This window comes from Candidatus Methylomirabilota bacterium, from assembly GCA_035764725.1.
In the GTDB taxonomy this organism is placed as follows: domain Bacteria; phylum Methylomirabilota; class Methylomirabilia; order Rokubacteriales; family CSP1-6; genus DASRWT01.
Map to the genome: position 1 here is coordinate 1 of DASTYT010000127.1, position 46380 is coordinate 46380.

The window sequence follows — 46380 nt, forward strand, 5'->3', positions numbered from 1 at the left end:
TGCTGCGCTCGCCGCACGTGGACAAGACCTCGCGCGAGCAGTTCGAGATGCGCACGCACAAGAGGCTCCTCGACATCGTCGACCCGACCCCGCAAACCGTCGACTCGCTGATGAAGCTCGACCTGCCCGCGGGCGTGGTGGCGGAGATCGTCGAGTAGGAATATGGTCACCCTGTCCGCCGACCAGAAGATCCGGATCCGCCTGAAGGCCTACGACCACCACCTGCTCGACCGCTCCATGAAGGAGATCGTCGAGACGGTACGGCGCACGGGCGCCCGCGTGACGGGGCCGGTGCTCCTGCCCACCATCATCAACCGATGGACGGTGCTCCGCTCGCCCCACGTCGACAAGACCTCGCGCGAGCAGTTCGAGATGCGCACGCACAAGCGGCTGCTCGACATCCTCGATCCCACGCCTCAGACGGTGGACGCGCTCATGAAGCTCGAGCTGCCCAGCGGCGTCGACGTCGAGATCAAGCTCTAGCCCGCGCACATCAGGAACAGCGAGAACTTTCGCCATGGCGATGAAAGAGGGACTGATTGGCCGCAAAGTCGGCATGACGCAGGTCTTCGGGGACGATGGGAACATGATCCCGGTCACCGTGGTCCAGCTCGGCCCCTGCACGGTCGTCGAGGTGCGGTCGAAGGCCACGCACGGCTACGACGCGCTCCAGCTCGGCTTCGAGCCGAAGAAGAAGAACGTGACCAAGGCGATGAGCGGCGTCTACAAGAAGGCCGGCGTGGCCACGCCCATGCGCGTGCTCCGGGAGATCCGCCTGCAGAAATCGGAGGCGCTTGCGCCCTACTCGGTGGGTCAGTCTCTGACCGCGGAGATCTTCAGCCCGGGCGAGCTGGTCGACGTGGTCGGCGTGACCAAGGGCAAGGGATTCCAGGGTGGCGTGAAGCGCCATGGCTGGGCGGGCGGCGACGCCACCCACGGCTCGATGTTCCACCGGGCCCCCGGCTCCATCGGGGCCTCCTCCGATCCCTCGCGTGTGTGGCCAGGTCATCCCCTGCCGGGCCGCATGGGCGGTGATCGCCGCACCGTGCTGAACCTCCCGGTCGTACGCGTGCTCGCCGAGCAGAACCTCATCCTGCTCCGGGGCGCGGTGCCGGGCGCGCGCGGTGGCGTCGTGCTGGTGCGGAAGAGCGTGAAGCAGACCAAGGCGCAGCAGCAGAAGCAGGGGGCGAAGTAGCGATGCCGAGCCTACCCATTCTCGACGGCAGCGGGAAGTCCCGCGGCACCCTCGAGCTTGCCGACGCGGTGTTCGGGGGCGCGGTGAGCGTGCCCATGGTGCATCAGGCGGTGGTGCGCGAGCTTGCCGACCGGCGCGTGGGGACGCACTCCACGCGCGGCCGCAGCGAGGTGAGCGGCGGCGGTCGGAAGCCGTGGCGGCAGAAGGGCACCGGGCGCGCCCGCCAGGGCTCGATCCGCGCCACCCAGTGGAAGGGCGGCGGCAAGCCGTTCGGCCCGCGGCCGCGCAAGTACGACAAGGCCATGCCCGCGGAGATGCGGCGGGCCGCCCTGCGCGCGGCCCTGGCCGCGAAGGTCGCGGCGGGCGAGGTGACGGTGGTGGAGCAGCTCGGCCTGGGCGAGCCGAAGACCAAGGCCCTGGTCGCGCGACTCAAGACCTTCGGGGCCGCGGCGGCGCCGACCCTCCTCGTGCTCGGAGAGCGGAGCGCGGACGTCGAGCGCGCGGCATCCAACGTGCCGTGGCTCGAGGTCACCACCGCGCTCCACACCTCGGTATATCAGCTCGTGCGCCACGACCGGATCGTCGCGGAGCGCGCGGCCCTCGTCGCGCTGCAGGAGGCGCTTGCGCGATGAGAGATCCTCGTCAGGTGCTGTTCCGTCCCCTCATGACCGAGAAGAGCATGCTGCAGAAGGAAGAGCACAACACCGTGACGTTCGAGGTCGCGCGGAGCGCCAACAAGGTCGAGATCCGCCAGGCCGTCGAGCGCGTGTTCAATGTGAAGGTGGCCGACGTGCGCACGATGTCGATGCAGGGCAAGTGGAAGCGCATGGGCCGCTTCGAGGGCCAACGCTCCGACTGGAAGAAGGCGATCGTCACGCTGGCGCCTGGCCACAAGATCGAGCTCGTCGAGGGAGCCTGAGACCGATGGGAATCCGCACACTGAAGCCCACCTCGCCGGCGCGGCGCTACATGACCCTCCTCACCAACGAGGAGATCACCAAGAAGACGCCGGAGAAGAGCCTGCTCACGCCCAAGACCCGGATCAGCGGTCGCAACGCTTACGGCCGCATCACCGTCCGGCACCGGGGCGGCGGGCACAAGCGGATGCTCCGCGAGGTCGACTTCCGCCGCGAGAAGCTCGGCATCCCCGCCAAGGTGGTGGGTATCGAGTACGATCCCGGCCGCTCGGCCCGGATCGCGCTCCTGCACTACCGCGACGGCGAGAAGCGCTACATCATCGCGCCCCTCGGGCTCAAGCCCGGGGACGTCGTGATGTCGGGGCCGCAGGCCGACATCCTGCCCGGCAACGCGCTGCCCATCCGCAGCATCCCCCTCGGCACCCTCGTGCACAACGTGGAGCTGCAGCCGGGGCGCGGTGGCCAGCTGTGCCGGAGCGCGGGAACCCTCGCCCAGCTCCTCGCCAAGGAAGGCGACCACGCCGATCTCAAGCTCCCCTCGGGGGAGGTGCGGCGGGTGGCGCTCGACTGCATGGCCACCGTCGGCCAGGTCGGGAACCTCGACCATGAGAACGTGTCGGTCGGTAAAGCGGGGCGGGTGCGCTGGAAGGGCTTCCGGCCCACCGTGCGGGGCACCGTCATGAACCCGGTGGACCACCCCATGGGCGGCGGTGAGGGCAAGGGCAAGGGCAACCATCCGATGACCCCGTGGGGCAAGCCCACCAAGGGCTACAAGACCCGCCGGGGCGCGCGCCCGTCGGACCGTTACATCGTCACGCGCCGGACCAAGTAAGAGAGGCCGACCATGGGACGCTCAACCAGTAAGGGGCCGTTCGTCGAGACGCGGCTCATGACCCGCATCGACGAGCTGAACCGCCAGCGCCAGAAGAAGGTGCTGAAGACGTGGTCGCGCCGGTCCACCATCGTGCCGGAGTTCGTGGGGCACACGCTCGCCGTGCACAACGGGAAGAAGTTCATCCCGGTGTACATCACCGAGAACATGGTGGGCCACCGCCTCGGCGAGTTCGCCCTCACCCGGACGTTCAAGGCACACGGCGCCGCCGAGAAGGCCACCACGTCGCCCACCGGGAAGGCGTGAGGCCGTGAAGACGCAGGCCACCGCGCGCTACATCCGGGTGCCCGCCAGCAAGGCGCGCCTCGTGCTCGAGCACATCCGTGGCAAGTCGGTGGGCGAGGCCCTCGCCACCCTGCAGCTCACGTCGAAGGCGGCGGCGCGGCTCATCGAGAAGGTGCTGCGCTCGGCCATCGCCAATGCCGAGCACAACCATCAGGTGCGCAACCTCGACGACCTCCGCGTGGTCAAGGCGGTCGCCGACGGTGGCCCCGGCCTCAAGCGGGTATCCCCGCGGGCGATGGGCCGCGCGTACTTCATCAAGCACCGGACCAGCCACCTCACCATCGAGCTCTCCGACGAGACGCCGCGCCCGCGCGCGCGGGCGGGGGCGGGAAGGTAATTTATGGGGCAGAAGACCCATCCGATCGGATTCCGGCTCGGGACCACGCGGACGTGGAGCTCGCGCTGGTTCGCCACCAAGGGCTACGCGGGGCTCCTGCACGAGGACGTGAAGATCCGCCGGTTCATCAAGTCGGCGCTCTACCACGCGGGGATCTCGAAGATCGACATCGAGCGCTCGGCCAATCGGGCGCGCATCTCCATCTTCACCGCGCGTCCCGGCATCATCATCGGCCGCAAGGGCGCCGAAGTGGAGAAGCTCAAGAACGAGATCCAGAGCCGAACCCAGAAGGAGGTCCACCTCAACATCGAGGAGGTGGTCCATCCCGAGCTGGACGCGCAGCTGGTGGCGGAAAACGTCGCCCTCCAGCTCCAGAAGCGGGTGGCATTCCGCCGCGCGATGAAGAAGGCGGTGACGTCCGCCCTGCGCCTGGGCGCCGACGGCATCCGGATCGCCTGCTCCGGTCGCCTGGGCGGCGCCGAGATCGCGCGCCGCGAGTGGTACCGCGACGGGCGGGTGCCCCTGCACACGCTGCGGGCGGACATCGACTACGGCCTCGCCGAGGCCCACACGACGTACGGCGCCATCGGCGTGAAGGTGTGGATCTTCAAGGGTGAGGTCCTACCCACCCAGCGGACGGCCGAGGCCTGATCCCATGCTGATGCCCAAGCGCGTCAAGTATCGCAAGGCCCAGCGCGGGCGCATGAAGGGCAAGGCCCATCGTGGCTCCACGCTCGCCTTCGGCGACTACGGGCTCAAGGCCCTGGAGCCGGCGTGGGTGACCAACCGGCAGATCGAGGCCGCGAGAGTCTCCTTGACCCGGAGTGTCCAGCGCGGCGGCAAGGTCTTCATCCGGATCTTCCCCGACAAGCCGGTGACCAAGAAGCCCGCGGAGACGCGGATGGGCAAGGGCAAGGGCAATCCCGAGTTCTGGGTGGCGGTGGTGAAGCCCGGCCGCATCCTCTACGAGATGGAGGGTGTGGACGAGGCGACGGCCAAGGACGGGTTTCGGCTCGCCGCGCAGAAGCTCGGCATCAAGACCAAGTTCGTGACCCGCACGCGGGCGCTCTGAGGCGACCATGAAGGTGACGAAGTGGCGTGAGATGTCAGAGGACGAGCTGACGCAGAAGGGCAAGGAGCTCGCCGAGGAGCTCTTCAACCTCCGCTTCCAGCTCTCGATGGGCGTGGCCAAGAACCCCGCGCGTGTCGGACAGGCGCGCCGCGACCTCGCCAGGATCCAGACGATCCTGCGCGAGCGCCGTGCCCCCGCGAAGGCTTAAGGAGACGTTCGGTGTCGGAGACGAAGACCCGCGAAGGCGTGGTGGTGAGCGACAAGATGACGAAGACCCGCGTGGTGCTGATCGAGCGGGTGTACCGGCACCCGCGGTACGAGCGCGTGGTGCGGCGCACCAAGCGGCTCAAGGCCCACGACGAGACCAATGCGAGCAAGACGGGCGACCGGGTGCTCCTCGAGGAGACGCGGCCCCTGTCGAAGGAAAAGCGCTGGCGGATCCGGGAAATCATGACCCGGGCCTCCTGAGACCGACATGATCCAGCCGAGAACGATGCTCGACGTGGCCGACAACTCCGGCGCCAAGAAGGCGCAGTGCATCCGCGTCATGGGCGGCGCCAACAAGCGCTACGCCTCGCTCGGCGACATCGTGATCGTCGCGGTCAAGGAGGCGGTGCCGGACGGCACCGTGAAGAAGGGCGAGGTGGCCCGCGCGGTGGTGGTGCGGACGGTGAAAGAAGTGGGCCGCAAGGACGGCTCGTACATCCGCTTCGACCGCAACGCGGTGGTGCTCCTCAAGGCCGACGACAACCCGGTGGGCACCCGCATCTTCGGACCCGTCGCGCGGGAGCTCCGGGACAAGCAGTTCACCAAGATCATCTCGCTGGCCCCCGAGGTCATCTGAGGGACGTGATGGCGCAAGCGCACGTGCGGAAGGGCGACACCGTGGTGGTCATCGCGGGCCGGGAGCGCGGCAAGCGCGGCCGGGTCCTGCGGGTGCTGCCCGCGGAGGGCCGCGTGGTGGTGGAACGGCTCAATCTCATGAAGAAGCACCAGAAGCCGACCCAGAAGCTGCGGCAGGGCGGCATCATCGAGCGCGAGGCGCCGCTGCATCTGTCCAATGTGATGCTGGTGGATCCCCGCAGCGACAAACCTACGCGGGTGGGCGTCAAGCAGCTCGCCGACGGCCGCAAGGCCCGCGTCGCCCGCAAGTCGGGCGAGATGGTGGACAAGGCGTAGGTCATGGCTGACGAAAAGAAGCCCCAGGCGAAGGCCCCCGGCAAGGCGCCGCAGCCGGCCCAGCAGGGCAGCGGCAAGAAGCCTGTCCCCGCCGGCAAGGGCGGCGGCAAGGGTGCCCCCGCGACCGCGGCCGGCCCCGCCGCGCAGGCGCGCGTGACCGGCGACGTGCCCCCGCGGCTGCGCGACCGCTTCCGCTCCGCGGTGATCCCCGCCCTCATGAAGGAGCGCGGCTACACCAATCCGTTCCAGGTGCCGCGGCTCGAGAAGATCGTCATCAACATGGGCGTGGGCGAGGGCAAGGAGAACGCCAAGGTCGTCGACTTCGCGGTGTCGGATCTGCAGACCATCGCCGGCCAGAAGCCGGTGATCACGCGCGCGAAGAAGTCGATCGCGAACTTCAAGCTCCGCGAGAACGTCCCCATCGGCTGCAAGGTGACGCTGCGGGGCGCGCGGATGTACGAGTTCCTCGACCGCCTCGTCAACGTGGCCCTGCCGCGGGTGCGCGACTTCAAGGGCGTGCCGCCTAAGGCCTTCGACGGACGCGGCAACTACGCCCTCGGGCTCAAGGAGCAGGTCATCTTTCCGGAGATCGTGTACGACAAGGTCGACAAGGTGCGCGGCATGGACATCATCATGGTGACCACCGCCGGCACCGACGAAGAGGCCAAGGCGCTGCTGACCCAGCTCGGCTTGCCCTTCAGGGAGTCCTAAGGCATGGCGAAGATCTCGCTCATCATGAAGGCGCAGCGGCCCCCGAAGTTCAAGTCGCGGGGCTACAACCGCTGCAAGATCTGCGGCCGCCCTCGCGGCTATCTGCGGAAGTTCGAGGCCTGCCGGCTCTGCTTCCGGGAGCTGGCCCTCAAGGGCGAGGTGCCGGGCGTGGTCAAGGCGAGCTGGTAGGGGGACGCGAGGCATGATGACCGATCCCATCGCTGACCTCCTGACCCGCATCCGCAACGCGAGCCGTGCCGAGCACGAGAAGGTGGACATCCCCTCGTCCAAGCTCAAGGTCCGCATCACCGAGATCCTGAAGAGCGAAGGATTCATCAAGAACTTCCGGCTCATGGAGGAGAAGAAGCCCGGCACCCTGCGTGTGTATCTCAAGTACGGGGCGGGCAACGAGCGCGTCATCTCCGGGCTCGTCCGGGTGTCGAAGCCGGGCCGGCGCGTCTACGTGGGCAAGGACAAGATCCCATCCATCCTGGGCGGCATGGGGGTGGCGATCCTGTCCACTTCCCGGGGCGTGATGACCGACCGCGAGGTCCGCAAGCAGGGCCTCGGCGGCGAGGTCCTCGCCTACGTCTGGTAGGAGAGCCGACTCATGTCGCGAATCGGACGCAAGCCCATCCCGGTGCCGCAGGGCGTGAAGGTGGCGGTGGACGGCGCCGCGGTGCGCGTGGAAGGGCCCAAGGGGAAGCTCTCGCACTCGCTGCCCAGCGGGATCTCGGTCAAGGCCGAGCCCGCGCAGGTGACGGTGAGCCGATCCTCGGACGAGCGGAATGCGCGCGCCCTCCATGGCCTCACGCGCTCGCTCATCGCCAACATGGTGCACGGGGTGAAGGACGGCTTCGAGCGCAAGCTCGAGATCGTGGGCATCGGGTACCGGTGCCAGCTCCAGGGCAAGAACCTGCAGCTCGCGCTGGGCTTCTCGCACCCGGTGATCTTCCCGCTCCCCGAGGGCATTCAGGCGGAGGTGGAGAAGCAGGTGTCGATTACCCTGCGGGGCGCGGACAAGGCCTTGCTGGGGCAGACCGCCGCGCTCATCCGGGGCCTCCGCAAGCCGGACCCCTACAAGGGCAAGGGTATCAAGTACGCGGACGAATACATCCGCCGGAAAGTGGGCAAGAAGGCAGGAGCCAAGTGATGCAGGCGAATCGCAAGGTCGAGGCCAGGAAGATCCGGCACGTGCGGGTGCGGCGCCTGGTGCAGGGGACCGCCCAGCGACCGCGGCTCGTGGTGTTCCGGAGCCTGAATCACATCTATGCACAGATCATCGACGACGCGGACGGCAAGACGCTGTGCGCGGTGGACAGCCGCGCCGCGGACTTCCGCGCCAAGATGAAGACGGGCGGCAACGTGGCGGCGGCGAAGCTGGTGGGCGAGCTGATCGCCCAGCGGGCGAAGGCCAAGGGCATTGGGCCCGTGGTGTTCGACCGTGGCGGCTACCAGTATCACGGGCGGGTGAAGGCGCTGGCCGATGCGGCACGGGCCGGCGGCCTGGCGTTCTAGGGAGGACGGATTGGCTGAAGGACGGATCGATTCCAGCGCGCTCGACCTGACCGACCGGGTCGTCTCGATCAACCGTGTCGCCAAGGTCGTGAAGGGCGGCCGGCGCTTCTCGTTCACCGCCCTCGTGGTGGTGGGCGACGGTCGCGGCCACGTCGGCGTGGGCCTCGGCAAGGCGCGCGAGGTCCCCGAGGCCATCCGCAAGTCGGTGGAGCACGCCAAGAAGGACCTGATCTTCGTGCCCCTCAAGGACACCACGATCCCGTGCGAGATGACCGGCCACTTCGGCGCGGCCCGGGTCTACCTCAAGCCCGCGTCCCAGGGCACCGGCGTCATCGCCGGTGGCGCGGTGCGGCCGGTGCTGGAGGCGGCGGGCGTCCAGGACGTGCTGACCAAGACGCTGGGGACCAACAATCCGCACAACGTGCTCAAGGCGACCATCGATGCGTTCCGGCGCATGAAGCGGCAGCTCGACCTGCACGCGGCGCGGCGGCGCTCGCTCGACGGCGACGGCCAGGAGGCGGCGGGTGGCTAAGCTCAAGGTCACGCTGGTGAAGAGCATCATCGGGCTCAGCCCGAAGCAGGAGGCGACCGTCCGCGCGCTGGGGCTCCACCGCATCCGCCACACGGTGGAGCACGACGACAGCCCGACGATCAAGGGCATGATCAAGGCGGTGGCGTTCGCCCTCAAGGTGGAGGCGGCATGAGGATCGAGGATCTGCGGCCGGCGGCGGGCGCCACGAAGAAGCGGAAGCGGCTGGGCCGCGGCCCCGCGTCCGGCACCGGCAAGACATCCGGCAAGGGCCACAAGGGTCTCAACGCCCGTTCCGGCGGAGGGGTGCGTCCGGGCTTCGAGGGCGGCCAGATGCCGCTCTACCGACGCCTGCCCAAGCGAGGCTTCCTGCCCTTCGGCGGCAAGACCGAGCTCGCCATCGTCAATCTGAAGGACCTCGCCGCGCGGTTCGGCGCGGGCAGCGTCGTCGATCCCGACAGCCTGCTCCAAGCGCGCCTGATCAAGAAGGCCGACCGGGATCGCGTCAAGGTGCTGGGAGACGGCGAGCTGGGCCATGCCCTCACCGTGCGGGCCCACAAGATCAGCGAGTCGGCGCGGAAGAAGGTCGAGGCGGCGGGGGGACGGGTGGAGGTCCTGGCCTGATGTTCGAGAGTCTGCAGAGCTTCCGGAACATCTTCCGGATCGAGGAGCTCAAGCGGCGGGTGCTGGTCACCCTCGGCCTGCTCGCCGCCTATCGCCTCGGCGCCCACGTCCCGACCCCGGGCATCGACGGCCACGCGCTCGCCCAGTTCTTCGACCAGGTGCAGGGCACCCTGCTCGGGATGGTGGACCTCTTCTCGGGCGGCAACCTGCGCCGGCTCACGATTTTTGCCCTTGGGATCATGCCCTATATCTCCGCGTCGATCATCCTGCAGCTCCTGACCGTGGTGATCCCCGCGCTCGAGCGGCTCGCCAAGGAAGGCGAGGCGGGCAAGAAGAAGATCACCCAGTACACCCGCTATGGGACCATCGTGCTGTCGCTGATCCAGGCCTTCGGGATCGCGGTGGGGCTCGAGAGCATGCGGGCGCCGGGCGGCGGCTCCATCGTGCCGGATCCGGGCTGGGGCTTCCGGCTCCTCACCATGATCACGCTCACCACCGGCACCGCGCTGATCATGTGGCTGGGCGAGCAGATCTCGGAGAAGGGGATCGGCAACGGTATCTCGCTGATCATCTTCGCGGGCATCGTGGTGCGGCTGCCGTCGGCGATCATTTCGTCCTATCGCCTCATCTCGACGGGAGAGCTGCGGCTGCCCGTGTTCGTGGCGCTCCTCGTGATGATGCTGCTGGTCACTGCCGCGGTCATCCTCATGCAGGAGGGCCAGCGGAAGATTCCCGTCCAGTACGCCAAGCGGGTGGTGGGGCGCCGGGTCTACGGCGGCCAGTCCACCCACATCCCCCTGCGCATCAACACCGCGGGCGTCATCCCGGTGATCTTCGCGTCGTCGCTCATCCTGTTCCCGGCGACCCTCACCCGCTTCGTCAATCACCCGTGGATGCAGGTGATCACCGAGGCGCTGTCGCCGGGGCACGTGACCTACACCGTCATGTACTGCGGTCTCATCATCTTCTTCGCCTACTTCTACACCGCGATCGTGTTCAACCCGATCGACCTTGCCGACAACATGAAGAAGTACGGCGGGTTCATCCCCGGGGTGCGGCCGGGCAAGAAGACGGCGGAGTACATCGACCGGACCCTCACCCGCATCACCTTGCCGGGGGCCATCTTCCTCGCCCTCATCTCGGTGCTGCCGGACTTCCTCATCCGCTGGTTCAACACGCCCTTCTACTTCGGCGGGACGAGCCTCCTCATCGTGGTCGGCGTGGCCCTGGACACGGTGCGACAGATGGAGTCGCACCTCCTGATGCGGAACTACGAGGGCTTCCTCCGGAAGCGCCAGCGGGCGCGGGCATGAGCGCGCGCGTCATCTTCCTCGGCGCGCCTGGGGCGGGCAAGGGCACTCAGGCGCGCGCCCTCGCCGCGGAGTGGAGCGTGCCCCAGGTGGCCACTGGCGACATGCTGCGCGAGGCGGTGGCGGCGAAGACGCCGCTCGGGCTCGAAGCCAAGCGCCACATGGACTCCGGCGGGCTCGTGCCCGACGACGTGGTGATCGGGCTCGTGGAGGAGCGTCTCGCCCGTCCGGACGGCGCCGCCGGCTTCGTGCTGGACGGTTTCCCGCGGACGACCGCGCAGGCGCAGGCGCTCGACGCCATGCTGAAGCGCCGGGGGCAGTCCATCGACCGGGTGGTCTTCCTCGAAGTGGGCCGCGAGGAGCTGCTTCGCCGCCTCACCGGCCGGCGGGTGTGCCCCAAGTGCGGGGCCGCCTTCCATCTCGTCTCGGCGCCACCCCGGACGGCGGGGCGCTGCGACAACTGCGGCGCCGAGCTCACCCAGCGCTCGGACGACACCCGCGAGGCGGTGGCCACGCGGCTCGACGTCTACCAGAAGCAGACCGCGCCGCTGCTCGCCTACTACCGCGAGCGCGGCCTCCTCGCCACCGTACCCGGCGAGGGCGCGATGTCCCGCGTGGCCGCGGACATCCGCAAAGCGGTGGGACGGGCGGTGCCCGCGTGATCCTGCTCAAGTCGCCTCGCGAGCTCGCCCATATGCGTGCGGCGGGTCACATCCTCGCCGAGGTGAAGGAACGCCTGCGCGCGATGGTGCGCCCGGGCATCACCACCAAGGACATCGACGCCGACGTGGAGGCGTTCATCGTCGGCAAAGGCGCCAAGTCCGCGTTCAAGGGCTACCGCGGCTTTCCCGCGACGGTCTGCACCTCCCTCAACGAGGAGATCGTCCACGGGATCCCGTCCGCGAAGCGCCGGCTCACCGAGGGCGACATTATCGGGCTTGACCTCGGGTGCATCGTGGAGGGGTACTACGCCGACTGTGCGATCACGCTGCCGGTGAGCCCGGTGCCGCCCCGGGTGCAGGAGCTGCTGGACGTCACGCGCGAGAGCCTCGACAAGGCCATCGTGCAGTGCCGCGCGGGCAACCGCCTGGGTGACGTCTCGCATGCTGTCCAGAGCCACTGCGAGAGCCACGGCTTCGGGGTGGTGCGGGCCTTCGTGGGCCACGGCATCGGCCGCGCGCTACACGAGGATCCTCAGGTGCCGAACTTCGGCGAGCCGGGGCGCGGCCCCGCGCTGAAGCCGGGCATGGTGCTCGCCATCGAGCCCATGATCACGATGGGGTCGTGGGAGGTCCGGATTCTCGAGGACCGGTGGACCGCCGTCACCGAGGACGGCAGCCTCGCCGCGCACTTCGAGGACACCATCGCCATCACCGAGGAGGGCCCCGAGGTCCTCACCCGCATCGAGCCCAGGTCCTAGGGAGCGCGCGTGGCCAAGGAAGACGCGATCGAGGTGGAGGGCACGGTGGTCGAGCCGCTGCCCAACGCGATGTTCCGCGTCGAGCTGGAGAACGGGCACAAGGTGCTCGCCCACGTCTCCGGCAAGATGCGCATGAACTTCATCCGCATCCTGCCCGGGGACAAGGTCAAGGTGGAGCTGTCGCCGTACGACCTCACCCGCGGCCGGATCACGTATCGATTCAAATAGGTCGTTTTTCAAAGGACAGTCATGAAAGTCAAGCCGTCGATCAAGCTGCGGTGCGAGAACTGCAAGATCGTGCGCCGGCACGGGGCCGTGCGCGTGATCTGCAAGAATCCCCGTCACAAGCAGCGGCAAGGCTGAGGAGTCGCCCATGGCACGTATCGCCGGAGTGGACCTGCCCCGCGACAAGCGCGGCGTCATCGCCGTGCAGTACATCTACGGGATCGGCATCCCGTCGGCCCGCCGCATCATGATGGATGCGCGCGTGGACGGGAACAAGCGCGTGAAGAGCTGGAGCGACGACGAGACCGCCAGGGTGCGCGACATCATCGAGCGCGAGTTCAAGGTCGAGGGTGACCTGCGGCGCGAGGTCGCGATGAACGTGAAGCGGCTGATGGACATCGGCTGCTATCGCGGGATCCGGCACCGCAAGGGCCTCCCCGTCCGCGGCCAGCGCACCCACACCAACGCCCGGACGCGGAAGGGCAAGAGCAAGGGCGTCATGGTCAAGAAGAAGCCCGTCGCCGCCGCCCCCGCGGCTGCGGCGCCCGCCGCTCCCGCGGCGCCAAAGAAGTAAGGAGCCGAGAACATGGCCGACGAGCAGCAATCAGCCGAGAAGCCGGCGGCGCCCCGCAAGGGCGGGCGCAAGCGCGAGCGCAAGGAGGTCCGCGTGGGCGTCGCCCACGTGCAGGCCACCTTCAACAATACGATCGTGACTCTGACCGACAAGACCGGCAACGTGGTCTCGTGGGCGAGCGCGGGGAGCGTGGGCTTCAAGGGCTCGCGCAAGAGCACCCCGTTCGCCGCCCAGACCGCCGCCGAGAACGCCGCCCGCAAGGCGATGGACCTCGGGCTCAAGTCTGTCGAGGTTTGCGTCAAGGGCCCGGGCGCCGGCCGCGAGGCTGCCATCCGCGCGCTCCAGGCGGTGGGTCTCGAGGTCACCGCCATCCGCGACGTGACCCCGATCCCCCACAATGGCTGCCGGCCGCCCAAGCGGCGCCGGGTGTAGGGAGGAGGGGACGTGGCGAGATATCGCGAAGCGGTGTGCCGGCAGTGCCGGCGCGAGGGGATCAAACTGTTCCTGAAGGGCGCGCGCTGCTTCACCGAGAAGTGCGCGATCGAGCGGCGCAACTATCCTCCGGGCCAGCACGGCCTCTCCCGCACCAAGCTGACCAACTACGGCATCCAGCTGCGGGAGAAGCAGAAGGCCAAGAACATCTACGGGGTGCTGGAGACCCAGTTCCGCCGCTACTTCGAGCGCGCCGAGCGCGAGAAGGGCATCACCGGCGAGAACCTCCTCAAGCTCCTCGAGCGCCGGCTCGACAACGTGGTCTTCCGTCTCGGGATGGCGGCCTCGCGCCGCGAGGCCCGGCAGATGGTGGCCCACGGGCACATCCAGGTGAACGGCCGCAAGGTGTCAGTGCCGTCCTACATCGTCAAGGTCGGTGAAGAGGTGGCGCTCCGGGCCACGTCGAAGATGCAGGAGCGCGTGGTCGACAATCTCGGGGCGGGCCGCTCCGCGGTGCCGCCGTGGCTGGACGTGGACATCAACCAGAAGAAGGGGACGGTGCGTGGGCTCCCGGTCCGGGAGGACATCCAGATCCCCGTGCAGGAGCAGCTGATCGTCGAGCTGTTCTCGAAGTAGGAGACCATGGCCAGGATTCCGTTTCAGAAGCCGAGACATATCGAGTGGGAGATCAACACCGACCGCTACGGGCGGCTCGTCGCGGAGCCCTTCGAGAAGGGCTATGCCCTCACCGTGGGGAACTCGATCCGCCGGACGCTGCTCAGCATCATCCCGGGCGCGGCGGTGTCGTGGGTGCGCATCACGGGGGTCACCGACGCCGAGACGAAGATTCCCGGAGTCGCCGAGGCCACCGTCGAGGTGCTGCTGAACCTCCGCAAGCTCGCGCTCAACGTCCCCTCGGGTGAGCCGCTCATTACGCGGCTCGACGCCACCGGCCCCCGCAACGTCACGGGCGCCGACGTCTCCGAGGGTACCGGGCTCGAGGTGCTGAACCCCGAGTTGCCGATCTGCACCCTGGAGGCCGGGGCCACCCTGTCCATCGAGGTGGGCGTGGGGGTGGGGCGCGGCTACGTGAACGCGGCCGGGCATCCCGAGGGGTCGGTGCCCGCGGGCGCCATGGCCATGGACGCGGCCTTCTCCCCCATCCAACGGGTGTCGTACAACGTGGAAGCGTCGCGGCTGGGCAAGGTCATCGACTACGAGCGCCTGATCCTCGAGGTGTGGACCAACGGCGCGGTGTCGCCCGAGGAGGCGCTCACGCGCGCCGCCGGTTACATGCGGGACCACTTCGCGCTGCTGGCTCCTCCCGGCGGACCGGAGGAAGACGAAGAAGTCGAGGAGGCGGGCGAGGGCTTCCTCCAGGAGAGCCTGTCCAAGGCCCTCGAGGAGCTGCCTCTGCCCGCGCGCGCCATCAACGCGCTCCGCAACGCGGAGATCCTCACGGTGGCGGACCTCGTGCAGAAGACGGATGCCGAGCTCGAGAACGTGAAGAACCTCGGCTCGAAGTCGATCGACGAGATCAAGGACGCGCTCGCCGGACTCGGGCTCTCGCTGGGGATGCGCATCGACCCCGCGGTGCTCGGGGCGCTCGGGCGGGGAGGCGTGAAATGAGGCACGGGCGGGCGAACTACAAGCTGGGGCGGCTGACCGCGCATCGCTGGGCGATGTTCCGCAATCTCCTTGTCGCGCTGTTCCGTCACGAGCGCATCATGACCACCGAGGCCAAGGCCAAGGCCGTGCGCGGGCTCGCGGATCAGATGGTCACCCTGGCCAAGCGCGAGGATCTGCACGCCAAGCGCCAGGTGCTGAGCATGGTGCCGGACGAGACGGTGGTGAAGAAGCTCTTCGACACCATCGCCTCGCGCTTCTCGGACCGGAACGGCGGCTACACCCGCATCATCCACGCCGGCACCCGGCCCGGCGACCGCGCCCCCATGGTGGTGCTGGAGCTGGTGGATCGCCCCGAGACGCCGCGCGAGAAGCCGAAGAAGGACGCCAAGGCCGAGAAGGCGCCCAAGGCGGAGAAGGCCGACAAGGGCGAAGCGGGCGCCGGCGCGGGCAAGGGCCGCAGGAAGAAAGCGGCGGCCGCGGCCGGCTAGCCCGCGCCGTCTCGACGAAGCTCACCCCGGGGGCGGCGCGCGCCGCCCCCGTCGTGCGTTCAGCGCGAACGGAGGAGGGCGCGATGAAGCTCAAGGACCGGGTGGCGCTGGTGACGGGTGGGGGATCGGGGATCGGCCGGGCGATCGCGCTGCTCTTCGCCGAGGAGGGCGCGCGCGTGGTGGTCAACGACCTCCACCTCGCCACCGCGGAGAAGACCGTCCAGGAGATGGGCGCGAGCGCGCGGGGCGGGTTTGCCGTCGCCGCCGACGTCTCCGACAGCCGGCAGGTCGCCGCGATGTTCGACGAGATCGAGCGCCGCTGCGGCACCCTCGACGTGCTCGTGAACAATGCGGGCATCGCGCTGGGCCCCGGCGAGGACCTCGAAGCACGCCGCCAGCGCGCCGAGGCGCGCATCATGGAGATGGTGGGCGGTGAGGGCATACAGACGCACTTCGACGTGACCCAGGAGATGAGCGACGAGGCCTGGCACCGCGTCATCGGCGTGCATCTGAACGGCACCTTCTTCTGCACCCGCGCCGCGTTGCGCCTGATGAGCCGGCAGAACCGCGGCGCCATTGTCAACCTCTCGAGCGTGGCGGCCCTCATGGGCCTCGCCCAGGTGCCCCACTATTCCGCGGCCAAGGGCGGCATCCTCGCCTTCACGCGGGCGGTGGCGCGCGAGGTCGGCTCGCGGGGGATCCGCGTCAACGCGATCTGCCCCGGCTACATCGACACGCCGATGACCCAGTCGATCTCGCCGCTGGCCCGGAAGGCCCTGCTCTCGCAAACCCCGCTGGGCCGCATGGCCGAGCCTCGCGAAGTCGCCGCCACTGCGCTGTTCCTCGCGTCCGACGACTCGGGCTTCTACACGGGGCAGTGGCTCTCCCCGAACGGGGGACTCTTCATCGGCTAGGTAGGCGGCTTTTCAGCCGCCTACGTCAGAGGTTGAGGACGGCGACGCCGGTCACGGTGATCAGCGTGCCGAGGGCGGCGGTCCGGGTGATGCGCTCGCCGAGGAACAGGGTGCCGAGCGGGATCGCGAACATCGGCGCCGTCGAGGAGAGCACGGTGGAGACACCTACGCCGGCGTGCTTCACCCCCACTACGAAGAGCAGCGAGCTGCCTGCCGTGAGCACGGCGAGCAGGGTGAGGAGACCGGCCAGCGGGGCCCCGCCCTGCCGGACCGCTCCCATCGAGCCCCACACCCACGGCGTGGCGAAGAGCACCAGCGCGGCGATCGGCAGCCGCACCGCCTGCGCGGTGGTGGCGTCGAGGCAGGTGAGCGGCACCTTGAGCATGATCACTCCCGCCGCCCACGCGAGCGACGCCGCCTGCGAGGAGAGAAGGCCCAGCCAGAGATGACCGGGCCGGCCAGGCTCGCTCGGCCGCTCGCCCACGATGAGGGCCAGGCCGCCCAGCGTCAGCACGGAGCCCGTGATGAGCGCGGGAGTGATGGGCTCGCCCAGGAACATCGCCGCCAGCCCCGCGGAGACCATGGGATACGTCATCGACGCGGTCATGGCGCGGGCGAGCCCGAGGAAGCGCGCGCTCTCGAAGAAGATGGTGTCGCCGAGGCTCCCCGAGAGCACGATCGACGCGGCGAGGAGCGCGAAGGTCGGCAGGCCGATCTCGCGAAGCCCCTCGACGCCGGCGGTGGCGAGTACCCACGCCATCAGCAGCACGCCGGCCCCCATCGTGCGCAGGGCGTTGATGGTCGGCGAGTTGAGCGTCCTCGAGAGCCGTCGCACGCACAGGCTCACCACGGCCCAGATGAGCGCGGAGGCGAGCGAGGCGAGGGCGCCTAGGGTAGGATCCGGAAGAGCGAGCATCGGCCGGGGGCTACGGTAGCAGAAAACCGAGGCGGCCCCCGCACTTCTGGCGCGCTCCGGGACTGAGCGTCCCGGAGCGCGCGCCCGTGGGCTATTTCAGGTTGGCCTGGAAATGGGCGAGGGTACGCTTCCACGCGTCCTCGGCCGCGGCCTTGTTGTAGGCCTCCGGCCGCTCGTCGTTGAAGAACGCGTGGTCCACGCCGGGATAGATGTGAATGGTCGCGGTCTTGCCCGCCTTCTTGATCGCCGCCTCCACGTCGCGCGCGGTCTGCGGCGTCACGAACGCGTCCTTCTCCGCGAAGAGTCCCAGCACGGGGCCCGCGAGCTTGCTGTAGTCGGGCTTCACGTTGGGGTGGATCCCGTAGAAGTCCACCACCGCGCCGATGCTGGAATTGATGGTGCCGGCGAAGAGGGCGAGCTGGCCGCCCATGCAGAACCCCACCGCGCCGAGCTTGGCGGTGGAGGAATGGCCGGCGAGATATTTCGCGGCGCCGGCCAGATCCTTCTCGGCCTGGGCGATGTTCAGCGCCATGAAGAGCTTGCCCGCCCCGTCGGGCTCGCTCGCGGTCTGGCCGTGGTACATGTCGGGCGCCAGCGCCGAGTAGCCGGCGGCGGCAAAGCGGTCGCACACCTTCTTGATGTGGTCCACCAGCCCCCACCACTCCTGGATGACGAGGACGCCCGGGCCCTTGCCCGACGCCGGCGTCGCCAGATAGCCCTTGGTCGTGCCGCCATTGCTCTTGAAGTCCACCATCTTCCCGGCCATGCTCAGCCCTCCTTGACAGCGGTCTTGGGGTGCGGTCGATCCGGTGGCGTGATGCGGACCTTCAGGATACGCCGCTCGTCGGCCTCCAGCACGGTGAACTCATGCCGCCCGACGTCGAACACCTCACCCACCGCGGGGATGCGGTTCACGGTGGCGAGCACGAGGCCGGCCACCGTCTCGAAGTCGCCGGAGGGCAGCTCCCAGTCCAGCGACTCGTTGAGCTCCTCGATGCGCACCCGTCCCGCCATGCGGTAGCTGCCGTCCGGGAGCCGCTCCACCAGCGGCGGGGTGCGATCGTGCTCGTCCTCGATCTCGCCCACGATCTGCTCGACGATGTCCTCCACGGTGACGATCCCTACCGCGCCGCCGTACTCGTCCACCACCACCGCGAGCTGGATGCGGCCCTTCTGCATCTCACGGAGGAGATCGTCGATGCGCTTGCTCTCCGGCACGTAGTGGGCGGGCCGCATGAGGGTGCGCAGGTCCTGGGCGGCGGCGCCGCGGCGGAGCAGGTCCATCGCGGTGACCACGCCCACCAGGTTGAACGCGCGGTCGGTGTACACGGGAATGCGCGAAAAGCCCCGCTCGGCGATGACCCGCACCGCGTCGTCGGGCGGGGCGGAGCCCGGGAGGGCGACCACGTCGACCAGGGGCACCATGATCTCGCGCACGGTCTTCTCGCCGAGGTCGAAGATCTTGTCGATCATCTGCGCCTCGATCACGGTGACGTCGGCCTCCTCCGGCTCGAGCTGGAGCAGAACCTTCAGCTCTTCGCGCGAGACGAACTGCCGGCTCGAGGCCGAGCGGAGCCCCACCAGACCGAGGGCGCCGCTCACCAGGACGTTGGCCCCCCAGGTGAGCGGCGCGAGGACGCGGCTCGCCAGCTCGATGAGCGGATAGAGGTAGCGGACGATGGCGGTGGCCCATTCCCGCGCCACCGCCTTGGGAATCACCTCGCCGAACACGAGCATGAGGGGCGTGAGGGCGGCGGTGACGGCGATGGCGGCCCAGGTTCCCAGGGAGGGGATGAGCGCCCACGTGGCCGCCGAGGAGGCGACGATGTGGGCGATGGTCACCCCCATCATCGACGTCGACAGGACACGCTCGGGACGGCGGAAGGCCTCGAGGTACCGCCCCGCCGCGCGATTGCCTGCCTCCGCCAGGTGCCGCAGCCGCACCCGGTTGGCGGCGATGAACGCCATCTCCATGCCCGAGAAGAAGGCGGTCAAGGCCAGCGCGATCACGATGATCCAGACGTAGATCACGCGGCCTCCGGCGTCGGGGCCGGCGCGGTCCTGAGCGTCACCAGGACCTCGACCACGCGGGTACGCTCCACCTTCTCCACCGTCACCACGTACTCGTCGGTCTCCGTCCTCTCGCCCTTGTTGGGCACGCGACCGAAGAGATCGAGGACCCAGCCGCCCACCGTGTCATAGGACTCGCTGGACACCGAGAGCCCGGTCGCGGCGTTGAGGTCGAAGAGCGAGAGCCGACCCGAGACGCGGAAGGCCCCGTCGCCCAGGGGCGCGATGAGACGCTCCTCCTCGTCGAACTCGTCGCGGATCTCCCCGACCAGCTCCTCCAGGAGATCCTCGAGGGTGACGAGGCCGGCGGTGCCGCCGTACTCGTCCACCACCACCGCGAGGTGGAGCTTCTTGGCCTGGAACTCGCGCAGCAGCGCGTCCGCCCGCTTCGACTCGGGGATGAAGTAGGGCGGATGCAGGTGCATGCGCAGGTCGAAGTCGGGCGGCAGCCCGCGCAGATAGGGCAGGAGGTCCTTCGTGTAGAGCACGCCAACGATCTGGTCGATGGTGCCCTCGTAGGCGGGCACGCGGGAGTGTAGGTTCTCGCGCAGGAGGTCGAGGATGCGGTCGGGGCGCGCGCTGACCTCCAGGCAGAACATGTCCGGCCGCGGCACCATCACCTCCCGCACCATCGTGTCCTCGAGGTCGAAGACCCGGTGGATCATCTCTCGCTCCGTCCGCTCCACCACGCCCTCGCGCGCGCCCACGTCCACCATCGTCCGCAGCTCTTCCTCGGAAATCTCCGGCGCATCGTCGCGCCGCTCCGAGCCGACCAGCCGAAGCGTCAGCGCGGTGAAGGCGGCGAGGATCATGCGGATGGGCGCCACCAGGATGGAGAGCCAGGTCACCGGGCGGTTCACCCAGGCGATGAACCGCTCGGGGTGCTCCACCGCCAGGGTCATCGGCAGCACCTCGCCGAAGAGGCTCAGCAGGAACACCATCACCACGATCGACACCGGCAGGCCCCAGGGACCGAGCAGCCGCTCGGCGACCGCGGCGGAGAGCGCGGAGGCGCCGATGTTGATGAGGGTGATGCCCACGAGCAGGGTGACGAGGAGCTCGTGGGGCTGCTCGAGCAAGGGCGTGGTGGCCAGCTCGCCCGCGTCCTCCTCGGTCTCCGCGAGCCGCTTGAGCCGCGCGCGGCCCAGGGAGAAGTAGGACGCCTCTGCGCCCGTGAGGATGGCGGAGCAGAGCACGAGCAGCGCGAGCACGCCCAGCTCGAGCACGGTGAGACTACTCACGGAAGTGCTCGAAGCCGGCGCCCAGCGTCACCGCGTGGCCCTCGGGGCCGAGCCATCGGATGCCGTCCCCGCCTGTTTCGATCTCGCCGATCACGTGGAGCGCGGTGCCGGTATTCCGCGGCAGCTCACGTGTCAGGCGCGCCGCCTCGTCGGGATCACAGGTGATGAGCAGCTCATAATCTTCGCCGCCTCCGGTGCCCCAGGCGAGGGCATCGCAACCCAGCGCGTTCGCCGCCGCGACGACGCTGGTGCCCAGCGGGATCCGCTCGACTTGGATCCGCGCGCTCACCCGCGACTCCCGGCAGATATGGGCGAGATCCGTGGCGAGGCCGTCGGAGCAGTCCATCATCGCCCGCACGCCGGGCGCGCGGCCCAGCCACTGGCCCTCCGCCACCCGTGCCTCAGGGCGCAAATGGGCGCGGGTGAGCGCCTCGATCGTCTCGTCGGCGAGGCCACGACGCCCCGCCTCCGCGACACCCCGCTCGAGCACGGCTAGGCCCGCCGCCGAGCGCCCAAGCCCGCCGGTCACCGCGATGGCGTCGCCGGGCTGCGCGGTCGACCGCAGGCGTGGCGTCCCCGCGTGCTCGCCGAGGAGGGTCACGTTGACGAGCCAGCCCGCGAGCGAGCGGGAGGTGTCGCCGCCCACCAGCGCGACCCGATGAGGCGCGGCGGCCGCGTGTAGTCCCCGGTAGAAGCCGGCGACGTCCTCGGCGTCGGTGTCCTCGGGCACCGCGAGACCGATCAGCGCCCACCGTGGCACGCCGCCCATGGCCGCGATGTCGGAGAGGTTCACGGCCATCGCCTTCCAGCCGATGTCCTCGGGGCTCGCCCACGCGCGCCGGAAGTGCACGTCCTCGACCACGAGGTCGGTGGTGGCGAGAAGGGCCGCACCCGGCGTCACCGCCAGCACGGCGGCGTCATCGCCGATTCCCACCGTGACACCCGCGGCGGGGGCCCGCTCCGAATCGAGCCGGATGCGCTGGATCAGCCCGCGCTCTCCGAGCCGGCGCAGGCTCACTGGGTCGAGGTCGCGGCCCGGCCGCGACTTGGAGGGTCCGCGCTACCCATCACCGCGCTCCGACGGCCACGCTCCCGAGGAAGTTCCGGAGGAGCGCCTTACCCTCGGTGGTCAGGATGGACTCGGGGTGGAACTGCACGCCTTCAACGGGGAAGCGCCGGTGCCGGAGCCCCATGATCTCGCCGTCCTCCGCCCGGGCCGAGATCTCGAGGTCCGCGGGGAAGCCCTCCTCGAGGACGACGAGCGAGTGATAACGCGTGGCCTCGAAGCCGGGCGTGAGTCCGGCGAAGACGCCGCGCCCGTCGTGGGTGATCCGCGACGTCTTGCCGTGCATCTGTGTCTTGGCCCGCGTCACCGTGCCGCCGAAGGCCTGGCCGATGCCTTGATGGCCGAGGCACACCCCGAGGATGGGAGTGGAGGCGCAGCAGCGCTCGATCAACGGCAGCGTGATGCCGGCCTGGGTCGGATGCCCGGGGCCCGGCGAGATCACGATCCCGTCCGGGTCCATGGCCATCACGTCCTCCACCGTGAGCGCGTCGTTGCGCGCCACGCGCACGTCGGCGCCCAGCTCCCCGAGGTACTGGACGAGGTTGTAGGTGAAGGAGTCGTAGTTGTCGAGGACGAAGATCATCGACCGGTCTCCTGGGCGGCGGTGCGAAGCGCCAGGATCATGCCGCGCGCCTTCGAGCAGGTCTCCAGCCACTCGGTCTTGGGATCGGAGTCGGCGACGATGCCCGCGCCGACCTGGATGGAGGCGCGCTGGCCGTGGCACACCACCGTGCGGATCGTGATGCAGGAATCCATGTTCCCCGAGTACGAGATGTAGCCGACAGCCCCGCCGTAGGGGCCGCGCCGCGTGGGCTCCAGCTCCTCGATGATCTCCATCGCGCGTACCTTCGGAGCGCCCGACAGCGTGCCGGCGGGGAAGGTGGCGGCGAGCACGTCGAAGGCATCCTTACCGGGGGCGAGTTCGCCCCGCACGTGGCTGACCAGGTGCATGACGTGCGAGTAGCGCTCCACCACCATGAACTCCGTCACCTCCACCGTGCCGATCCGCGCCACCCGGCCCACGTCGTTGCGGCCGAGGTCCACGAGCATGACGTGCTCGGCGCGCTCCTTGGGATCCGCGGCCATCTGGGCGGCGAGGGCTGTGTCCTGGGACTCGGTGGCGCCACGTGGGTGCGTGCCCGCGATGGGCCGCTCCTCGACGCGCCCGTCCTCGAGGCGCACGAGCACCTCGGGCGAGGAGCCGACGATGCTCGTCTTGCCGAGGCGCAGGAAGAAGAGGTACGGGGATGGGTTGATCGTGCGCAGGGCGCGATACACCGTGAAGGGATCGGCCTTGAGCTCCGCGTCCAGGCGCCGCGAGATCACGACCTGATACGCGTCGCCCGCGGCGATGTACTCCTTGGTCCGGTGCACCGCCTCCATGAACGTCGCCTCGTCCATCGTCGAGCTGAACCCCTCCTCGCCCAGCGCCACCAGAGGCTGGGGATCGGGGAAGGTGAGCGGGGCGGGGGGGCGGGCCGGCCGCGCGAGCTTGGCCAGCAGCATGCCGATCTTCACCGCGGCCGAGTCGTAGGCGCGGTCCAGCGCGGCGGCGTCCGTGCCCTCGATGTGGGCGTTGGCGATCACGAGCAGGCGATGCTTGAGATTATCGAAGACCAGCAGGCTGTCGGTGAGCATGAACACCGCGTCCGGCAGCCGGAGATCGTCCTTGGCGAGGCGGGGCAGCCGCTCCACGTGGCGGACGATGTCGTAGGAGAAGAACCCGACGGCCCCGCCCTGAAAGCGGGGGAGCCCGGGCACCGGCACCGGCTTGAAGCGAGCGAGCACGCCGCGCAGGCCCTCGAGCGGATTCTCGGTCGCCATCTGCTCGGTGCGGCCGTCGGCGTGGCGGATCGTGACCCGATTGCCCTTGGCCGTGAACACCATGAGCGGGTCGGACCCGAGGAAGGAATAGCGAGCCCATTTCTCGCCGCCTTCCACCGACTCCAGGAGGAAGGCGTAGGGCCCCGGGCGCAAGCGGAGAAACGCGGACAGCGGCGTGTCGAGATCCGCAGCCAGCTCGGCGTAGACCGGGACGAGATTGCCGCGCGCGGCGAGCGCCCGGAACTCCTCGCGCGAGGGCGAGAGCGGGGGGATGCGGGGCGCGGCCGGCGACATGGTGGGGCAGTGCGGCGTCAGCCGATGGCGTCCAGCTTCTTCTTCAGCTGGGCCTTGGGGACGGCGCCCACGACCTGGTCCACCACCGTGCCCGACTTCATGAAGAGTATGGTCGGGATGGACCGGATCCCGTAGCGGGCGGCGAGCGCGGGGTTGTCGTCCACGTTCACCTTCGCCAGGCTGACCTTGCCGCTTCCCTCCCGGGCCAGCTCCTCCAGGGTGGGGGCGATGGCGCGGCAGGGTGCGCACCACTCGGCCCAGAAGTCCACCATGAGGACCTCGGCGTGCTTGCCAACCTCGGTGTCGAAATTGGCCTCGGTGAGGTGAAGGGCGCTATCGGCCATGGGCGTGGGTCTCCTTGTGGGGAAAAATCGCTTTGCTACGCTAACATACGCCCTCCCCCGTGGCAAGTTGAGGGTACCCCGACGCGTCCGCGACCCCCGGTGGGGCTGGCCCAGGCCGCGGCGCTACACGGTGGTGACGTAGCCCTCGAGCCGATCGCGCACCCGGAGTGCGGGATCGCGCTCCGCGGGGGGGCCATAGCCCCCGCCGCCCGGCAGTCGGATCTCGATGAGGTCTCCCGGCTGGAGGATCTGCTCCGCCTTGGGGTTCGCGGGCATACGGCCATTGATCAGCACCGCGCCCGGCGCGCCGGGGGCGCCCCCGAAGAAGCCCTGCGGCGGAATGCGGGTGCGGTCGCAGAGGAGGGAGCAGGTGAAGGCTCCGCGGGTGCGCACGCGGAAGGCGATCTCCTGGCCGAGCCCGCCGCGATAGCGCCCGTCACCGCCCGAGTCGGGCCGCAGCCGCTTATGCTCGATCACGAGAGGCGAGAGCGACTCGATGACCTCCGCCGGGGTCCCCAACACGCCGGAGGGGAAGGCGGTGGCGGCCAGTCCGTCCTTGCTCGCGCGCGCGCCGGTGCCGCCGGAGGTGAACACCACGAAGCTGAAGGGACGCCCGCCCTCGTCCTTGCCCGCCACCTGTACGCCCCAGATGTTGGCCGAACCCTCCGCCATCACCCGATCGGGGAGCGCGTCCTTGAGGGCGCCCGCGATCGCGTGGGGCAGGAAGTGACCGACCACGTGACGCGCGGCCACCGGCGCGGGCGGCCGCGCGTTGAGGATCGAGCCCTCGGGCGCGCTGATGCGGAGGGGACGGAACGCGCCCTCGTTGTTGGGCACGTCGGGGCTCACGATGACCTTGGCGCCGTACGTCGTGTAGGCCTCCGTGTAGTTCATGACCACATTGATGCCGCGGCGGCTCTCGGGCGAGGAGCCCGTGTAGTCGATGGCCAGCTCGTCGCCCCGGACCTCGCACCGGACCTTGATCGTGATGGGCTCGTCGAACCCGTCGGAGGTGACCGCGTACTCGTAGGCGCCGGGGCGGAGCCGCGCGATGGATTCACGCATCGCGCGCTCGGTGCGCCCCACGATCTCGTCGCCCAGGGGCTCCAGCCGCTCGAGGCCAAACTCGCTCATGAACTCGAGCAGCCGCTCGCCACCGACCGCGCCGCCGGCGATCTGGGCGTGGAAGTCACCCATCACCAGCTCGGGCAGCCGCACATTGGCGCGGATGAGGGCGCCGAGGGCGGGATCGAGCACGCCCCCGTGGTAGAGCTTCATGATCGGGATGAAGAGCCCTTCCTCGTAGACCTCGCGAGCCTCTGCGGACAGGATGTGCCCGCCGATGTCGGCCGTGTGGCACGTGGAGGCGAACAGGGCCACGCAATCGTCGCCGCGGAATACCGGGGTCGCGATCGTGACGTCATTGAGGTGTCCCGAGCCCTTCCAGGGATCGTTGGTGATGAGCACGTCGCCCGGACGGATGGCCTCCAGCGGGATGGCCGCCAGCATGTGACGGACGCAGAGCGCCATGGAGTTGATGTGGCCCGGCGTGCCCGTCACCGCTTGGGCGAGCATCCAGCCGCGACGGTCGAAGACGCCGGCGGAGAGATCGCCCGCCTCGCGCACGATCGACGTGAAGGATGTGCGCTGCAGCGCGGCCGCCTGCTCGTTGACCACGCCGACGAGGCGGCTCCAGCAGATGTCGAAGGTGACGGGATCCATCATGGGTGGCCGGCTCCAGGGCGCCGGCCGATCACGCATCCCTCGTGGACCGTGACGGCCGCGCCGGGCCTCTGCATCCAGTCGGTGTAGTCGGCGACCACCGCTTCGCGCTCGCGGTCGGTCAGGGCGCCGGCCGCTACCATCTGGCGGCCGCGGCTCTCCGCCGCCAGCCGCCACATGCCGGCGATCCGATAGAAATCGGCCTCGTTCGCACGGACGGTGCGCACGTGCTCGACGGTCTGGACGTCGTCCAGCCCGGCCGCCGCGAAATCCTCCGGAAGGTGCTGGATCATCGCATTGTCCAGATGGCCCGCGGCGCGCCACTCGAGGAACGCGCCGTAGAAGTGCCGCCAGGACACCGGCGACTCGGCCCAGTGTGCGCGGGTGTGGTCGTAGTCGAGCGCGACGAGCCGCCCACCCGGCCTGGTCGCCGCGACCATCGGCTCGAGCGCGCGCGGCGCGTCGGGAATCCACTGGAGCACGCGGGCGGCGTTGACGAGGTCGAACTCGTCCTCCCAGCCGCCGTCGCGAATGTCGCCCTCGAGAAAGCGCAGATTGGGCAGGCCCCCCGGGGGCTCCGCCTCGCGCGCCGCGGACAGCATCTCGGGATTCACGTCCAGGCCCACGACGCGGCCGGGCAGGGCCCGGCGGGCCATCTCGATGGTGAGGGTCCCGGGGCCGCATCCCACGTCGAGCACGTCCAGGCTCGGCCGCAGCATGCCGAGCAGGCAGGAATGGCTGTTCGCGAGCGTACGCGCGGTCATGATGCCGAGCGCCTCTCGGGGGATGTAAGCACGGTCCGCGCGCGTGAGCGTCATGCGGGCTCCGCGACGAGCGTGCGGGTCGCGTCCACGCGGATGCGCGCGCCCGGTCCGATCACCGTGGTCGACTCGCGCTCCTCGATGATCGCCGGCCCCGCAAAGACCATCCCCGGCGCGAGCGTATAGCGGTCGTACACCGGTGTCTCCACATACCCCTCTGCCTCGGGGAAATAGGCCTGACGCGTGCGCTTCGGCAAGGGTCCGCGCCGGTTGTCCGCGGACTGGGGGAGAGCGGGGGCCATGTGTGGGCCCCCGCTGATGGCAGATCGAAAATCGCGGGCACCCGTCTCGGCGCCGCCACCCGTCCCGCCGCCACCCGCCTCCGGTCCCGACACCACCACGCGCCAGTTGAGGGCCTCGATGGGCACCCCCATCGGCGTCCGGTGATAGAGCGCGCGATAGGCGTCCTCGAAGCCGCTGGTCAGGGCGGCGAGGCTCTCGGGCCCGAGCGGACCCGACGGCACCGGCCCCTCCACTTCGTGGCCTTGGCCGGCGTAGCGCATCTCGGCGGCGCGCCGGAAGGTCATGTCGGCGTCCGCGATCCCCGCCTCGCGCAGCACCGCGCGGCCTTCCCCTTCCATCTCGGCGAAGAGCCGATTCACCCCCGTCCAGTCGGCGCCATCGAGGCGCTGAGACGCCGTGCGGACGAAGTCGAAGGCCAGGGGGGCGGAAAGGAGGCCCAGCGCCGAGGCGGCGCCCGCCCCGAAGGGCACCAGCACCCGCGGCACCTTGAGGATGCGCCCGACGCTCCACGCATGCACCGGACCCGCGCCGCCGAACGCGAAAAGGGGATAGGCACGCAGGTCCTTGCCGCGCTCGATGCCGTGGATGCGCGCCGCCGCGGCCATGTTCTCGTTGACCACTCGGTGAATGCTCCACGCGGCGCGCGCAAGGTCGAACCCCATGGGCTTCCCCACGGTATCGATGATGGCCCGGCGCGCCGCCTCGACGTCGAGACGCATGCGTCCGCCCAGGAAGAAATCGGGATCGAGATAGCCCAGCACGAGATCCGCGTCGGTCACCGTGGGCTCGCGCCCGCCGAGGGCGTAACAGGCCGGACCGGGATCGGCCCCCGCGCTGTCGGGCCCGACCTTCAGGAGGTTCATGCGATCGAGGCGTGCCATTGATCCGCCGCCCGCGCCGATCTCGATGAGCTCGATGACGGGCACGCGGATGGGCAGTCCCGAGCCCTTCTTGAAGCGGTCGGCGCGCGCGACCTCGAACTCGCGCGCGAGCAGCGGCTCCCCACGGTCGATGACGCAGGCCTTCGCGGTGGTCCCGCCCATGTCAAAGGAGAGCAGCCGATCCTCTCCCGCCTCCCGCGCGGCGCGCGCCGCGGCGAGGGCGCCCGCGGCGGGACCCGACTCCACCAGCCGCACCGGAACCCGCTTGGCGGTGGCCGGGGTGGCGATGCCGCCGGAGGACAGCATGATGTAGAAGCCGCCCCGGACGCCCATGTCGGCGATCTTCCGCTCGAGGTCGTCGAGGTAGCGCGCCATCAGAGGCATCACGTAGACGTTGGCCGCGGTGGTCGATGTGCGCTCGTACTCGCGGATCTCCGGCACGACCTCCGATGAGCATGCGACCGGTAGCCCGGGCGCCATCTCGGCGACCAGCCGCGCGAGGGCCTCTTCGTGGACGGGATTCCGGTAGGCATGAAGCAGCGAGATCGCGACAGCCTCGACGCCATCCGCGAGCAGCCGACCGATGGCGGCCTGTGCGCTGGCGACGTCGAGGGGGCGGCGGATGCTGCCGTCCGCGTCCAGCCGCTCCTCGACCTCCAGGCGTAGATGGCGCGGCACCAGCGGCGCCGGCGGGTCAATGAAGAGATCGTACATGTCGTAGCGGCCCTCACGCCCGATCTCCAGCGCGTCGCGAAAGCCCGCGGTGGTGAGGAGACCCGTGCGCGCGCCCTTTCTTTCTATCAGGGCGTTGGTCGCCAGCGTGGTGCCGTGGATCAGCGCGCGCACGGCCGCCGGCACCGCGCCCGCCTCCTCGAGCAGGCGGAGCACCCCCTGCTCGACGGCCTGCGCGGGATCCTTGGGGGTGGTGAGGAGCTTGCCGACCCGCACCTCGCCGGTCGCGTCGTCCACCCAGACGAGGTCGGTGAAGGTGCCGCCGATGTCGACGCCGAGACGTCCCCGCGGAGCTCGATCAAGCATGAAAGGAGTCTAGGAGTCGGGCCGGGGCCCGTCAACCGCCCGGCTTTGCTCGGATCAGGCGCGCCCCCTTGCTAGACTCGAAGCGCGATGAGTCCCGAGGCCGCGGTGCGACTGGCGCGACTCATCCTGCTCGCCGTGCTCGCCGGCGTCTATTTGTGGCTCGCCGCCGGGCGGCCGTGGCTCGCCGAGAGCCGGCCGCTCACGCGCCGAGTGCGCTGGCTCGCCGCCGCCCTCCTGGTGGCCGCCGCGCTCTCCTATCCGAACTTCGGCCTGCTGCATCCGCAGCGCGGCGTGCCCCCGGCGCCGGCGCACATCCATTACTGGGACAGCTTCCACTACTTCATGGGTGCGAAGTACCTGCCTGAGCTGGGCTACACGCGCCTCTACGAGGCCACGCTGGTGGCGGGCCGGGAGCTGGGCGCCTTCGACTACGTGACCCAGCTCCGGGATCTGCGCACCTACGGGGTCGAGGACGCGCGCAGCGTGGACGCCGTCGCGGTGCGTGCGCGGTTCTCCCCCAGGCGGTGGGACACCTTCAAGCAGGATCTCCTGTACTTCGGTCCCCAGATCAACGAATGGCGCGGCCTCTTCCAGGACCACGGCTACAACGACCCGCCGCCGCGTGCGCTCCTGCTCCACCTCCTGCTGCGTGGAGTGCCGGCGAGCCTCACCACCGTCACCCTCGTCACCTCGGTCGACTATCTCCTGATGCTGACGGCCCTCGCCTTCGCGGCCTGGGGCTTCGGCAGCACACCGGCCATGCTCGCCTTCGCGTTCCTCTGGCTGAGCCCACTGGCCCGCTTCGACTTCATCGGCGGGTCCGTGCTCCGCTGGGACTGGCTCGCCGCGCTCGTGGTCGCGGTGGCCGTCTTCGCGCGGGGCTGGCCGGGCGCCGCCGGCGTCCTGTTCGGCTACGCGACGATCGCACGGATCTTCCCCGCGATCTTCCTCGCCCCGATGGCGCTGGCGTGGGTCGCCGCGCGGCGAGATCACTCGCGCGGGGCCGGCCCGAGACGCTGTCTCGTCGCGGCGCTCGCCGTCCTGCTCGTGGCGGGCGGTGTGGTGCTCGCGGTCGGGGAGGAGGTCGGCCATCTCGTCGAGTACCGCGCGAAGATCCGGCTGCACGGCGAGGGCACGTTCGTGAACGCGGTAGGGCTCGGCGCCCTCATCGCCGGCTACAGCGCGCCGTGGACGGTGGACGCCGATGGCCGCGCGTTCGTGTCGCATGCCGCCCTGATCGCCGCGCGACCGCCCGGTTGGCTGCTCGGCCTCGTCACGGTCCTTTACGTCGTGCTGGCCTGGCCGCTGATCCGGCGTGCCCGCCCGCCGGAGAGCCTGCTCTACATGGTGCCGCTCCTCTACATCGCGCTCTCCCCCACCGGCTACTACTACTCGTTCCTCATCCTGCTCATGCTGCTGCCGTGGCGCGACGGAGCCGCGGAATCGCTTCGTCTCCTCGAGATGGCGCTCCTCGCCGCGATGATGGCCGCGGCCTACGCGCTCGAGGCGGGGTCGAGCGAGATGCTCACGTTCTTCTCGGCGGTCTCGCTGCAGCTCGCCCTCTACTTCGCGCTGTGGCTCGGATTGGAGCACGCGCGAAATTTTCGTACCCGCGCCCGACGTCTCGCCTCTGACGTCACCGCGCATGACACTGTTGCGACGGAGACGCACGTCCCGCGCTTGTAAGTTTCCCTGCCCCTGAACGTCACCAGGGGACACCGTCCGCGGGCGCGAACGGCCGCTGGGGCACTTTTCCAAGCACCCGGGGTTATTGGGCAATCCCCGTCCCGTTCCCCATCGCGCCCGCCCCTCCCCACGTCGACGGCCCGGTGACGCTCCGTGGCCTCCACCTTGCAGCGTTGAGGCCCGCCGGACGCCTGTCCGCGCGCCGAGTCGAGCGAAAAGTAAGGAGAGGACAACCGCCATGGGCAAGGTGATGGTCGTCGACGACGCGTACTCCGAGCTGACCATGATGGAGGGCATTCTGCGCACGGCCGGTCACAAGGTCGTGACGCTCATCGACGGCGAGCGGCTCGAGGACAAGGTCGCCGAAGAGCAGCCAGACGTGCTGCTGCTCGACATCGTCATGCCCAAGCGGAACGGCTACGAGATCCTGCGCAGCATCAAGCGGGACGGTCGCACCAAGGACACCCCGGTGGTGGTGGTGAGCTCGAAGAATCAGGAGAGCGATCGGGCGTGGGGGAAGCGCCAAGGCGCTGATGAGTACCTCGGCAAGCCCTTCACCGCGGAGCAGCTGCTCGAGGCGGTGCGCCGCTTCGCGCCGTAGCGGGTCGATGGCCTCCACCCGCGCCTGCGCCTTCACCCTCGCCGGCCACCGCTTCGCGGTGGACGTCGCCGACGCGCGCGAGGTGGTGGTGTTCGAGTCCATCACGCCGCTGCCCCTGGCCCCGTCGTTCGTGCTCGGGCTGGCGAATCTTCGCGGCAGCGTGATGCCGGTGGTGGACCTGGCTCCGCTGCTGGGGCTGCCGCCGCGCGAGGCCCGGGCGCAGACGCTCGGCCTCGTGCTCGGCCACGGCGCATGGCAGGCCGCCGCGGTGGTGGACACGGTGCTGGGGCTCGAGCCCCTGCAGCCGCGCGACGGAGGCGACCCGAACGGCACCAGCGTGGCGGGGGAAGACGGCTCGATCCCGGTACTGGACGCGGGCGTGATGTTGGCAGCGCTGCGCGGCGGCGCGATGGGCGCCGCCGGTGGGAACAACTAGCGGGCAAGGAGGCGGGGATGAAGCGGCGGACAGTGCTGCAGCTGTTGTCGGCGGGGGTGGGGAGCGGCGTCCTGGGCGGCCTGTCGGCGCGCGCGTGGGGCCAGGCCCCGGCCAGGAGCGCCGGCGAACCCGTGGTCGCGAGCGCGCCGGGCGTCACCAGCCGCGAGGTCCGCATCGGCATGAGTGCCGCGTTCAAGGGCACCGCCGCCGGCCTGGGCGCCGAGTTCTACCGCGGCGCGCAGGCCTACTACGACGAGGTGAACAGCCGCGGCGGGATCAACGGCCGCAACCTCGCGGTGATCGCCCTCGACGACGGCTACGAGCCCACCCCCTGCATCCGCAACACGCAGCAGCTGGTCGAGAAGGAGAACGTCTTCTTTCTCTCGAACTACGTGGGCACGCCCACGCTGACGCGCGCCCTACCCCTCATCAAGCGCTACACCGCGCAGCAGGTGATCCTGGTCGGCAACTTCACCGGGGCCCAGCCGCAGCGCGAGGCGCCCTACGTCGAGCACGTCTTCAACATCCGGGCGTCGTATCGCCAGGAGATGATGGCCCTCGTCGACCGCTTCTGGGACCAGGGGGCGCGCAAGTTCGGCGTCTTCTACCAGGTGGACGCCTACGGCCGCAGCGGCACGGACGGGGTGGCCCGCGGGCTGGCCCTCCGCAGCGCGCAGATTGCCGCCGAAGCCACCTACCGTCGCGGCGCCAAGTTCGAAGACGACATGGCGCCGGCGGTGCAGGAGCTGCGCAAGGCCGGTGTGGATGTGGTGCTCTGCACGGGCGCGTATCAGGGCTGCGGGGCCTTCGTGCGCGGTGCGCGCGACCTCGGATGGGGCGTCCCGATCGCCAACGTGTCCTTCGTGGGCTCGGACGCCATGCTCGCGCTGCTCCTGCAGCACGGCCGCACCACGGGTCGTGACTACACCGCCGCGCTGGTGAACTCGCAGGTGGTTCCGAGCTACGACGACGTGTCGCTGCCCGGCGTGGTCGAGTACCGCACCCTCATGGACCGTCACAAGCCGTCGGTGCCGGAGTCGCTGCGGGATCCCGCGTACACGGCGCAGAAGCTCTCGTTCATCAGCCTCGAGGGCTTCGTCAACGCCAAGGTGATCGTGGAGGGCATCCGCCGCGCCGGAGTCAATCCCACGCGCGCGAGCTTCCGCGCCGCGCTGGAGACCATGCGGAACGTGGATCTGGGCATCGCGGCGCCCCTGACCTTCGCCCCCGAGCGCCATCAGGGGCTCGACAACGTCTACTTCACCCGGGTCGAGAACGGCCGTTGGGTTCCGGTGCAGGACTGGAACGCCGCGATCAAGGCGTAGGAGGAACGGTGATGGCAGCGACGACGGAACAGGGGCGAGGCAAGGGGGAAGGGGAGGACGCGGCGGCGGCCATGCCGTCGGAGGCCCCGGTGCGGGCGCGCAGGCGCCGGTTCGGACTGCTCGCGAAGATCACGACGCTCCTGTTCCTCATCCTGGTCCCGCTCGCCGCCCTGACGTGGTGGATCTCGGTGCAGTCGCTCCGCGCAAACCTCACCGCCGAGTTCACCTCGAAGGGGAGCGCCATCGCCAAGGGTCTCGCCAACTCCGGGGTGGACCTCATCCTCACCCGCGACGCCTCCACCGTGCAGGCCCAGGTGGACCAGGTCGCCGGTATTACCGGCGTGGCCTACGTGATGGTGTACGACCCCCAGAAGACGCTCATCGCCCATACCTTCGCGCCGTTCGTGCCGCCCGGCCTCGTGGACCAGAACCTCGTGCCCGGCGACTGGCCGCAGAAGGTGCAGGACGTGTCGTTCAAGGACCCGGCCGGGGGGGCGCAGCGCGACGTCATCGACATCGCGGTGCCCGTGCTCGCAGGCCAGCTCGGCACCGTGCGGGTGGGCATGGATCGCTCCATCATCGTCGTCGCGGCGGCCCAGGCCGGCCGCACGCTCCTCCTGATGTTCGGTGGCTTCGCGGTGGTGGCGGCGGCGGCCGGCATGGTCTTCGCCCGCCGGGTGACCCGGCCCGTCCAGCAGCTCGTCCGCGTCGCCGAGCAGGTTGGTCGCGGTGACCTCTCCAAGCTCGCGCCCGTGCAGTCGCGGGACGAGATTGGCCAGCTCGCCGTCACCTTCAACGACTCCATCGTGCGGCTGCGCTCGCTGGTGCAGACGGTGGCCGAGCGCGACGCGGAGCGACGCCAGCGCCAGGAGCTGCAGGCCAACATCACCCGCTTCCTGGACGTAACCACCGAGGTGTCGCGCGGCGACCTCACGCGGCGGGGCGAGGTCACGTCCGACGTGCTCGGAAGCGTCGTCGACTCCATCAACGTCATGGTGGGCGAGATCGCCGCCATCCTCGTCGAGGTGCGCCAGGCCGCCCACCACGTGTCGAGCAGCGCCAACGAGATGATCGTGTCGATGGGCCAGATCGAGACGGGCTCGCGCGCCCAGGCGCGTGACGCCATGCAGGCCACCGGGACCGCCCAGCAGCTCGGCACCTCCGCGCGCACCGTGGCCAGCAGCGCGGATGCCTCAGCCCGCGCGGCCCGGCAGGGTCTGGAAGCCGCCCAGCACGGCGAGCAGGCGGTGCGGAACAGCCTGGAGAGCATGCAGCGCATCCGGGCCGAGGTGCAGGGCGTCTCCAAGAAGATCAAGGGCCTCGGCGAGCGATCGCTCGAGATCGCCGACATCGTCAACACCATCGACGACATCGCCGCGCAGACCAACCTGCTCGCCCTCAATGCCGCCATCGAGGCGGCGGGCGCCGGTGAGGCCGGCCTCCGCTTCGCGGTCGTGGCCGACGAGGTGCGGAAGCTCGCCGAGCGCTCGGCCAAGGCCACCAAGGACATCGCAGTCCTCATCAAGAACTTCCAGTCCGAGACGCAGCAGGCGGTGATCGCGATGGAGGAGGGGACGCGCGAAGTCGAGACGGGCTATCGCGTCGCGACCCAGGCCGGAGAGAGCCTCCGCGAAATCGCGGCGGTGTCGCAGAAGTCGGCGGGCCTGGCCCAGGAGATCTCTGTATCCACCCAGGACCAGGTGAAGGGCGCCGAGCACGTGGGCCTCGCCGTCCAGGCCATCGCCGGCGTGGCGTTGCAGACGGAGCAGGGCGTGGTCGAGACCCGCAAGACGGTGGACGACCTCGTGCAGCTGGCCGAGGAGCTGACCAAGGTGCTGTCACGCTTCAAGCTCGCGGTCTAGGAGAGACGGAAGGGGACGCCGCTCGCGACCATGACAGAGCAGCCGGATCGGGAGTTCTTGCTGAGCATCTTCCTCATGGAGGCCTGGGACACGGTCTCCATCCTCGAGGAAGGCGCTCCCGGTCTGCCCGCCGGCGACGATGTCGAGCCGCTGCTCGTGGTCGCGCATCGCCTCCGGGGCGCGGCCGCCCTCCACGGCTTCCCCGAGCTGGCCGCGGAGGCGGCTGCCATCGAGGACATGCTGGAGCGGGTGTCCGCGGCGGGCGCCGCCGAGCGCGTCGCAATCGCGGGCGCCCTCGGGGCCGCGGTGACGCGGCTGCGCGAGGGCCTCGAGCGCACCGGGACGACCCCGCCCGCCCCCGAACCGGGGCTCGCCGAGGCCGAGACGACCGACGCCCTGCTCACGGAGCTCGCCACGTTCTACGCGAGCAACACGGAGGTGCTGGAGTACTTCGGGCCCGAGGCGGTGGAGCACCTCGATACGATCGCGCACTCGCTGCTCGCCATCGAGGGGGGCGCCGATCCAAGGGCGGAGGCCGCTACGCTGTTCCGCGCGTTCCACACCCTCAAGGGAGCCGCGTTCACCGTGGGGTGCCGTGCCATCGGGGACTTCGCCCATCGCGTGGAGGACCTCCTCGTCGCCGTCCGGGAGGCGCGCCAGCCCTTCACCCCCGCGGTGGTGGAGGCGGTGTTCGCGAGTGCCGATGCCATCCGCCTCATGCTCGCGGCGGCGACCGAGCGCCCGCGCGGCCTGGACGCGGCGGCGCAGCGGGCGCGGGGGCTCATCGCCGCGCTCATGGTGGATGGCCGCGCCGCTGCGAAGGAGACGGCCGCGGAGGACGCGCACGTCCCCGAGACGGCGACCGCCTCCCCCCGCGTGGCGGTCGCGCCGGCCCCGCGCGCGAGCATCCGGGTCGCGGTGGACCGCCTGGACTCGCTGATGAACCTGGTCGGCGAGCTCATGGTCGCGCGGGCGCGTATGGACGAGCACCTCGCGCAGCTCGACCGAGTGGGCGAGCTCTTGCTCTGGAGTCGCACGCGCATGGGGGAGGCGGTGCGCGCCTTCGAGGGCAAGTACGAGTACACGCAGCTGCCCGCCATGGCCGGCGCGCGCGCCGGCGGCGGCACGGGCGTCCCGCCGCTGGGTCCCCCCACGACCGGCCACTCCAGCGCCCTCGTCCATGAGTTCGAGGAGCTCGAGTTCGATCGCTACGACGACTTCAATATCCTCTCGCGGCGCGTCGCGGAGGTCTCCGCCGATGTGGGCGAGGTGCAGGCGCAGCTGGCCGCGCTGGTGCGCATCGTGCGGGACGACGCCGCCCAGATGCAGCGTCTCACCTGGAGCTTGCGCGGCGAGATCACGCGCTCGCGCATGGTGCGCATCGGCACGCTCTTCGGCCGCTTCCTGCGTCGGATCCGCGCCATCGCGGCGGACACCGGCAAGTCGGTGGACGTGAAGGTCATGGGGGAGGGCGTCGAGCTCGACAACACCATCATCGAGCAGATCGCTGACCCGCTGCTGCACCTCGTCCAGAACGCGGTGTTTCACGGCATTGAGCCCGAGGCGGAGCGGACCGCCCAGGGGAAGCCCGCCCGCGGCACCCTCACCTTGCGTGCCTATCAGGAGGGCGGCTCGGTGTACGTGGAGGTGGAGGACGACGGGCGCGGCATCGCCGCCGACCGTCTGCGCGCGAGCGCCGTCCGGGGCGGCTTCCTGGACGTGCCGGGGGCCGCGCGGCTCAACGACCGCGAAGCGCTCGACCTCGTCTTCCTGCCGGGGTTCAGCACCGCCGAGGTCGCGACCTCGGTGGCCGGGCGGGGCATCGGCATGGACGTGGTCCGCACCAACGTGCTGCGGCTCGGTGGCGAGATCGACGTCGAGACCGAGGTCTCTGTAGGCACGCGCTTCACCCTCAAGCTGCCGCTCACCGTCCTCATCGGTCACGCGCTCGCCATCCGGGTCGGGAAGACGGAGCTCGCGGTCCCGGTCAGCGCGGTGCGCGGCCTCTACGCCGTGGACCCCGCGGATATGCACGCCGGACCCGAGGGCGAGACGGTGGAGCTCGAGGGGGATGTGCTCGATCTCATCCGGCTGGCCCGGGTGCTCGAGCTGTCCGGCGAGGCACCCTCCGGGCGCATCCCCGTGATGGGCCTGCGGGCGGGCCGCCGGGTCGTTGCCGTCGCCGTCGACGAGTTCCTCGGCAAGCAGGAGATCGTCATCAAGAGCCTCGGCGCCTTCCTGGAGGACGCTGGGCCCTGGGCCGGCGCCAGCATCGCGGGCGATGGACGGATGGTGCTGCTTCTCGATCCCAACCGCCTGGTCGAGCGCGTGCGGGGGGCCGGCCGATCCGAGGGGCGGCCCACCGTCGAGACGCCGTCGCTTTCGCCGTCCGGACGGCCGGGCCGCGTGCTCGTGGTGGACGACTCCCTCAGCGTCCGGAAGTTCGTGGGCATGATGCTGGAGCGCGCCGGCCTCGAGGTCCGCCTGGCCTCGGACGGGCACGAAGCGCTGGGTCTCCTCGCCGAGGCGGCGAGCGACCTCGTCGTCACTGATCTCGAGATGCCCCGGGTGAACGGCTTCGAGCTGATCACCGACCTGCGCCGTCGGCCGGAAACGCGCGACATCCCGGTCATCGTGCTGACCACGCGCGCCGGCGAGAAGCATCTGGCGCTCGCGCGCAAGCTGGGGGTGGAGCACTACGTGACCAAGCCCGTGGACGAGCGCGCGTTCGTCGCGCTGGCCTTGAGCCTGGTGCCGCAGGGCGCCCGGGGGGCCCGGCCGTGAAGGTCCGGGGCCATGGGATGGATGGAGCGGTCAGCACCCCCGTGCGGGTGCTGGTGGCGGGCGAGTCGCGCGCCATGCGCAGCGCGCTCCGTCGCATGCTGGGCGCGGATCGACGCCTCGACGTGGTCGGGCTGGCGAGCGACGCCGATGAGGTCCTCCGCTCGGTCATCCGTCTTCGACCCGACGTGATCGTGGTCGACGTCGGGATGGATCCCTCCGATGCCCTCGCGACGATCGACCGGGTCATGGCCGAACATCCGACAGCCATGGTCGTGATGAGCGCGGCCACGCCGGAGGGCGGCGAGTCGGCCATCCGCGCGCTCGAGCTGGGAGCCGTGGACGTACTCGCGAAGCCCAGCTGGAGCGTGGACCCCGGGCTGAGCGCGCTCGCCGACGAGATGGTCCGCAAGATCCTGACCGCCTCGCGCGTGCGACCGGCGCGCGTCGCGGCGGCGCGCCCGGGCGAGCGGCCGCCCGCCGCCTCGCACCCGAGCCTGCCCACCTTCGGCGTGCCCGCCAACGACCAGGGCTGGACTCCCTGCGTGGTGATCGCCGCATCCACCGGCGGGCCGGCCGCGCTGCTCTCGCTGATCCCTGAGCTGCCGAAGGAGCTGCCCGCCTCGGTGCTCGTGGTGCAGCACATGCCCGCGCCCTATACCTACACGTTCGCCCACATGCTGAACGACCGCGCGGCCATCGAGGTGCGCGAGGCTGCCGAGGGCGACCGCCTGGCGCGGGGGCAAGCCTTCGTCTGCCCGGGCTCGCGGCATCTCACCGTCGACGCGCGCGGCACGGTGTGGCTTCGCCCCGCGCAGAGCTCGTCCCAGGACTCGCCGTCCGCCGACCTGGCGATGACGTCCGTGGCGGAGCAGGCGGCGGGCCTCGCCATCGGCGTGGTGCTCACCGGGATGGGCCGCGATGCCGCGCTCGGCGCCGCCGCCATCCGGAAGAGCGGCGGCATCGTGATCGCGCAGGACGAGGCGTCCTCGGCGGTGTACGGGATGCCGCGCGCTGCCGCCGACATGGGCTGCGTCGACGCGATGGTGCCCCTGTCCGGGCTGCCCGAGACGGTGCTGGCCTGCGTGGGCGATCTGCTGAGCCATCACCTGCGGATGGGCCATGCCTCTTAGCCCGAGCCGTGTCGCGCCGCGGCCCCACCACATCCCGACCCTGCGGGGGCGCTACCTGCTCTTCGCGGTTCACGGCCGCACCTACGCGGTGGAGGCGTCGTGCGTGAAGCAGGTGCGCCGTGGTGAGGGGGCGCTGGACGGTGACCTCTTGTTCCTCGGCACGCCGTACACGGTGATCGACCTGCGCGCGCTCCTGGGCTTCCCCGAGTGGACCGGTGCCGCCGAGGGACCGCACGGCCGCGTGGCAGTGCTGGTGGTCGGTGCCGGGCTGTCCGGTGCGCTCCTCGTGGACGCCATCGTCAATCTGGTCCTGCTGCCCCTCGACGTCATCGGCTCCGTGCCGCTCGACTTCTCCGCGCCTGAGCGGCGCTGGCTTCGCGGGCTCGCCCACGTGGACGGCCGCGAGATCCCGGTGCTCGACGTGGAGGCGCTGCTGCCATACCGCCTGGAGAGGAGATATGCCCAAGGTCTTGCTGGTTGATCCCGAGCCGGATAGCCGCGGCGCGTTCGAGCGCGCCCTGCGGGGTGACGGCTACGAGGTCTCCGTCGCGACGAGCGGATCATTCGCCCTGACGCAGATCGAGTGGGATCGGCCTCACGTCATCGTCACCCAGGCGCGGGTGGACGACATGGACGGCTGCGAGCTGTTCGGGCTCGTGCGGAGCGACCCGAAGACCAGGGAAATTCCGTTCCTGCTCGTTGCCGGGCTGGAGCGGCACATCGCCGCGCAGGCCGCCGCGCACGGGGTCGACCGGCTCTGCACGGGCCACGTGAGCATGCGTGTCTTCCTGGACGGTGTGCGCGCGCTGCTCACGGGCGAGCCGGCGGCGGGCGCCGCCGCGCCGGCGGCGAGCGCTGCGCCGAAGGAGCCGCCGGCCCAGGTGATGCGGGGCACGCTCGACGTCATGGACCTGCCCGCGCTCGCCCAGGCCATCGCGATGGGCGGCAAGACGGGCCGACTGACGGTGACCCTGACTCCGGGCGTGGGCGTGCTCGAGTTCGAGGGCGGCCAGCTGGTCCACGCCGAGTACGGCGGGGAGAGCGGAGAGCAGGCCTTCACCGACTTGGTCTGCGCCTCGCAGGCGGAGGGCGCCGGGGACTTCTGCTTCTCACCGGTCGCGCGCGGCCAGACGGGCAAGCTGCCCCGGACGGTACACCGGAGCGTGGATCGGTTGCTCCTGCGCATCGCCGCAGGCATCGATGAGGGCCGCGCGGCCCTCGAGACAATCGAACCGGCCGCCCCCGGGCGCGCCGCGAAAGGGCGGGCCTAGGTCATGGCAAAGGTCCTGGTCGTGGACGATTCGCTGAGCGTGCGCAAGGTCGTGGAGCGCGCGCTGGTCGCCCGCCAGCTCGAAGTGGTCTCGGCGGCGTCCGGCAACGAAGCCATCGCACAGATCGAGCGCGAGCTGCCCGATCTGGTGGTGTGCGACGTCGTGATGCCCGACCGCGACGGCTACGAGATCTGCCGCTTCGTGAAGTCGCATCCCAAGCTCGGGCGGGTGCCGGTGCTGCTGATCTCCGGCATTGTCAACGGGACCGTCCTCGAGCAGGCCGCGGAGGCCCGGTCCGACGACGTGCTGCGCAAGCCCTTCGAGGCGGCCGAGCTGGTCCGCAAGGTTTCCGAGCTCCTGGCCGGCAACGGCGCCTCCGGCCGCCCGGCGACGGCGCGCCTGGACGCGCCCGCCGCCAACGGCGCGCCCGTGCCGGCAGCGCAGCCGGCGCCGGCGACCGTGCCCGTTCCGCCCGCGGCGCCGCCGATCACGCCGCAGTCGGTCGCCGCCATTCTGAGCCGCGCGCGTAGCGGCGAGCCCTCGACCCCGCCCGCCGGGTGGACTCCGCCTGCCCCCGCCCCCCGCGTGGAGCCGGCCGCGGCGGCGCGCCCGCCTGCCCCGCTCGCGCCGGATCTCCGCACGGCGCTCGCGCAGTTCATGACCGCCTCGGGCGCCGACTGGGCGGCGCTCAGCGATCGCGAGGGCTTTCTCATCGAGGCGGCCGGGGCCGCGTGGTCCGAGGTCGAGATCGCCTCGGCCATGGCGGCCTGTCTGGTGGAGTCCTCCGAAGGCATCGGCCGCGAGCTCGGCCGGGGCGGCCTCGGCGCGATGCTCGTGGAATACGAGAAGGGATCCGTGCTGCTTCACACCGTGGGCTCGACGGCAGTGCTGGCCGTGATGCTCAAGGACGCGGCCGCGCTCGGGAAGGTCCGCTACTACGTGAAGCGGTTCCTGCCCGACCTGGCGCGGTTCGTCTGAGGGGGGCGAGAACGCGATGAAGAGCCTGGTCCTGACGCTCGCGAATCTGGCCGGATATGCCGTGACGGCCCTGGCGCTGTTCGCGCTCCTGCCCGTCGCCGATCTCTCGCTGCCCTGGTGGGTCGCGCTGGCCGCGCCCGCCATCGTGTACACGCTCGTGGTGACGATGTGCTGCCCACGCGCCAACACCGCCGAGGCGATCGGCATCGTGGCGCTGCTCTTCCTCGCGCACGCGGCGCTCGCTTCCGCCACCGGCATGGTCTACGCGGCCTTGACCGAGCTGCCGTACCCCACCGCGCTCGCGCTCACGGCGTGGCAGTACCTGCCCGCGCCCGTGCTGCAGGTGCTCTGCGTGTCGCTGATGGTGCTGCCGTTCCGCGCGTTCTATGCGCCGCCGCGCGCGCGCCGTCGCGGCCGCTCCGGCGTGTCGCCCGCCGCCGCGCTGGGTGTCGGGTCCTCGGGGAACCCGCGCCACGTCGCCCCCGAGCTGCCGCCGAGCCCGTTCGCGACGCCTGAGCTCCCGCCGTCCTCGCCGGCGCTGGCTGGCGCGACTCCCGAAGGCTTCGGCCTGCCCGCGCCCATCGCGGGAGGCTCGCGGCGGGAGGGCGCCGAGCGGGTGGAGGAGGTCGTCTCGATCCCGTTCGCGCGTATCGCCGATCAGCTTCCCGCCGGCGCGTTCACCATTTCCCCCGATCGGCTCGGCGCCAACATGCTCGAGCCGGGCCATTTGCTCGTGCCGACTCGTCTCGTCATCCCGCAGCTGGTGGAGGGCCATGTGACGGTCGCGTGGGAAGATATCGCCGATCAGTTCCCGCGGCACGCGCTGGCCGTGGACGAGGCCTCCGTGCGGGACGGCCTGGCCGACGGCCGAATCGTGCTACCGCTCGACGAGGTGGTGCGCCGGCTGCCGGCGGAGATGTTCGAGATGAGCTCACCGAGCGCGGACATCCAGGGCCTCGAGCGCTTCCCGCTGCCGTTCCGCCCGTTCGAGCTGGACCCGGACCCGATGATGTCGAGCCCCCCGCCGTCCACGCCGGCGGCGGCGGCGCCGACGCCGGCCGAAGAGCCTCCGGTGAAGGGCGCGCTGCCCGATCCGGCGACCGTGGTCGAGCCCGAGCCGGCCGAGGCAGTGGTGGAGCGGTCAGTGCCCGTCGCCGAGGCCGCGCCCACGATCGAGGCCGAGTACATCCCGTCCTTCCTGGTTCCGGACAGCGAGATCGAGTACGGCCTGCGCGACCGCATGAGCGAAGCCCTGCTGCCCGAGCTGCCTAGTGCCGAGGTCACGGCCGAGCTTGGCGAGGTGCCCAACCCCGTGGTCAAGGCCGAGCGGGACGAGCTGTCCAGCGCGGACTTGGAGGCGGCGAGGTCCGGTGTCGTCGCGGCGGATCTGCCCGCGATGACTGTCGCGGCGACGCCCGCGGTCGCGACTCCGCCCGTGGTGGAAAGGCCGCCGGTCGTGGAAACACCACCGGCCCTGACGCCGCCACCCCCCCTGACGACGCCGCCGGTCGTGGGGAGGCCCAGCGTCGTGGAAAAGCCGCGCGTCGTGGCGCCGCCGGTCGAAGGGCCATCCGTGGAGGCGCCCCGGGTCGCGGAAATCCCGCGCGTCGTCCCGTCGCCCGTTGAGGCGCCCCGGGTGGAGCAGCTGGTCGCGGACACGTCACGGACGGCCGCGCCGTCCATCGGAGATCGGGCCCGACAGGGGAGCCAGCTTGCGGCGGTGCTGACGCCGTTCGGTGCCTTGGAGGTCGGCTCCCGCGGCATCGAGGGGGTCACGCTGTTCACGTTCGCGTCAGGTGCGCTATCCGCCGAGGCGGTGCTGCGCACGGCCGGCGCCATCCTGCCATTCCTCATAACCGGGCGCGCGCCGTGGACGGTGGATCAGCTCACGGTGCGCCGCGAGGGCGGGGCGATCATCGTCACCCCGCTCGGTCCCGTCGAGTCCGGCGGGCCCGCCATGGTGGCCTCCGTCGGCCGCGTGGGCTCACTCGCCCTGCTCGAGATCGTGTGTCTCAAAGCCGCGCGCGAGCACCGGCTGACGTATTCCGCGGTCTCGCCGCGCGCCGCGGCGTCCGCGACGTCCGGCGGCGCGACCTATGACACCCGCAATGGCGGCGGTCTCTCGCTGGGCTTCCTCGCTGGCGACCTCGACGCATTCGGGCGGGTGAGCCCCACCGTGCTACGCGACTCCACTGGCGGCACCGAGGTCTGCGTGTTCCTCACGCCCGGTGGCGACAGCCGGGCGGTGGCGGGCTTTTCCGTGGACGTCTGCCGTGCCCTCGTCGAGAGCGACGAGCCCGCGCTCGGGGCGCTCCAATCGGTGACCTTCCGTCTGGGCGAGCGCCGGCTGGTGGTCCGGCCGGTGAAGGGGACGCTCGGACGCTTCAGCGTGCTCGTGGCCGCCGGTGAGGCCGTGGACCGGCCGGGCCTCGCGCATCGCCAACTCGAGCGCGCCGCCGGGCTGCTGCGCGGCGTCTGAGAACGGGAGCCATGTCGATCATCAACTACGCGGCGAAGGAGATCAACTTCAAGGTGGTCTACTACGGCCCCGGTGTGGCGGGCAAGACCGCGAGCCTGCAGCACGTGCACCGCTCCCTCCCCGACGCGAACAAGGGGAAGATGATCTCGCTCGCCACCGGCGACGACCGCACGATCTTCTTCGACTTCCTGCCGGTGTCCGCCCTCACCGTGCGCGGCTTCGTGACCAAGTTCCAGCTCTATACCGTGCCGGGGCAGGTGTACTACAACATGACGCGGAAGCTCGTCCTCCGCGGCGTGGACGGCGTGGTGTTCGTCGCGGACTCCCAGTTCGAGCGGCTCAAGGAGAACGCGGAGAGCTTCCGCAATCTGGAAGAGAACCTCCGGGAGTACAACTACGACCTCGACCGTATGCCGTGCGTGATCCAGTACAACAAGCGCGATCTCCCCAACGCCGCTCCGGTGCCGTACCTCGAGTACATGCTGAACCGGCGCGCGCGGCGGGTGCCGTCGTTCGAGAGCGTGGCCAGCCGCGGCGCGGGAGTGTTCGACGCCCTCAACACGGTATCCCGCATGGTGCTCCTCAGCGAGTTCGGACAGGAACAGGAGGTCCAGCGCAATGCTTCGTGACCTGGTGATCCACGAGAACGAGGCCGCTCGCATCGGGCAGGTGCTCGGCAGCTTCCTCGAGGAGTCGGGGGCGTCGGAGGCCCTGCTCATCGACCGCAGCGGCCAGCTCCTCGCCTCCAGCGGCAAGACCGCCACCTTCGACACCGTGTCGATCTCGGCGCTCGCCGCGGGCGCGTTCTCCTCGACGGGAGCCATCGCGGAGCTCCTCGGGGAGACGGAGTTCTCCGTCCTCTTCCATCAAGGGGTGCGGGAGAGCATTCACGTCTCCACGGTGGACGGCGAGACCATCCTGCTGGCCATCTTCAACGACGGCACCACCGTCGGCATGGTGCGCCTCTTCGCCAAGGAGGCCTGCCGCGCCATCGGGGCGGTGCTCGCCGAGGCTCGCACCCAGCCGCGCCGCGTGGGGGCCCTGGCCCCGCCGCTGAGTGCGGACGAGGCGCGCGGCCGGATCGGGCCGGAGAGCCGCTAGGGAAGGACCACCAAGCTCATGGCCGTCGTGCACCCGCCCGGGCCAGGCGCCCTCTCCACCCAGGAGCGGCGCGAGCTGGCGGAGACCGCTCAGGTCTTCGAGATGATCGTCGAGGCCAATCCCCTCGAGGTCGGCGCGCTCGAAGCCCTCCGGGAGATCTACGTCAAGCTGGGCGACCTGGACAAGCACGCGGACGTGGCCCGCCGCATCGCGGAGGCCCACGGCACGGCACCGGACGGCAACGGGAAGTCCGCCGAATCACATGGGGCGCCCGCCGAGATCCCCGACGCGCCGCCCGCGCCGGCGGCCCGTTCAGTCGAGGCCGCCGCCACGACGGCTTCAGTCCACGCTCCCGCAGTCGCGCCAGCTCCGCCGCCGCGGCCGGCCGAGAGGGCGCCCGCTGCCCCGCCGGCTCCCACGGGCCGGGCCGGAGCGCGGCGCTCCGAGCTCGCCGCAGCGCCCGCGCCCGCCGCGGCGTCCGTGGCTTCTCAGCCGTCGGCGCCCTCCGCCCCATCGCCGGCCCCTCGGCCGGCGGTACCCGCCCCCGTCGCGAGCCCCTTCGCCGCGTCGGGCAAGGGCAAGGTCGAGACAGGCCCGGTGACCGGCCGCATGGGACGCCTGGGCGACCTCCTCCTCGCCGGGGGGCACATCAGCCGAGCGCAGCTCGACCAGGCGCTCGAGAGCCAGCGCGGCTCCGGCGAGAAGATCGGCGCCGTCTTGACCCGGCTGGGCTTCCTCACGGAGGAGCAGCTCACCGAGTTCCTCTCCAAGCAGTACGGGATCCCCTCGACCTCGCTCTCCCAGCTCGACATCGACACCGACGTGGTGAGCCTGGTGCCCGCCCAGATCGCGCGCAAGTACGAGGTCCTCGCGATCAAGCGCGAGGGCAACGCGCTCACCCTCGCCATGTCGGATCCGACCAACGTGTTCGCGCTCGATGACGTCGCGTTCATGACCGGGCTCACGGTGGTCCCGGTGGTGGCGCCGCAGAGCGCCATCCGGAAGGCCTTCGAGCAGCACTACGAGGCCGAGGCGAGCGGCATCGCCGCGGTGATCACGGAGATGGCCCAGGCCGCGCTGGGCGACGTCGAGGTCGTCGAGGGCGAAGAGGAAGCCTGGGCGAAGGCCGACGTCTTCGAGCTGAAGGAGTCGGCCGACGAGCCTCCGGTCGTCCGACTGATCAACATGATCCTGGTCGACGCGATCCGCCGCGGGGCCTCCGACATCCACCTCGAGCCCTACGAGCAGGTGTTCCGCGTGCGCTTCCGGGTCGACGGCGTGCTGCACGAGATCATGACCCCGCCCAAGCGGATGGAAGCCGCTCTCACCTCACGTGTGAAGATCATGGCCAGTCTCGACATCGCCGAGCGGCGGCTGCCTCAGGACGGGCGCATCAAGCTCCGCTATCACCAGCGCGAGATCGACTTCCGCGTCTCGACGCTGCCGACGATCTTCGGCGAGAAGACGGTCATGCGGATCCTGGACAAGGAATCGCTGCAGCTCGACTTGACGATGCTCGGCTTCGATCCCTGGAGCCTCGAGCACTTCACCAAGGCCATTCATCAGCCGTACGGAATGATCCTGATCACCGGGCCTACGGGCTCGGGCAAGACCACGACGCTGTACTCGGCCATCCATACCATCAATTCCCCGGATATCAACATCATGACGGCCGAGGATCCCGTCGAGTACAACCTCAAGGGCGTCAACCAGGTGCAGGTCAATGACGAGATCGGCCGCACCTTCGCGGCCGCGCTGCGGAGCTTCCTCCGCCAGGACCCCGATGTCATCCTCGTCGGCGAAACGCGCGACGTGGAAACTGCTCAAATCGGCATCCGCGCCGCGCTCACGGGCCATCTGGTGCTCACCACCCTGCACACCAACGACTGCCCGTCCTCTGTCGCGCGCCTGCTCGACATGGGCATCCCGCCCTTCCTCGTGGCGTCCGCGCTGCTCCTCATCCTGGCGCAGCGTCTGGCCCGCCGCGTCTGCACCGAGTGCAAGGAAGCGTACGAC

The 46380-nt window shown here is 70.4% G+C and carries 58 protein-coding genes; 47 read left to right on the forward strand and 11 right to left on the reverse strand.

The window, feature by feature from the left end:
* The 33 genes from rpsJ (VFX14_20830) to VFX14_20990 form a co-directional block, all read left to right on the forward strand.
* The coding region (gene rpsJ, locus VFX14_20830) for a 30S ribosomal protein S10 (GenBank protein HEU5192142.1) at window positions 1–158 on the forward strand (158 nt) is incomplete at its 5' end.
* A gap of 4 nt (window positions 159–162) precedes the next feature.
* On the forward strand, window positions 163–483 hold the full coding sequence (rpsJ, locus tag VFX14_20835) for a 30S ribosomal protein S10 (GenBank protein HEU5192143.1): 321 nt from the start codon (window positions 163–165) through the stop codon (window positions 481–483).
* Between the two features lie 40 nt (window positions 484–523).
* Window positions 524–1195, forward strand: a complete 672-nt coding sequence (gene rplC, locus VFX14_20840) for a 50S ribosomal protein L3 (GenBank protein HEU5192144.1) — start codon at window positions 524–526, stop codon at window positions 1193–1195.
* A 2-nt stretch (window positions 1196–1197) separates the two neighbouring features.
* Window positions 1198–1827, forward strand: a complete 630-nt coding sequence (rplD, locus tag VFX14_20845; GenBank protein ID HEU5192145.1) for a 50S ribosomal protein L4 — start codon at window positions 1198–1200, stop codon at window positions 1825–1827.
* Window positions 1824–2114 (forward strand): 50S ribosomal protein L23, encoded by a 291-nt coding sequence (gene rplW / locus VFX14_20850; GenBank protein HEU5192146.1) that lies wholly within the window; start codon window positions 1824–1826, stop codon window positions 2112–2114. The genes rplD and rplW overlap by 4 nt, the downstream gene beginning before the upstream one ends.
* A 5-nt stretch (window positions 2115–2119) precedes the next feature.
* The gene (gene rplB / locus VFX14_20855) at window positions 2120–2944 is read left to right on the forward strand and encodes a 50S ribosomal protein L2 (protein HEU5192147.1); all 825 of its coding nucleotides are present in this window, start codon (window positions 2120–2122) and stop codon (window positions 2942–2944) included.
* 12 nt (window positions 2945–2956) lie between these two features.
* Window positions 2957–3250, forward strand: a complete 294-nt coding sequence (gene rpsS / locus VFX14_20860; protein HEU5192148.1) for a 30S ribosomal protein S19 — start codon at window positions 2957–2959, stop codon at window positions 3248–3250.
* A gap of 4 nt (window positions 3251–3254) precedes the next feature.
* Window positions 3255–3626 carry a 50S ribosomal protein L22 gene (gene rplV, locus VFX14_20865; protein HEU5192149.1) on the forward strand — a complete coding sequence of 124 codons (372 nt, stop codon included), beginning with the start codon at window positions 3255–3257 and terminating at the stop codon, window positions 3624–3626.
* A gap of 3 nt (window positions 3627–3629) precedes the next feature.
* Complete coding sequence (gene rpsC / locus VFX14_20870) at window positions 3630–4277, forward strand: 30S ribosomal protein S3 (GenBank protein HEU5192150.1); 648 nt, start codon at window positions 3630–3632, stop codon at window positions 4275–4277.
* A gap of 4 nt (window positions 4278–4281) precedes the next feature.
* A complete protein-coding gene (gene rplP / locus VFX14_20875) occupies window positions 4282–4698 on the forward strand; it encodes a 50S ribosomal protein L16 (GenBank protein HEU5192151.1) in 417 nt (138 codons plus the stop codon).
* A gap of 7 nt (window positions 4699–4705) precedes the next feature.
* Window positions 4706–4906 (forward strand): 50S ribosomal protein L29, encoded by a 201-nt coding sequence (rpmC, locus tag VFX14_20880; GenBank protein ID HEU5192152.1) that lies wholly within the window; start codon window positions 4706–4708, stop codon window positions 4904–4906.
* Window positions 4907–4917: 11 nt separating this feature from the next.
* On the forward strand, window positions 4918–5166 hold the full coding sequence (rpsQ, locus tag VFX14_20885; protein ID HEU5192153.1) for a 30S ribosomal protein S17: 249 nt from the start codon (window positions 4918–4920) through the stop codon (window positions 5164–5166).
* A gap of 7 nt (window positions 5167–5173) precedes the next feature.
* Complete coding sequence (gene rplN / locus VFX14_20890; GenBank protein ID HEU5192154.1) at window positions 5174–5542, forward strand: 50S ribosomal protein L14; 369 nt, start codon at window positions 5174–5176, stop codon at window positions 5540–5542.
* 8 nt (window positions 5543–5550) lie between these two features.
* A complete protein-coding gene (gene rplX, locus VFX14_20895; GenBank protein HEU5192155.1) occupies window positions 5551–5877 on the forward strand; it encodes a 50S ribosomal protein L24 in 327 nt (108 codons plus the stop codon).
* A gap of 165 nt (window positions 5878–6042) precedes the next feature.
* Window positions 6043–6588, forward strand: a complete 546-nt coding sequence (gene rplE, locus VFX14_20900; protein ID HEU5192156.1) for a 50S ribosomal protein L5 — start codon at window positions 6043–6045, stop codon at window positions 6586–6588.
* Between the two features lie 3 nt (window positions 6589–6591).
* On the forward strand, window positions 6592–6777 hold the full coding sequence (locus VFX14_20905; protein HEU5192157.1) for a type Z 30S ribosomal protein S14: 186 nt from the start codon (window positions 6592–6594) through the stop codon (window positions 6775–6777).
* A 13-nt stretch (window positions 6778–6790) separates the two neighbouring features.
* Entirely contained in the window at window positions 6791–7186 is a 396-nt protein-coding gene (gene rpsH / locus VFX14_20910; protein HEU5192158.1) for a 30S ribosomal protein S8, read from the forward strand.
* A 12-nt stretch (window positions 7187–7198) separates the two neighbouring features.
* Complete coding sequence (gene rplF, locus VFX14_20915) at window positions 7199–7741, forward strand: 50S ribosomal protein L6 (GenBank protein HEU5192159.1); 543 nt, start codon at window positions 7199–7201, stop codon at window positions 7739–7741.
* Window positions 7741–8106 carry a 50S ribosomal protein L18 gene (gene rplR / locus VFX14_20920; protein HEU5192160.1) on the forward strand — a complete coding sequence of 122 codons (366 nt, stop codon included), beginning with the start codon at window positions 7741–7743 and terminating at the stop codon, window positions 8104–8106. Before rplF ends, rplR begins: the two co-directional genes overlap by 1 nt.
* A 10-nt stretch (window positions 8107–8116) precedes the next feature.
* On the forward strand, window positions 8117–8638 hold the full coding sequence (rpsE, locus tag VFX14_20925) for a 30S ribosomal protein S5 (GenBank protein ID HEU5192161.1): 522 nt from the start codon (window positions 8117–8119) through the stop codon (window positions 8636–8638).
* The gene (gene rpmD / locus VFX14_20930; GenBank protein ID HEU5192162.1) at window positions 8631–8810 is read left to right on the forward strand and encodes a 50S ribosomal protein L30; all 180 of its coding nucleotides are present in this window, start codon (window positions 8631–8633) and stop codon (window positions 8808–8810) included. Before rpsE ends, rpmD begins: the two co-directional genes overlap by 8 nt.
* Complete coding sequence (gene rplO, locus VFX14_20935; GenBank protein HEU5192163.1) at window positions 8807–9259, forward strand: 50S ribosomal protein L15; 453 nt, start codon at window positions 8807–8809, stop codon at window positions 9257–9259. The genes rpmD and rplO overlap by 4 nt, the downstream gene beginning before the upstream one ends.
* On the forward strand, window positions 9259–10572 hold the full coding sequence (secY, locus tag VFX14_20940; protein HEU5192164.1) for a preprotein translocase subunit SecY: 1314 nt from the start codon (window positions 9259–9261) through the stop codon (window positions 10570–10572). The genes rplO and secY overlap by 1 nt, the downstream gene beginning before the upstream one ends.
* Window positions 10569–11231 (forward strand): adenylate kinase, encoded by a 663-nt coding sequence (locus VFX14_20945; protein ID HEU5192165.1) that lies wholly within the window; start codon window positions 10569–10571, stop codon window positions 11229–11231. Before secY ends, VFX14_20945 begins: the two co-directional genes overlap by 4 nt.
* On the forward strand, window positions 11228–11989 hold the full coding sequence (map, locus tag VFX14_20950) for a type I methionyl aminopeptidase (GenBank protein HEU5192166.1): 762 nt from the start codon (window positions 11228–11230) through the stop codon (window positions 11987–11989). The genes VFX14_20945 and map overlap by 4 nt, the downstream gene beginning before the upstream one ends.
* A gap of 9 nt (window positions 11990–11998) precedes the next feature.
* Window positions 11999–12217 (forward strand): translation initiation factor IF-1, encoded by a 219-nt coding sequence (infA, locus tag VFX14_20955; protein HEU5192167.1) that lies wholly within the window; start codon window positions 11999–12001, stop codon window positions 12215–12217.
* Between the two features lie 21 nt (window positions 12218–12238).
* Window positions 12239–12352, forward strand: a complete 114-nt coding sequence (gene rpmJ, locus VFX14_20960; GenBank protein ID HEU5192168.1) for a 50S ribosomal protein L36 — start codon at window positions 12239–12241, stop codon at window positions 12350–12352.
* 10 nt (window positions 12353–12362) lie between these two features.
* The gene (gene rpsM / locus VFX14_20965; protein HEU5192169.1) at window positions 12363–12788 is read left to right on the forward strand and encodes a 30S ribosomal protein S13; all 426 of its coding nucleotides are present in this window, start codon (window positions 12363–12365) and stop codon (window positions 12786–12788) included.
* 12 nt (window positions 12789–12800) lie between these two features.
* Window positions 12801–13220 (forward strand): 30S ribosomal protein S11, encoded by a 420-nt coding sequence (gene rpsK, locus VFX14_20970; protein ID HEU5192170.1) that lies wholly within the window; start codon window positions 12801–12803, stop codon window positions 13218–13220.
* 12 nt (window positions 13221–13232) lie between these two features.
* The gene (rpsD, locus tag VFX14_20975) at window positions 13233–13856 is read left to right on the forward strand and encodes a 30S ribosomal protein S4 (GenBank protein ID HEU5192171.1); all 624 of its coding nucleotides are present in this window, start codon (window positions 13233–13235) and stop codon (window positions 13854–13856) included.
* A 6-nt stretch (window positions 13857–13862) separates the two neighbouring features.
* Entirely contained in the window at window positions 13863–14849 is a 987-nt protein-coding gene (locus tag VFX14_20980) for a DNA-directed RNA polymerase subunit alpha (GenBank protein ID HEU5192172.1), read from the forward strand.
* Window positions 14846–15337: a 50S ribosomal protein L17 gene (gene rplQ / locus VFX14_20985; GenBank protein HEU5192173.1), complete on the forward strand. Its 492-nt coding sequence runs from the start codon at window positions 14846–14848 to the stop codon at window positions 15335–15337. Before VFX14_20980 ends, rplQ begins: the two co-directional genes overlap by 4 nt.
* Window positions 15338–15420: 83 nt before the next feature.
* Window positions 15421–16251 (forward strand): SDR family NAD(P)-dependent oxidoreductase, encoded by an 831-nt coding sequence (locus VFX14_20990; protein HEU5192174.1) that lies wholly within the window; start codon window positions 15421–15423, stop codon window positions 16249–16251.
* Between the two features lie 25 nt (window positions 16252–16276).
* On the opposite strand, the gene VFX14_20995 is transcribed toward VFX14_20990, so the two are convergent.
* The 11 genes from VFX14_20995 to VFX14_21045 all read right to left on the reverse strand — a co-directional run bounded on the left by VFX14_20995 (window position 16277) and on the right by VFX14_21045 (window position 28711).
* Window positions 16277–17167 (reverse strand): DMT family transporter, encoded by an 891-nt coding sequence (locus tag VFX14_20995; protein ID HEU5192175.1) that lies wholly within the window; start codon window positions 17165–17167, stop codon window positions 16277–16279.
* A 91-nt stretch (window positions 17168–17258) separates the two neighbouring features.
* A complete protein-coding gene (locus tag VFX14_21000) occupies window positions 17259–17933 on the reverse strand; it encodes a dienelactone hydrolase family protein (GenBank protein ID HEU5192176.1) in 675 nt (224 codons plus the stop codon).
* Between the two features lie 2 nt (window positions 17934–17935).
* Complete coding sequence (locus VFX14_21005; GenBank protein HEU5192177.1) at window positions 17936–19198, reverse strand: hemolysin family protein; 1263 nt, start codon at window positions 19196–19198, stop codon at window positions 17936–17938.
* Window positions 19195–20478: a hemolysin family protein gene (locus tag VFX14_21010; GenBank protein HEU5192178.1), complete on the reverse strand. Its 1284-nt coding sequence runs from the start codon at window positions 20476–20478 to the stop codon at window positions 19195–19197. Before VFX14_21010 ends, VFX14_21005 begins: the two co-directional genes overlap by 4 nt.
* Window positions 20471–21496, reverse strand: a complete 1026-nt coding sequence (gene thiL / locus VFX14_21015) for a thiamine-phosphate kinase (GenBank protein ID HEU5192179.1) — start codon at window positions 21494–21496, stop codon at window positions 20471–20473. Before thiL ends, VFX14_21010 begins: the two co-directional genes overlap by 8 nt.
* 49 nt (window positions 21497–21545) lie before the next feature.
* Complete coding sequence (locus VFX14_21020; GenBank protein HEU5192180.1) at window positions 21546–22127, reverse strand: aminodeoxychorismate/anthranilate synthase component II; 582 nt, start codon at window positions 22125–22127, stop codon at window positions 21546–21548.
* The gene (gene trpE, locus VFX14_21025; GenBank protein HEU5192181.1) at window positions 22124–23662 is read right to left on the reverse strand and encodes an anthranilate synthase component I; all 1539 of its coding nucleotides are present in this window, start codon (window positions 23660–23662) and stop codon (window positions 22124–22126) included. The genes VFX14_21020 and trpE overlap by 4 nt, the downstream gene beginning before the upstream one ends.
* A 17-nt stretch (window positions 23663–23679) precedes the next feature.
* Window positions 23680–24006 carry a thioredoxin gene (trxA, locus tag VFX14_21030; protein ID HEU5192182.1) on the reverse strand — a complete coding sequence of 109 codons (327 nt, stop codon included), beginning with the start codon at window positions 24004–24006 and terminating at the stop codon, window positions 23680–23682.
* A gap of 123 nt (window positions 24007–24129) precedes the next feature.
* Window positions 24130–25731: a hydantoinase B/oxoprolinase family protein gene (locus VFX14_21035; GenBank protein ID HEU5192183.1), complete on the reverse strand. Its 1602-nt coding sequence runs from the start codon at window positions 25729–25731 to the stop codon at window positions 24130–24132.
* A complete protein-coding gene (locus VFX14_21040) occupies window positions 25728–26546 on the reverse strand; it encodes a methyltransferase domain-containing protein (GenBank protein ID HEU5192184.1) in 819 nt (272 codons plus the stop codon). Before VFX14_21040 ends, VFX14_21035 begins: the two co-directional genes overlap by 4 nt.
* Window positions 26543–28711, reverse strand: coding sequence for a hydantoinase/oxoprolinase family protein (locus VFX14_21045; GenBank protein ID HEU5192185.1), 2169 nt, complete (start codon window positions 28709–28711; stop codon window positions 26543–26545). Before VFX14_21045 ends, VFX14_21040 begins: the two co-directional genes overlap by 4 nt.
* A gap of 87 nt (window positions 28712–28798) precedes the next feature.
* Between VFX14_21045 and VFX14_21050 the strand changes: the two genes are divergently transcribed.
* From VFX14_21050 to VFX14_21115, 14 genes are all read left to right on the forward strand, one after another.
* Window positions 28799–30397, forward strand: coding sequence for a hypothetical protein (locus VFX14_21050; protein HEU5192186.1), 1599 nt, complete (start codon window positions 28799–28801; stop codon window positions 30395–30397).
* Between the two features lie 238 nt (window positions 30398–30635).
* Window positions 30636–30998: a response regulator gene (locus VFX14_21055; GenBank protein ID HEU5192187.1), complete on the forward strand. Its 363-nt coding sequence runs from the start codon at window positions 30636–30638 to the stop codon at window positions 30996–30998.
* Window positions 30999–31005: 7 nt separating this feature from the next.
* Window positions 31006–31434, forward strand: coding sequence for a chemotaxis protein CheW (locus VFX14_21060; protein HEU5192188.1), 429 nt, complete (start codon window positions 31006–31008; stop codon window positions 31432–31434).
* 17 nt (window positions 31435–31451) lie between these two features.
* Window positions 31452–32759, forward strand: coding sequence for an ABC transporter substrate-binding protein (locus VFX14_21065; protein ID HEU5192189.1), 1308 nt, complete (start codon window positions 31452–31454; stop codon window positions 32757–32759).
* A gap of 11 nt (window positions 32760–32770) precedes the next feature.
* A complete protein-coding gene (locus VFX14_21070) occupies window positions 32771–34621 on the forward strand; it encodes a methyl-accepting chemotaxis protein (protein HEU5192190.1) in 1851 nt (616 codons plus the stop codon).
* 30 nt (window positions 34622–34651) lie between these two features.
* The gene (locus VFX14_21075) at window positions 34652–37405 is read left to right on the forward strand and encodes a hybrid sensor histidine kinase/response regulator (protein ID HEU5192191.1); all 2754 of its coding nucleotides are present in this window, start codon (window positions 34652–34654) and stop codon (window positions 37403–37405) included.
* The gene (gene cheB, locus VFX14_21080) at window positions 37402–38535 is read left to right on the forward strand and encodes a chemotaxis-specific protein-glutamate methyltransferase CheB (protein ID HEU5192192.1); all 1134 of its coding nucleotides are present in this window, start codon (window positions 37402–37404) and stop codon (window positions 38533–38535) included. The genes VFX14_21075 and cheB overlap by 4 nt, the downstream gene beginning before the upstream one ends.
* Entirely contained in the window at window positions 38525–39016 is a 492-nt protein-coding gene (locus tag VFX14_21085) for a chemotaxis protein CheW (protein HEU5192193.1), read from the forward strand. Before cheB ends, VFX14_21085 begins: the two co-directional genes overlap by 11 nt.
* On the forward strand, window positions 38994–39806 hold the full coding sequence (locus tag VFX14_21090) for a DUF4388 domain-containing protein (GenBank protein HEU5192194.1): 813 nt from the start codon (window positions 38994–38996) through the stop codon (window positions 39804–39806). Before VFX14_21085 ends, VFX14_21090 begins: the two co-directional genes overlap by 23 nt.
* A 3-nt stretch (window positions 39807–39809) precedes the next feature.
* Window positions 39810–40784, forward strand: coding sequence for a response regulator (locus tag VFX14_21095; GenBank protein ID HEU5192195.1), 975 nt, complete (start codon window positions 39810–39812; stop codon window positions 40782–40784).
* Between the two features lie 16 nt (window positions 40785–40800).
* Entirely contained in the window at window positions 40801–43263 is a 2463-nt protein-coding gene (locus VFX14_21100) for a hypothetical protein (GenBank protein ID HEU5192196.1), read from the forward strand.
* 11 nt (window positions 43264–43274) lie between these two features.
* Window positions 43275–43892, forward strand: coding sequence for an ADP-ribosylation factor-like protein (locus VFX14_21105; protein ID HEU5192197.1), 618 nt, complete (start codon window positions 43275–43277; stop codon window positions 43890–43892).
* Window positions 43882–44364, forward strand: a complete 483-nt coding sequence (locus VFX14_21110) for a roadblock/LC7 domain-containing protein (GenBank protein ID HEU5192198.1) — start codon at window positions 43882–43884, stop codon at window positions 44362–44364. The genes VFX14_21105 and VFX14_21110 overlap by 11 nt, the downstream gene beginning before the upstream one ends.
* Before the next feature lie 18 nt (window positions 44365–44382).
* A partial coding sequence (locus VFX14_21115; protein HEU5192199.1) for an ATPase, T2SS/T4P/T4SS family occupies window positions 44383–46380 on the forward strand: 1998 nt, incomplete at its 3' end.

Bases quoted from the DNA above. Each gene is read 5' to 3' on its own strand.
- rplF (HEU5192159.1), top strand. From the start codon at position 7,199: ATGTCGCGAATCGGACGCAAGCCCATCCCGGTGCCGCAGGGCGTGAAG.
- VFX14_21050 (HEU5192186.1), top strand. From the start codon at position 28,799: ATGAGTCCCGAGGCCGCGGTGCGACTGGCGCGACTCATCCTGCTCGCC.
- VFX14_20995 (HEU5192175.1), bottom strand. From the start codon at position 17,167: ATGCTCGCTCTTCCGGATCCTACCCTAGGCGCCCTCGCCTCGCTCGCC.
- VFX14_21085 (HEU5192193.1), top strand. From the start codon at position 38,525: ATGCCTCTTAGCCCGAGCCGTGTCGCGCCGCGGCCCCACCACATCCCG.
- VFX14_21035 (HEU5192183.1), bottom strand. From the start codon at position 25,731: ATGATGGATCCCGTCACCTTCGACATCTGCTGGAGCCGCCTCGTCGGC.
- VFX14_21105 (HEU5192197.1), top strand. From the start codon at position 43,275: ATGTCGATCATCAACTACGCGGCGAAGGAGATCAACTTCAAGGTGGTC.
- VFX14_21110 (HEU5192198.1), top strand. From the start codon at position 43,882: ATGCTTCGTGACCTGGTGATCCACGAGAACGAGGCCGCTCGCATCGGG.
- rplX (HEU5192155.1), top strand. From the start codon at position 5,551: ATGGCGCAAGCGCACGTGCGGAAGGGCGACACCGTGGTGGTCATCGCG.
- VFX14_21090 (HEU5192194.1), top strand. From the start codon at position 38,994: ATGCCCAAGGTCTTGCTGGTTGATCCCGAGCCGGATAGCCGCGGCGCG.
- rpsM (HEU5192169.1), top strand. From the start codon at position 12,363: ATGGCACGTATCGCCGGAGTGGACCTGCCCCGCGACAAGCGCGGCGTC.
- VFX14_21070 (HEU5192190.1), top strand. From the start codon at position 32,771: ATGGCAGCGACGACGGAACAGGGGCGAGGCAAGGGGGAAGGGGAGGAC.
- VFX14_21000 (HEU5192176.1), bottom strand. From the start codon at position 17,933: ATGGCCGGGAAGATGGTGGACTTCAAGAGCAATGGCGGCACGACCAAG.
- VFX14_21040 (HEU5192184.1), bottom strand. From the start codon at position 26,546: ATGACGCTCACGCGCGCGGACCGTGCTTACATCCCCCGAGAGGCGCTC.
- VFX14_20905 (HEU5192157.1), top strand. From the start codon at position 6,592: ATGGCGAAGATCTCGCTCATCATGAAGGCGCAGCGGCCCCCGAAGTTC.
- VFX14_20945 (HEU5192165.1), top strand. From the start codon at position 10,569: ATGAGCGCGCGCGTCATCTTCCTCGGCGCGCCTGGGGCGGGCAAGGGC.
- rplQ (HEU5192173.1), top strand. From the start codon at position 14,846: ATGAGGCACGGGCGGGCGAACTACAAGCTGGGGCGGCTGACCGCGCAT.
- trpE (HEU5192181.1), bottom strand. From the start codon at position 23,662: ATGTCGCCGGCCGCGCCCCGCATCCCCCCGCTCTCGCCCTCGCGCGAG.
- rpsC (HEU5192150.1), top strand. From the start codon at position 3,630: ATGGGGCAGAAGACCCATCCGATCGGATTCCGGCTCGGGACCACGCGG.
- VFX14_21055 (HEU5192187.1), top strand. From the start codon at position 30,636: ATGGGCAAGGTGATGGTCGTCGACGACGCGTACTCCGAGCTGACCATG.
- VFX14_20980 (HEU5192172.1), top strand. From the start codon at position 13,863: ATGGCCAGGATTCCGTTTCAGAAGCCGAGACATATCGAGTGGGAGATC.
- rpmJ (HEU5192168.1), top strand. From the start codon at position 12,239: ATGAAAGTCAAGCCGTCGATCAAGCTGCGGTGCGAGAACTGCAAGATC.
- rplW (HEU5192146.1), top strand. From the start codon at position 1,824: ATGAGAGATCCTCGTCAGGTGCTGTTCCGTCCCCTCATGACCGAGAAG.
- rplN (HEU5192154.1), top strand. From the start codon at position 5,174: ATGATCCAGCCGAGAACGATGCTCGACGTGGCCGACAACTCCGGCGCC.
- rpmC (HEU5192152.1), top strand. From the start codon at position 4,706: ATGAAGGTGACGAAGTGGCGTGAGATGTCAGAGGACGAGCTGACGCAG.
- rpsK (HEU5192170.1), top strand. From the start codon at position 12,801: ATGGCCGACGAGCAGCAATCAGCCGAGAAGCCGGCGGCGCCCCGCAAG.
- rplC (HEU5192144.1), top strand. From the start codon at position 524: ATGAAAGAGGGACTGATTGGCCGCAAAGTCGGCATGACGCAGGTCTTC.
- VFX14_21020 (HEU5192180.1), bottom strand. From the start codon at position 22,127: ATGATCTTCGTCCTCGACAACTACGACTCCTTCACCTACAACCTCGTC.
- trxA (HEU5192182.1), bottom strand. From the start codon at position 24,006: ATGGCCGATAGCGCCCTTCACCTCACCGAGGCCAATTTCGACACCGAG.
- VFX14_21095 (HEU5192195.1), top strand. From the start codon at position 39,810: ATGGCAAAGGTCCTGGTCGTGGACGATTCGCTGAGCGTGCGCAAGGTC.
- rplR (HEU5192160.1), top strand. From the start codon at position 7,741: ATGCAGGCGAATCGCAAGGTCGAGGCCAGGAAGATCCGGCACGTGCGG.
- rplB (HEU5192147.1), top strand. From the start codon at position 2,120: ATGGGAATCCGCACACTGAAGCCCACCTCGCCGGCGCGGCGCTACATG.
- VFX14_21045 (HEU5192185.1), bottom strand. From the start codon at position 28,711: ATGCTTGATCGAGCTCCGCGGGGACGTCTCGGCGTCGACATCGGCGGC.
- VFX14_21065 (HEU5192189.1), top strand. From the start codon at position 31,452: ATGAAGCGGCGGACAGTGCTGCAGCTGTTGTCGGCGGGGGTGGGGAGC.
- rplP (HEU5192151.1), top strand. From the start codon at position 4,282: ATGCTGATGCCCAAGCGCGTCAAGTATCGCAAGGCCCAGCGCGGGCGC.
- VFX14_20990 (HEU5192174.1), top strand. From the start codon at position 15,421: ATGAAGCTCAAGGACCGGGTGGCGCTGGTGACGGGTGGGGGATCGGGG.
- rpsH (HEU5192158.1), top strand. From the start codon at position 6,791: ATGATGACCGATCCCATCGCTGACCTCCTGACCCGCATCCGCAACGCG.
- VFX14_21075 (HEU5192191.1), top strand. From the start codon at position 34,652: ATGACAGAGCAGCCGGATCGGGAGTTCTTGCTGAGCATCTTCCTCATG.
- rpsS (HEU5192148.1), top strand. From the start codon at position 2,957: ATGGGACGCTCAACCAGTAAGGGGCCGTTCGTCGAGACGCGGCTCATG.
- rplO (HEU5192163.1), top strand. From the start codon at position 8,807: ATGAGGATCGAGGATCTGCGGCCGGCGGCGGGCGCCACGAAGAAGCGG.
- VFX14_21060 (HEU5192188.1), top strand. From the start codon at position 31,006: ATGGCCTCCACCCGCGCCTGCGCCTTCACCCTCGCCGGCCACCGCTTC.
- rpsJ (HEU5192143.1), top strand. From the start codon at position 163: ATGGTCACCCTGTCCGCCGACCAGAAGATCCGGATCCGCCTGAAGGCC.
- rplD (HEU5192145.1), top strand. From the start codon at position 1,198: ATGCCGAGCCTACCCATTCTCGACGGCAGCGGGAAGTCCCGCGGCACC.
- secY (HEU5192164.1), top strand. From the start codon at position 9,259: ATGTTCGAGAGTCTGCAGAGCTTCCGGAACATCTTCCGGATCGAGGAG.
- VFX14_21100 (HEU5192196.1), top strand. From the start codon at position 40,801: ATGAAGAGCCTGGTCCTGACGCTCGCGAATCTGGCCGGATATGCCGTG.